The organism is Mycoplasma sp. CSL10137, assembly GCF_017116845.1.
GTDB lineage: Bacteria > Bacillota_I > Bacilli_A > Mycoplasmatales > Metamycoplasmataceae > Mycoplasmopsis.
The window spans coordinates 115,343-173,013 of sequence record NZ_JAFIRE010000001.1; the positions used below are offsets into that span (position 1 = coordinate 115,343).

Here is a 57,671-nt window from a genome sequence, read left to right on the forward strand (position 1 = left end):
ATCTATTGATAAAGAATTTCTTTTAAATGATAATAATACTACTTACAATAATAGATGATCTAATTGACAAAATGTAAAAAGAAGTAAAAAAGATTGAGTTGGAATTATATTTGGTTCGGACAAAACTAGAAAAGAAGAAATGATTGATAGAGTTGAAATTATCTTTGGTAGAGATTTTCAATCTGATTTACCTAAAACAGATTGAGAATTACAATATTATCCAATCAATATAGATGATTCAGACCTAAAAAGTGGATGATGACATGCTGAAGATTGAACTGGTTCAAAATTATTAGATGATAATAATTGAAAGAATGTTGAACTTATAGATAACCCAAGTTTAACTAAATTTTCAGATAATCAAGATAAAGTAGTTTTTGACTTTAAAAAGGTGCAGGCTTATGCTGTTAGAATCAAAATGAATATAAAAGATGATAAAAAAGGTATTATCATTAATGAGTTTACTGCAAAAAGATCTAAATAACTCATTATTCTAATGACACTTATCAAAGTGTCATTTTTAAGTTCTTTTTACCTAAATTACTTTATTTTTAAAGTATAATTAGCTAATATGAATAATATTTTAAAATTTATTAGTAATTCTAAAAAACACTTAGTCAAAAAATATTCAATTTTGAATTTAAAGATTATCCTTAAAAAAATGTTTACAGCTGATATTTGTGAGTTTAATGAAGGTGTTAAAGAGTCTTTGTTTAATATTTTTAAATTTGAATATAAAATGTTATCTTGAGTTTTTTTAACTTCTACAATTTTAAGATGGATAGCTGTCTTAACAATGTTTATTGATCATGTTGGTCTTATTGCTTATCCGAATGTTGAAGAATTAAGAATTGTAGGAAGAATGGCGTTTCCTATATTTGCATTTTTATCGATTATAGCAATTAATTATTCACGAAGACCATTATATTACACTTTTAGATTTTTGTTTATGGGAACCATTATTCAAATCGGAATATTAATATTATCTAAAAACGGATTTAACGAATCGTTAAAACCTGGATATTTTAATATTATGTTTATGTTATTTTTAGGCTCATTTAGTGCTTATTTACATAGAAAAAATATTTATATTGGTTTAGTTTTCACTTTTTTAACTTTTGTTTTTCTTTTTTTAGGAGAATATAGTATTTCTAACATTGCAAGCACAAAATACTTATTTAGAATTGATTATCATTCTTATGGATATTTAATAATTATGATGTTTTATTATTCTTTTTTGATAGATAAATATTTTAAAAACCAATTGATATTTAAAATACTAGTAATATTACTTTTTATTGTTGTAAACGTAGTTTATAGCTACTTAAATTTAATATCTGAAATTCAAATTTATTCGCTAATAGATATACCGCTCTTTTTGTTCTATAGTTATAAAAAACCAATTAAATTTTGATTATTGAACAATTTCTTTTTACTTTCATATCCTTTAAGTTTTGTATTTCCTTTAGTTTTTATTTAATATTTTTATTACAAAAAACGCGAAATTATAACTATTTTAGTGTTTTTTTTTTTTTTTTTTTGGTTGCGTAGTATAATCAAATTATATACATACAAATTATTAAAGGAGAACATGGATTCAATTAAAACAACTAAGTTGGATAAAATTTTATTAATTTCACTAACCTTAATAATTACTATTTTTAGTGCATTTTCTATTGAAAACAAAACAATTATATGAGATTCTAATGTATCTGTTATTGTTAAAATTTTAGGAATAATAGTTGCTAGTTCCGCTATTTTTGGGGTTATTGCTACTTGGTGATTTTATACGAGAAAAAAATATGCATTTTTATTTGCTATATTAAATGCATTTTTATTTGGTATTTATTCTATTTCATTGAATTTAGTTGCGGACTTCATTATATATGTGGGGTTATGTGTTCCTACTTTTATATATTTAAGATATATAACTAAATACAAAAACAGAATTAAACAATATCGTTTTAATTGACTAACTTCGATTTTTATTGTTTCAATTTGAGTAATTAGTTTTATAGTTCTATATTTTACAATTCCACATTTAACATTTTTATATGGGAAAATGATAAAACAATCTTTATATTTCGAAAATAATTTTAATAATAAATTTTTAGGCAAAATTATTGCTATTTCTATAGATTCAACTTTATTAGTAGCTGTAGTTATGATGATTCTAGGAATGAAATCATCATGAGTAATTTGGCAAATTAAAAATATTTTATCAATTATATTTTTTGCCGGTATAGGTATTTTGAATTGAAGTGTTATTATTATAAATATATCTTTTTCAGTATTATCTTTATATATATTTATAAAAACTTTTATAAACAAAAAGCGAATTATAGCAATAACCGGTCCTGGTTGTTCTGGTAAAAGTACATTATTAAATAATCCTAAAATACAAAAATTACTTAAAGATTACAATATTTTACTCAAAGATGAAAGGTCATATTTAGATAATGCAAATATAAATAATAATGACTATATTAAAGCTTTATCTAATAAGGGTAGTTATTTTGATGCTGAAAAAATGTTTTTCGAGAGTCAAAAAAAGATAATAATTGAGTCTAATTTGACAAATTCTCATCAATTATTAGATCGTCATATGTCAGACAGTTTTTTACATGCTGATGTTTTGATTAAGGAAAATAAATTTACTAAATCTGAAAAAGAAAAGTGAATTAAAGAAAAAAGAAGATATAAATGATTTTTAATGAATAAACCTAAATTAGATCTACTAATAGTGGTTAAAGCACCGTGAGAAAATATTCGTATATGAAGAAAACTAGCTATTCGAGATAAAGACAAAACAAGAAGAAAATTAGAATTCGATAATCTGGAGTTATTTAAAAAATTTCGAGAGGAGTATGAAGTTAATGAAGAGTGATTAAAAATAGCGAAATTGAGTTCTAAGAAAATAATTTTTCTTAATAATAATATAGACGGCGATAAAGGTAAAGAAAAATTGGTAGATGAATTTTATATCATTCTTAAGCAATATTTAAAAATTTAATAATAATATTATTGCATTATGAATAAAATTAATTTGATACTTACTTGAGTTAGGTGAAAGGAATTTGACACTCTAATAAAGGAGTGTCATTTTTATGTCAAAACAATTTACATTTGAACAAAAACTTAAATATTGCAAAATTATTGAAAAAACTGATTTAAAAACTACATTAATACAATTTTAATAGATAATGAAGAAAGATATAAATGCTATTGAGATTTAGATAAAAAACAAAAGAGAAATAGAAGACCAGATCGTTATGGTTATACACTACTTAAAAAGTTGTATAAACGTTATAATATGGGTATGAATGAATTAAAAGCTAAAAGTTGAAAAAGGCCTTGAAGACCTAAAAAGTTAAAATTACCGACCTAAATAAGGATGAACTTGAATTATATCATGAGTCTATTGAGGAATTATTTAAAGCTAAAGGAATCAATTGTAATGAATTATGAAAAATAATAAAAGATAAAATGCAAAAAGAAATCAAGTTCAAACTTTAATATTTCAAAACTTACGACTTTTGTAAATATTTCAAGAACAACTTTTTATTATGAACAAAGATTAAGAATAATCAAAGAGAAATGAAATGTAAATATCAAGTTAATAAATTGAATTTTAGGACAAGGTAAGTTAATTGGAAATGTAGTGGGTAGGACTAAAATATACGATCATTTTATAAAACTTTTTAACACTAATAAAAGGCTTAGAAAACATTTTAAGGAATATAAGCATAACATTACAGAGTACGAATTCATACTATCATACGAAGCATCTAAATATAAATCACAAGCATATATAAAAGGTAAGCGAAAATGACCAAAAGAGCACAAATATAGGGATATTTGCGCGTATAATGAAATTAAAAATATAGTTGATTTTAAATTTGAAACAGTATGGACAACAGATATTAAATATATAAAAATTAAAAATAAATACTATTACTTACACGTTATTAGAGATCACGAAACAAATATGATTTTAAATTGAAATTTACAAGATATTAGAACTGCTGATGATACTATAATGCTATTAAACCTAAATATTTTCATACAGATCGTGGTGTAGAATATGCTAATCTTGATGTTAAAAATTACTTAGCAAAAAGCAAAATAATTCAAACAATGTCAGCTAAAGGTAACTCATTCGAAAATAGTGGCTCAGAATATTTATTTGCAAATTTAGAAAGAGAAAAAATAAAGTTAAGAAACTTTAAAAACTAAATTATTTAAGTGTTTATAACGAGATAAATAAATATTTTGTTTATTAGAATTTCACACGATTACAAAAAATATAGATTATAAAACTCCGTTTGAAGCATTTAAAGAAGAAGGTTTTAAATTTCTAAAAAATTATTTAATTCAATTAAATTTTATAATTACTTATTTTAACAATTCGAATATAAATATTAATAACAAACTTTTTAGAAATAATTAAATAAAAAATATAATTTATGTTAAACCGTTTATAAGCCAAAATAATTTTTAATTAAATAAATTAAAATTAAAAACTCATATCAATGAAAATCAATATGAGTTTTGTGTCAAATTTTAGTCACCAAAATTACAAAGCAAAAATACTAATTTTTTTAAATAAATTTAAGATTTTTTAGTCATTAAGATATAATAAAAATACCAAGCACGAAAGTGTTGCGCTTGATATTTCATTTTAGGATATTTTTGTTTTAAAAATATTCTAAAATGAACTTTTTAATTTGAATTAGTATTTTTATAGTCATTTATTAATATTATTAAAAATATGGTGCTTTTTGTAAAGTAAGATTGATTTAATAACGATTAAAATAACTTAAAATAAATTATTTATCTAGATATAAATATCATTCGAACCCATACTAGAATTCAAATTCAACTTCTTTTCTTGTAACTATCATTTTAGCATTTAGTATTTTCTCATTTTCTTTTGCATTTTTGATATCGGAATAGTTTTGAAATAAAAATTTTGATATTTTATTCATTACTAATTCATCAAGGTTGTTGATTATACCACGAGCACCCATTAAATGATCAGCAGTATCTTTGATTAAATCAGTTAATGCATCGATTGAATCTTTGTAAGAAATTTCTACATTATATTGATCTTGAACTTTACTAAATAGGTTTTTTAATTTAGAATGTATTATTGTTTTTATGATTTCGTATTTGTAAATAAAGTTAAAAGGCACAACATTTTTATCGCCTATACGGTTTAACAGTTCGGGTCTATTCATATTTTCGATAAAATGTTTTTTAACCTCTTTAATGAATTGTTTTCTAACTGCGGGTTCATCTTTAAAGTCTGCTGTTATTTCTCTAGTACCTATATTTGAAGTAAAAATAATAAATGTTTCGGAAAAATCAATCAATTCTCCCTTGGATGAAGTTAATCTACCATCTTCTAATATTTGTAAGAATTTGTCTAAAATTTTAGGATGTGCTTTTTCAATTTCATCAAATAATAGTATAGAAAATGGATTTTCTTTGACTTTGTTAGTTAGTTCACCTCCAGAATCATAACCAACATAACCCGGAGGAGCGCCAATAAGTCTTTGATCTGAGTGTTCATGATTATATTCAGACATATCAAATCTGATTAATTTTTTTTCGCTTCCAAAAACGAATTCAGCAAGTGTTTTTGATATTTCAGTTTTACCAGTTCCTGTTGGTCCTACAAAAAACAGTATTCCTTTTGGTTTACTCATAGATTGACTATACATTAAACCGTTTAATCCTAAAAATGAGTTAGTTAAAACATTATGTATTTTATCAATTGCATAATCTTGACCTTGAACTCTTTTTAAAAAGATATTTTTTAAATTTTTAATTTTTTCGTAATCAATTTTTTCTCATTCAGACTCTTTTTGATTGAATGTAGCCAAATTATACCTATTAACAAATGATTGTTTATTATCTTTTATTCTTGCTAATTGCAGTATTTCAATACATGTTAAACCATCAGTTAATGCAACTGCTTTATTTAAAGTTTTGCCTTTGATATTTAATTCTTTCGAATCTATAGTTTTAAATTCTCTACTGTTGTATTTAATTATATTTTCACGTTCTTCTATGTTAGGTTTTTTAATATTAACCTCAGCGTATTCAATATTTTTGTTGTAAATATCTGTAATCAAATTGTGTGAATCTCTCATTATTAAGACTAATTTATCTTGATCATCTAACCTACCATAATCACTTAAATAATTAATTTTTTTATCGTTATCTAAAAATCTTGATATTAAGTTTACTAAATTATCAAGGTAATTATTTTGGTTATTTTGGTTGTTGAAAAAACTATCAGCAAAATTTATTACATAAATACCCGGAGTGTGTGTTCCATCCTCGTCATCTTTAGTTTTTTTAATTATTTCAAGCATAAATTCGTTTATATCATCAATATTATCAATGGTATTATATGTATCACGCCCTTTTTGATCTAATAAATTTAAAGCACCATAACCAGGAGTAAAATATTCTGCTCTTTGATATTTGTTTTTAATTGCGAATTGTTCCAAAACTCCCTTTAAATCAGTACTTACAAGATTATTTTCGTCATCTATAAAAGTATATAAATCATTTACATTACCAACAATAGAAATAATATTTTTTTGAGATAGTTTAATATTTAAATATTCTAAAGATTTTTTCATTATTTATTATTCACTTTCATTTTTTGTGCTTTTGTTAAAGGCCTAGCACCTGAAATGCCACGTGTAATAAGTTGTGAATGTTTAAAGTAACCATATTTTTTTAAGTCTTCTTCAACTGATTCGGCTAAACTTCAACACATATGTCCTTCATAATCGCCAATATCATAACTTACAGTTCCTTCTAAGTTTAAAGTTAGTGCAATAGTGTTATTTTTTAAAAGAGGATTTTTGAATTTTGATATAAATGAATATTTTGGCTTGAGTTTATTTTCCGGATCTGTTTGCACTATAAATTCAATACTTTTATGTTTGTATTTATACTTTTTAAAGATTTCTAAATAGGTTTTATTTTTCTTAAGAGCTTCATTATATTGGTTAATAATTTCCTTTACATATGGTGCGTAATCTGATAATTCTTGGTAGTTATTAATGAACATAAATTCATTGAGTAATGACCCTTTTAATTTGGAATCTATGTCTTGCTTTAAAACATAATTCTTTAATTCTTCTTTTAAATATGCATGTTTTTCATCATCTATTTTTTCTTGTTTTATGATTGCTAACATGTTTTTAAAATTATCAGGGTTTAAACTCATATTTTCATTTTGAATTCTTTGTAAAACTATTTTAGATAAAAAACCATTTTCTAAAATTAAATCATTTACTTCACGAGTTTTTTCTTCCATTATTTGGTCAAAAGAAACGTCAATGCTCATATTCTGAACTACTTTTAATAACCTACTCTTTTCGATGTTATATTTCTCAACTACAGAATTATAACTTTCTGCATATTCACCAGTTAAATTACCTATTTTTATAAGGTTATTTTCTACAGAATTAATTTCGCCCATAACTTTATCAATTTCATTTTTTACTAAATTTGAACTAGTAAAATTTTTCAATTGCTGTAAGTTATCTTTAATGTCTTGAATTTCTTTTTTCTCTGTTTCTATATTAATTTTAAACTGAATAAATGCGGCGTGACTCATTAATTTCTGCCTCCTGATTTTGTTTCTTGTTTTTTAATAACTATTTTTAAGTTTCTTGATGCTTCAATTACATTATTTTCGATATCTCTAATTTCATCTAGTGTAAGATTATTAATTTTATTCTTAAATTCTTTAGTTTCTGTATTATGACTAGCAGGATTCAATAATTCACTAATTATTTTTTTTATGTATTTTAGTTCATTAGTGTTTTTGTATTGAGAAAGTGTTTCTGATAAACTTTGGAATATTTTACCATCTAAACCTAATTCTTTTTCCAATTCAACTCTAATATATCTTAAAAGCGATATTTTAAGTTCGAATATAGAGCCTTTTAATATTTCTTTGATATCTTTTATGTTTTTTTCAAAAGATGTATAACCAATTATTTGACTCGTTTTAACTGGGTAAATTTTTATTGTTAAATTTTCATAAAACTTTATGTAATCATCTTCTAGAATATTGTTATTTTCATTATACTCTTGTTCATTAAAATGTTTATTCTCTAAACTAACTTTATATTTATAAATTTCATCTGATTTTGTATAAAATTCTTCAATATACTTTTCTATATCTCATTTTTTACCGAATAAATATTTATTTCCGTCATATTTAAAGTTTATTTTTTCATTTAATTTATTTCATTCGTTAAAACCGTTATCAACTAATAAATCGTATAAATTAGTTGAAAAAGCGTTGAAATCTTTTGTTTTATACTCATTTGTTTTAGATAATATTTCTAATATATCTGTAGATTTAATGTATGGAATTTTATTAATCATATTTTTAGCATGATTGTAATCCAATTTATCAATTAGTGATAAGTTAGTCAAAAATCAATCATTAAAGTTAGGATTATCAATAATTTTATTCATATTTTGCATTAGTAATTTAACTACGAATGAACTATATTTTCTATTTTCTAATGTTATATTTTTACTTGAACTAAATAGTTGATCAATATCGACCGATTCTTTAACAAACCCAATAACGTTATCTTTTAAATCATAAAAATTAATTTCGAACTCACTTAAATAAATGTAAAACATATTTTTGTCACTGTCCACAAGTATTTTTTGACCAAATAATGACTCTAAATCTTTTTCTTCCTCAGATCATTTCTTTTTAGTTATTTCATTATTTAAGTTGACTGAAAAGTAATTTGTATTGCTAGCTTTTAATTCAAAACTATTTTTAAGACTTTCTATTTCTTTTGTGTTTAAAAGTTGTTTAATAAAATTTTTAATTTCAATAATAGGTTCAATATCTTCATCGACGTTTAAACCACTTACTTTTTTTAGATATTTTCTTGTTGCTAATTCACTGGTGGTAATGCTATTTTCATCAATTGAAAAACTAAAAGTACTTTCGGATCAGAAAATATCGTTGATATTTATTAATTCATTTTTCGCTTTTTTGTTTAGTTTATAATCAACAAAAATTTTGTTTTCATTATAATCATTATCTTCAAATTCAGTTTTTATTGAAGAGAGCAATGTAGAATCATAAGTATTATTATAAATACCATAACTATCTAAATAAATATAGCTTCCGTCATTTTTATTATCTAAATTAATTGAATTATTATCAATAATGTTTTCTTCTAAATTAATCAAATTTTTAACAAAAATTAAATTACGGTCAAGTGTTTTAGATTCTAAACTAATAAAATTATCTCTATCAAATTCTTTTTCAATAGTTGAGTGTATTATTCTACCATTAATTCCAAGTTGACTAATGTACATTTTTTTAATATCTTCAACACTTAAAGATATTGGTTTTGAAAAAAGAATAACTTTATTGTTGATCAATTCCGCGAATTTCGCTAAAGCAAATTCTAAAAGTTTATCTTTTTTAATACCGGTAATATCACTTATAAAGTCAGTAATTGTGTAATTTATATATTTATCTAAATTATAAAGTAGATGAATTATAAAGAAATTTTGTAAATCATTTGATTTTTCTGACTTCTTAAAATGTGCTTCAAATAATACCTTTATTTCAGGTATTAAAAGATTGGTTTTAAATGTTTCCTTCATCGTTTGCCTCTCTATTCATCATTTGCATTTCTAAATGTATCTCCATCTTTTGAAATCTCGATATATTCTCTTAATATTTTTTTAGTTTTTGTTTTTATCTTATTAGCCATATTGTCTCAAGCAGAAATATTAAAATCTAATTTTTCTAACTCATCAAAAGCTCCAACCATAATTAATGTGTCTTTTGCACGTGAAACAGCTACATTAATACGTTCTGCACTTTTGTAAAATTCATAATTTCTTCTATCAGGGTATTCAATTCTATCATCTCTTAACACACCTTTAGCTCTAACGAAATCTACTATTATAATTTCTTTTTCTCTACCTTGGAAGTTATCGACAGTATCAACTTTAACTTTATTAATAGTTTTTTGTTTGAATATATCTTTTTTATCAGTTAAATATTTTTTAATCACTGAATTTTGAGATCTTGTCATAGAAATAATTCCGATTTTATCTAAGTCAAATTTTTCACTATAACTAGAATTGTTTAATACAATATTTTCAACTATACCCGCAATTATAAATGCGTTATATTCGTTTATAGTAGATTCTTTTGATTCGGTTTTATCTAATGTTCTAGTTTGATCAAAAGCTATATAATTATTTCTTCTGATAATTTCTCTTTGCATTTCACTAAAAAGGTGGTAATTGTAATTCATAAATTCCTGATTTATTTTACTTGTGTCCATAACAATAAATTCTTTATTAATTTTAATATTAGGATATTTATAATTGACTAAATATGAACTATTTTTTTTAATTGGAGTAGTTAATTTTTCGTCAGAATCATAATTAACATTTACAACTTTTTGTATAGACTTATTGAAACGGTGTTGTTCGGTTAAAAAGGTGTAAAAATTTTGACTATCACTTACATCCGCTTTTAATTTTAGTGCATGAAATTTGAAAAATGGATATTTAAGTTCAGAAATTAACTCTCTAACACTTTCATCATTAGCAAATCAAGTTCTATCTAATCTTCTATTACTATTTTCTTGTAATTTTTTATTTCTTAATTCTTTAATGTCTTTAAATGAATCAAGAAGTTTATTTATTTCAATAGATTCAACTTGATCATCTGTTTTAGAACCTGTTTCAAAGTCTAAAACAGGTGGTAATTGTTTATAGTCACCTGCAAGTAATATTTTTTCAGAAAGCATACATGAATTTATGATTTCTAATGTACTACTTTTGGATACTTCATCCACAATCGTCATATAAATTGGATATTGTAAAAATAATTCTTTCACTGTTGCATTAGAGTCTTTGCGCGGATTAATTACCTGGTTTGCAGTTGTTGTTAGTCCAATTAAATTGATCAATTCATTTTCGTATATATAATCTGAAAATTCATCTTTAATTTTACTGTTATGTACGTCTTCTCTAGCTTCAATTTTATCCTTAATTAATTGGAGTTTTTGGAATACTTTTTCATTAGTATCTTTTTTTTCATTAGTGTTTAAACTACTTAATACTATGTTATTATTTGATATTTCTTTATATAAATCTTTAATTCTTTTGTTTTCTAATAGTAAATCCAATAATTCGTCAACATTATTTTTTATTCGTTCAACTCTATTTCTATCAATTTCTGTTTTTATATCTTCAAATTTGTATATAACATCTTCTTTTATTAAATTGTATTCGTTTTCAAATACATTTAACAATTCGGTAAAATCTTCAATAGTTCACTTATTGAATTCATCTATAAATTCATTTAGTGACATATTTTTAGAATTCTTCTTAAGAGAATCAATAAAAGCAATCATTTTTTTATTAATTTCAAAATGTTTTTTTAATTTTCTACCGTCAATTATTTTAAATTTATCTATTATTTTTCCTAAAATATCATTTTTATTTTTCTTTAACGTTGAGTTAATTATTGCTAATGAAAAGTTATAGAAGGCATGATTTAAATCGTAAATATTCGACTCATCTTCTTCGATTTCTTGTTCTTTGATTTTATCAATTTTGTCATTGAATTTTCTCTTTTTATTTAATTTTTTTCTAATTGTTTTATACATAATAAAGTTAGGATCATCTTCAGTAATAGATTTAATTCTATCAAAAGCGTTCAATATTGCTTCATGAGTTGAAGACATAAGCAATACATTTTGCTCTTTATTATTAATAATATGATGAATTAAGGCACTAATTGTTTGTGTTTTACCAGTGCCAGGAGGACCTTGAAGATATGAAATACAAGGAGTTAAAATAGCTTTTTTTACAGCTAGTTCTTGCTTTTTATTCAATTTAATATCAGGGTGCATGTTTAAATCATAATTATTTATTAACGACTGACTTACTTTGAAAAAATCGGGATCTTCAATTGATTTAGCTAAAAGTGGATTTTTGTATTCTCCGGATTTAAAGTTTTTTAATGAATTATAAAATCTTTTATGTTTGCTAAACATACCGTAATCTTCATCAGAAAGAACGAAATCACTATTTTTGTCAAATTTTCTTGAAAATTGTAGCAATTCATTAATTTCAACATCTGTATCATATATTTTTTTAACATCTATAGCTCTTAAATTTCCTAATTTTGCGTTATCAAACTTAAATGTGTAATATAGATATTTTTCACTTTCGTTTTTAATTTTTGAATTAATTAAATCAATTTCATTTCCTAATTTTACTATTTCATTTTTTGATGTTTCGTTTTCTTTTTTATATATATTAAAAGTTGTTTCTAATTTATTTAATATATTTTTTTCTTTATTTAAAGCATCTTCAGAGTTTTTAACTAAATCATTATATTTGATAATTTCTTTATCTAATGACTGGATTTCTTGATTTATAATAATCTTTATTGAGTTATTTTTAGTTATTTTTTCTTCCAAAGAATTATTTTTTTCTTCTAAAATAGCTTTATTTCTTTCATAATTATCTTCATCTTCTTTTTTTGAACTTTTTTTAGGTTTTATTTTATTTATTTGTTCATTATTATTTCTAATTTCTTTATTTATTTTTTCAATTTCACGACTAATATCTAATATTTCTAATTTTAACTTTTGAAAATCATGATTTTTAGTATTTAAAATATTTTCATTATAAACGAGCACTCTTTTTTGTTCATTAACCTTATTTTTTGAATTTTCAATTTCTGATACTTTATATGAGTTTAAAAATTCTTGTTCATTATATTCAATTTTGCTTTTAAGATCAGCAATTTCTTTTTGGTTAGAAGAAATTTTAGAATTTAATAATTCAACATATTTATACTCTTCAAATTTTATGTTTTGCCTATTTATTGATACTTTTTCATCGCTATCATTAATGTTATAAAAATAAATGTATCTCTTTTCGTTTTCAACAATATTTATAAAATCCTTATTAAATTCTCTTCTTGTAATTCTGAAAATAAATTCAGTTCTTTTATCACCACTTCTTTGTGTTCTAAGAACAACAGGAAATATATTTTGATTTTTTCTATCATTTCCCTTACTATATTTAGGTTTTTGATCATTAATATAATCTTTATAAAAATCTAGTGTTCTACCTAATTTAATCATACCATTATCTTTTTTCATATCTGTTTTCATTATAAAAACATCTTTAGTAACATCAAATAAAATGTTTTTTATAATGCTGGTATTGATATTTGTAGATTTAGGTGTCTGGCTAGTATAAAAATTTAATTTAAAACTATTTGCATAATTAGTATATTTAGATAAAATTTCTTCTTCTAAATTATTAAGTATTGCAATTCTGTCCAATTCAAAGTAGTCGCCATTTGATTCGTTAAAATTTGTCTTTATATTTATTGCAATATTGTTCTGATTTTTAAATATTTGAGTTTCATTTGATAAAAAAATTATAAAATTTAACGATGAAACTCTCATCGGACTAGTAGTTTTAGCAAATAAATCATTATTTGTTATATAAAGTGATTTAATTGAATTTTGTATACTACTAAAAAATTCAATTAAATCCATGTTTTTGTTAATTAAATTATTAGATTTTAATAATTTTTTTAAGTGGTCATTAACTGTAAAATCTTGTTTTCTGTTTTTAAATGTTTCTGCTTGTTTAGCATCTCCGATGTTCATTATTTTATTTTTATTAATTTTTATGTTTAAATCCATATCTTTTTTATTTTTTATACTCCGTTAGGTTTTTTATATCATTTCTACTAATTTATATTATTTATAATTATAATATTAGTTTATCAAAAAAAAAAAAAAAAACGGTAGGTAAACCCAAAAAAATCCTATAGCTATACAAAAAGTAAAAATTTCAGTTGTTTTGATCAATTTTAGCTAAATTTAGAGATGTTTAAAAGTAAATAGAATTCAACGTCAAAAATACGTAAAAATTTATACATTTTTTCTTTAAGTAAAAATAATTTTTTATATAATATAAAAATATGAAAAGCAAGGAACTTTTAATACAAATTTTAAGAATAAAAGACATTCTTAGTAACTTTAATGATATTGAATATCCTTCTAAATCTTACAGTGTCGAAGAGTACTGTGAGAATCTTTTTGATACCGTCTCCCTGTTGTTTAAGTTAGCATTTTAAAACAATACGAAAGGAGACATTATAATGACAAAAAATGCAAAAAATAACTTACCTATTATTGAATTAAAAGAAGTTGTTAAAGAATTTTCTGACAAAACAGTTTTACACAACGTTAATTTAAAAATTAATCGTGGTGAATTTGTTACTTTACTTGGTCCTTCAGGGTCAGGTAAAACTACTATTTTAAGACTACTTGGTGGTTTTGAATGAACTACTCGTGGTGAAATTCAATTTAATGGATATGATATTAAAGATCTATCGCCTCATAAGAGAAATGTATCTACTATATTTCAAGATTATGCTTTATTTCCTCATTTAAATGTTGAAGGAAATATCGCTTTTGGATTAAAACTTAAACGTGTTCCTCGTGAACAAATTAATCAAAATAAAATTGACAATTTAGAAATCAAATTGTCCCAATGAACAAAAAAAGCTAATTCAAAAATGAAACAAATTGAAATTCAATTAGAACAATATACTGAAGAACTTAAAAATCTTAAAAAAGGTACATATCAGTATAATAAACGTCAAAATTGAATTGATGATTCTGATTTTAAATATTCATATTGAGAAAATTATGTTAATTTAAAAAAACAAGCATATGAAGATCGTCATTTTAAACGCAAAATGACTAATGCTGAAATGAACGAAAAAATTAGTAAAATAATTGATATTGTAGGTCTAAAAGGTAACGAAACAAAAGCAATTTCTCAATTATCAGGTGGTATGAAACAAAGAGTTGCTTTAGCTAGAAGTTTAGTTATTGAACCAGAAATATTATTACTTGATGAACCACTTAGTGCTTTAGATGCTAAAATTAGACAAAAAATGCAAGTTTTATTAAGAAGTGTTCAACAAAGTTTAGGTTTAACTTTTATTTTTGTTACACACGACCAAGACGAAGCTTTAGAATTGTCAGACCGCATAGCCGTTATGCGTGATGGAGTTATTGAACAATACGATACACCTAAAAATATTTATGATTTTCCTAAGAACATATGAGTTGCAAAATTTATTGGTGATTCTAATATTTTTGATGCAACTTTTGAATCTAATGGAAATATTAAATTGCTTGGAAAAAGTTTTAAAACAATTCATGAAAAAAGTGAATTTAACAATAAAGAAGTTTTGGATGCTTTAATTAGACCTGAAGATATTGATATTATTTCAGAACCTAAAAGTACTGAAGGGAAAATTAAAGGTACTGTCACTGAAATTTCGTATCGTGGAAGTTATTATTATCTAAAAATAGAAACTGAAGATGAAGATGTTATTTATGTTGAAACTGCTAAAAAATTTGAATTAGAGGAAGTTGTTTACTTGAGTTGAACAATTGATTCTATTCACTTAATGAAAAAAGATTCTAAGTGAGATTATTCCCAAAATGATTTCCAAAATTAAACATTTATTTAGTTTCGACAAAAAAACTGCTTTATTCATTCCTTATTTAATCATTGCTATATTATTAATTTTATTGCCTATTATTATGATTGTGGTTAATGCATTTGCTGTTCATGGTTCTAATTTTGATTCATTTGTGTTAATTAAAGATGTCAATACTTGAAGAATAATTGGAAGATCGCTATGAATAGGGATTGTATCCGCATTATTATGTTTAATAATCGGATTTCCATATGCATATTTTATTTCATCATCAAAGTCAAAAATATTTAGAATTTTTGCCTTAAGTTTAATGATAAGTCCTATGGCAATTTTCACCATTTCAAGAATTTATTCTATGAAAGTGCTAGCATTAGCGGTAGTTTCTAACTCAAAAAGTTTAAATAGCGAACTTTTTATGATTTTTGGACTTACAAGCCTAAATTTACCATTAATGATTATGCCACTATATACTGTTTTTAAAGATATGCCTCGCAATATTATTGAAGCAAGCAATGATTTAGGTAACAATAGTTTTCAAACAATTTTTAAGGTTATTATACCTTATGGTACAAAGGCGATTTTGAGCGGACTTGCTATGATCTTTTTAGCGAGTGCAACTACATTTATTATTAGTTCTAAATTATTAACAGATGGTTCCCAATTACAAACAATTGGAGAGTTGATCAATAGTAAAATTAACCCTGGTAATAAATATGATTTAAGTACAGGTTCGGCGTTAGTTATTGTTGTATCTGCTATATTTATGGGTATATTTAGTTTATTTCTAATTTTACCAAGAGTAATTTTCTACTTTAAAAGAGGTGCGCATTATGAATAAAGTATCCTCATTATTAAAACGTAGTTATGTTTACTTAATTTTATTAATAATTTATGTTCCATTAGTTGTTGGTGTTATTTTTAGTTTTAATGTTCCTACTAAAAAAGGAGAAGCAAACCCAAGTTGAATTAAAGGTACTTTTGACAATTGAGTTTCAGTATTAGATTCTGGTCGTGATTTAGCTTTATTAAATACCATATTATTAGCCATAATAGTAAGTTTTTTAGTGGCTACAATAAGCATTATAACTTCATATGCAATGTACCGTCAAAAGAATAAACTAATCAAAAGTACACTTACATCAACATCAAACATTCCGCTTATCAACCCTGATAATATAACAGCAATTGGTTTAGTTTTAGTTTTTACTGCTTTTTTTGGAATAGTTCAAGTAGATAACGAAGGTTTTTTAAGAGTTATTGTAGGTCATACAATTATGGCTTTACCTTACGGAATATCATTAACATTACCTCGTAGTGAAAAGTTTAATAATAACTTATTCGAAGCTGCACAAGATTTAGGACACTCTAAAATAAAAGCTTGATTCAAAACATATTTAATTTATATGATTCCTTCTATTATTTCTGTAATTTTAGTTAGTTCGGTTTTAAGTTTTGATGATTTTATCATCGCAAGAACAACTTCTAATACTTCCACAATAGCAACTAAATTATACGAAGGTGCATTCAGACCGTGAGCACTTGTTTTAGGAGCTATAGTATTATTTACTACAATCATTGGAAACTTAGTTTATGCAAGTTACAAGTTGAAGAAAAAGTAGAAAAATAAAATTAGCTTTACTCACTATAAGTTCAGTAATAGGAATCACAACTTTAGCGACAACAATTGCTATTAAAAATAAAAATAGATTTAAACCTAGTTTTTTTAATTACAAATCATACATGTCGGATGATAATATCGAAATATTACGTGAATCATTTGATTATAAAGAATTCGATGAAATAAATCAATTTAGCAACGCATTGATAAATAACAAAGCTGCTGCCGGAATAGGTTCAGACTTTATAGTGGCTTCTTTAATTAAAAATAAACTTATCTCTAAATTGAATTATTCTATTATATTTAACGAACCTATTTTAGAATCCATGGTAGATTATGATAGATTGAGAAACCAATTTAAAAATAATCCTACAAATGAGTTAAAAGAAAAATTAGAACAAGCAACACAAGCACGTAATTTAGCTCGTAAATATGTGCAATTATCATTACGCAAAGAAATTTGAGAACACTTACAAAGTTATCAACTAGATAATAACGATGAATTATGAGAATATTTTTATCCTTATTATTCTCAAGATATGGTCGTGTCATACAATATTAATAAAGTCGCAATTCCCAAAGATTATAAAAACAGTTTAGGAGGATTTGATTTTAAAAAATATTATAACGAACATCAAGAGCAAGCACAAATTAAAAACCCAAATGCTTTAGTTAATGTTTTAAAAGCTTTATCAAGTGCTAATTATAATAATTGGGTTATTACAGATTCAGTTCGCGATAATATGCTCTATGCTTCTGCTTATTGGCCTTTACCAGAGGGTAGAACAGATCAAAAATTCACAGGAAGTGTAGAAGAAAACTCAGAGTCTCAAAACGAAACATATAAAATTTTAATTAATTCTTTTATTGATTTAATTAAGGATGGAACTGGATATGACATTCGAGATTCTAAACATATTTCTTTAAAAGGTGATGGTCTAGAGATTGTTAATGATATTACTAATCCACGAGATGATTCTGGTTCGATAAATGCATCAATTATGTATAACGGAGATGCTATTGACGCTTATTATAGCGAGGATAATTATGATAATGCAAAAGATGGATCTGTTTTAGCTTACAGACCAAGTGATAATATTTTATTAGTTGATGGTTTAATAATTTCATCTAAATTAGATCAAAAAACAAAAGATAAATATATTAAGACAATTTCACAAAGTTCATATTCGCAAACTCCACAAATCATTTTAGAATACAAAGAGTTATTGGGACAAAACTTAGTACCTAATTTTGATCAGTTAACAGATTCTAATATCACTCAAGCCCAAAGAATGATTTCCGAATTAAATAGTTGAAAAATCTGAAAAGATATTAAAACAAAAGAATTAAGTGAACTAGATTTAGAGCAAGAATCAATTAATAATTTTATTAACTATTATTCAAACTTATTAAACTTATCGAACAAAAATAATTCAAAAATATATCAAGAATTTTATGATTTAAGATCAAATGATGATGAAGACAATTTTGAGCAAAAGGTAAATTATTACCCAACTATTATTGAAAATAATTTATCTGAAAATAATTCTATGTTTTTAGATAAAATATCTTCTTTAATAGATTTAAACGTTGAAGATCGCGAAAGTAAAATTAACGATCTTAAAGAACAATCTACAGAGATTGAAAAAATAATTATTGAAATATTATTTAGCGATGAAGAAAATATTCTTAATGCATTAATTGAATATATTAGTGATAATGAAGTATCACAAAGTGAGTTAAAAGATTTAGTTAAAAAAGTTATTGCTCAATCTATAGCGTTTATTGATCTATCGAATGATGATTATATTGAAGATTATAAGAATCTAACTAATTTTAACTTTATTAATTATGTCCCAACACAAATAACAGATTATGAAATAGTTTATAGAAATTACTTTTCTGATAAAGTTGAAGGACAAGATCAAAATGTAATTAATATCTATAAAATAGAAAACACTTCTAACGTTAGACACAAAGCTCTTCAACCAATTTCCGACTCTCTTTTAAGTAAAATAACCACATATTATTTTGCTAAAACAAAATCATAACAAAAAATGACACAATATTTATGTGTCATTTTTTATTTTATTGTTTCTTTTTTCTGTTTTTAAATAATATAATGGCAGTTATTATGCCTATAACAACTATTAAACCACCTAATATTTTAAATTGTTGGTTACTTTTACTTTTTGCAGGGGCAGTAGTTGTTTTTGGTTCTTTGTTTTCTGTTTTTTCTTCAATTGTTTTAGTATCATTTTCTTTTTCGTTATTTTGAATATTACTTTTTGTTATTTTATTTAAATAATCAACAGTTTCTTCTACTTTTTTATTTTTTGAAGTTTCGCTATTATTAGGTTTAGCATTTGAAGAATTTTGAGAGTTTTCATATTCCGGACTATAAGTTACACCTTTTTTAATGTCTGAAAATGAGTCGGCAATTTCAACTATATCATTTTTTTGAGTTCTGATTACTATCTTATCACTTTCGTTAGGTTTTATTGAAACTTTTTCACCATTTAAATAAATAGATTTGAATGCTATGTTATTATATTCAAGTTTTAAATCTCCGCCTACATTAGATTTAATTTTTGTATATTTTAAATTTTTATTTTTTCAATCTAAATCAATTGTAAAGTTACCCCTTGCGAGTAAACCGCTTACATTACCATCGTTATAAGCATCGGGTAAAGCGGGTAGTAATTTAATATATTCTTTATTGGATTGTAAAAGCATTTGCGCAATACCACTAACTATTCCGAAATTAGCTTCGATTTGAAAAGCATTTGCACCTTCTCTAATATTATCTCATAAATTATTCATTATATTATTTTGAGTAAACATATCTTCAAGAACAGAATGTGCATTATTACCTTCATATAGATTAGCTCATAAGTTAATTTTATTAGCTTTACCTCAACCTGCACCAAAATTACCACGTAATTCTAAAGTTTTTTTAGCAGCTTGAATGTCTTCTTCTTTTTCAAAAATATTTCCAGGGAATAGTCCAATTAATTGACTTGTGTGACGGTGTCTGTTATCATTTGAAATAATTCTACCATCTTTGTATCTGTTGTATTTACCTTCTTCGTATCATTCTTTAATTTGTCCATCATCACCAATGTTTAAAGGTTTTAATTTTGGTTGTTTTTCCTTGATTGATCTAACTAATTCTGAGTCGAAATTACCTAAATTATTTTTTAATAAATAATTTGTTGCATTGATGTAATCAATGAATAACTGAGCAACCAATGATTGATCGTATGTATTCCCTAGAGAAACAGTACCATGCTCCGGAGAAAATGAAGGCGCTGAAACTCATCTATCTGTTTTTTGATCATAATATAAATATTGATCTCAAAATTTTGCAGTTTCTTCTAATAAAGGAAATATACGTTCAACAAATAATTTTTCATCTAAAGTGTATTCAAAATGATTATATATTTCGTGAACTATTCATGCATTAGAAGCAGGAGATCAACCTCAGTTAAATTCTCAACCAGGAGCACTAAAACCAAATGGTGTTGCTTGAGTGTGTGCTAATCAACCGTTTGCAGGGTTAGAATTATCTGAAGCAATATTTGAATACTCTTTAGCTGCTAATCTTCCACCAAGACGTAGGTCGTCGATATAGTCTAATAAAGGAATTATTGTTTCTGATAAATTAGTCATTAACGATGCTCAATAATTCATTTGTAAATTAACATTTAAGTGGTAATCACTATTTCAAGCTGGTGCATCATCCATGTTTCAAATACCTTGAAGGTTTGTTGGTAAACTTTTATAATCTTTGTGGGGTCTGCTTCCAGAAATTGCTAAATATCTACCGAATTGAAATAATAGCTGTTCAAGATAATTTTTTGAATTTCTATCTAAAGTATTATTACGATATTTATCGATAAGATCTTTTAAATTTTTATATTCAGGTTTTTTAGCTATATTTAATTTTACACGATCAAAAAGCGATTTGTAATCTTTAATATGATCAGATTTTATTTGTTCATATGTTTTGTTTAGTTTGTCTAAATTATTCTTAATGTAGTTTAAAGGATTAAAGTTTTCTTTTCTATATGTTGGAAATTTCAATTCATAATCACTTTTTGATTGAATAACAAAATAAACTTTTGATGCATTTGAAATTCTTAGTTTATTTCCTTCTTTGGTAATTGTATTATTTTCACCTTCTATTTCTTTAACTCTTAAAACACTCGCGAATTTTAATCCGTTATCTTTAACAATACCGTCTAAACTAATTTCTCTTTTTTCTAAATCAATATTTTTTGTATATTGTTTTAATTGTTCGTTATTGTTTGTACCAGTTAAATCTAAATCAAAGTTAAGTTTGTTTCTACCTTTTGCACTCATTGAAATCACAATAACATCATCAGGATAACTAGCAAAATATTCTCTAGTATACTCTGTTTCATCAACTTTATAAGAAACTGTAGTTAGTGATTTTGATATGTTTAATGATTTAGAATAATCTACAATATCACTTTGTTCAAATGCATTTCTTTCTGTAATATCTACATTAGCCATAGAAATGTATTTTCCATATAAACGATTATGTGGTCCGATAAATTTAGAATTAGCAATTTGTTTTGCTTCTTCAATTTTATTCTCGGATAGTAGTTTTCTTATTTGATCTAAATATTCAAAATGATGTTTATTATTTTCCGAAGCAATCGGGGTATTCCCACCATTATTTTCTTCATTTGATTTTGGTCCACCAGTCCAAATTGTTTTTTCGTTTAATTGTATTCTTTCGTTGCGAACACCTCCAAAAATAGTTGCACCTTGATCACCATTACCTATTCCTAATCCATTATTCATTCAATTATCACGATTAAAATTAGATATTATTTCGTTATATTTTAATTCTAATTCTTGATTGGCGATTATTTGTTCGTTTGAATTTGAATTATTATTTATTTGAGTTGATATTGATAAAAAACTTGGAATAGATACCACTGAACTTAATAATGGTATTAATATCTTTTTAAATTTCATTATGCTCCTTATTATATTTTTAATAATATAATATTAACATTTTCGCAATTCTATAATTTATTATGGTTTTTTTATTCATAAAATGCAATTAATTTATAATTAAAAACAACACTTTTTTGTGTTGTTTTTAAGTAGTTTTATTTAGATTTTTTTCTTCTTTTAAAGAATACTAATAGCAATCCTAAAAATGCCATAATACTTGATATTGTAACACTTGTTACAACTATTCCTGTTGTATTTTTAGATTTTGTTTTTTTGCTATTTTCATCATTATTTGTATTTGAATCAGTATTTGTTTTGTCGTCTTTTTGATTGTCACTTGGTTTTGTAGTATTTTCATCTACTGTTGTTTCAGGCTGACTTGGAGTATTGTTATTTGTATTTGAATCAGAGTTTGTCTTGTCGTCTTTTTGATTGTCACTTGGTTTTGTAGTATTTTCATCTACTGTTGTTTCAGGCTGACTTGGTGCGTTATCACTTGTATTTGAATCAGTATTTGTTTTGTCGTCTTTTTGATTGTCACTTGGTGTTGTGGTATTTTCATCTACTGTTGTTTCAGGCTGACTTGGTGCGTTATCACTTGTATTTGAATCAATATTAGTTACTGAACTATTATCTAAAATAAAGTTTTTAGATACTTTAATTTCAGGGTTTGATTTTTTATTAATAATAACTTTACCCATAACTATTTTATTATCTTTATCAACTTTTGATAGTTCAACTTTATAATCATATTCTTCGTTAGAAGGTATGTCCAAATATTTTATGTCAAAATTATTTCAATCAACTGTATTTTTTAGTGATACTTCTGGTCTTTCTAATGAATCTTTTTCAACTTTGTTAATAGTGAAATCTTTATCGTGTCTAAGATCTTTTATTAAACCTTTAAATGAATTTTCTTTAGAACCTAAATATTCCATCGGAATAAATAAACTTGAAGCTCCATTAAATGTATGTTGTCTACCATCTTTGAATACATAATTTGTACCTACTGGTACACCACCTACTTCTTCTCCGTCAACAAATAATTTCACAATTCCAACCATTCTATTATTTGGAACTGTTATTAAACTAATTTCGTGTCACTCACCGATTGGTAATTCATAATCAAATGAATAATCGTTTAACTCTTGACTAAATCCAAATTTATTTGTATCTTTTTGTTTGGTTTTAATTGCTAATTGTCCATATGCAGTTGGAGCATAGAATAGTATTTCCTCAGGTTGATCAACTTCTTGACGTTTAATTTTGAAAGTTATTTTTGTATTAAATGGTAATTTTCCATATCCCAATTTAACTTGTGAATTACCACCTTTAAGTTCAATAGCGGTTGTAATATCTTCACCAACTAAATCTTCGCTTAATGATGTATTTTCTCCTAATTCCATTTTTACCGCTTCACCAGATTTGGATAATAATTTTTCATTATCATTTTTACCTGATAAATCAAAATTAAATAATTGTTTATCATAATCTTTTAATGTAAATTCATGACCTGGATTAATTCCGGGAGCTAAATTTAATTTATTTACTACATTGTTTGTGTAATCGTTAAAGTTTTGATCTAAGCCGTCACCAATTCCTCAAACTCTTGTTGCAAAATATGGAATCATTTCTTTTATTCTTAAGAACTCGTCATATTCTGTAAGTCCACTATGGTGAGTATCTATGACCGAGTCACCTCAAACAGCAAATGAACCACCTAGCATTTGTTTTGATCCTGCAGGTATTCTATTTCCACCAATTACATTAGCTTCGTATCCATTATAAATTCCACTAACATTGAATCTATCATTGTATGCACCTTGACGACCACTCCCGTTAGGAACTATATAAGTTGGTTGATCTAATGTATGAATTAATGAATATCCTTCTTTGTACATTTGAACAGGATCTGCTCATTGTAAACTTCAAATATTCATAATTACGTTTTCTTTTAAATCTTCATCAATTTTTTCGGTATTAGATTTAAATCATTTAAAACTTCCCCAAATACGAACTTGAACTTCTTTTTCTTTAAAGTACTTGAACATATCGTTTACGAATCTATAGTAAGCGTCATGATCAGAGAAGAATTCATCAGCACCAATATGAACATTAGTTCCAGTGGTTTTATCGAAAATTCCACCTTCATTTACGTATTCATCTAAAATATCTTTAATTAATTTTACTGCCTCTGGTTTTCTAATATCAATGTGATCAGCAAGAGATCTTCTTCCGCCACCAAATTGTGAGTACCCTTGAACTGCTAATTCTGGGTGTAATTTAGTAAATGCTATTGCGTGAGCTGGAAAATCTAATTCAGGAACGATTTCAACACCTAATAATCTACTTTGATCAATAAAGTTTTTGAATTCAGCTTTTGTATAATGATAGTCTTGGTTATGTAATGTAACACCTTCATCATTTTTATGGCTTGACTCAAGTCTTCAACCTGAATATGCTTTAAGCGCGTTGTTTGAGCCTTTTGCTTGGTCGTAGTAATCTTCTAAGAAAATTAAGTTATCTGTTAAATGAACTTGGAAATCATTCATTTTATATCATGACATTTGTTTAACGATATCTTTTAGAATATCCATAGAAACTGCTTTTCTACCTACGTCAAATGACATACCTCTTTTCTTGAATTTAGGATAATCTTTCATTTCTCCTTTAACAAGTTTTTGTTCAGGGTCGAGTTTTATCATTTGCAATAATGTACGTGTTGCTCAGTAAGCTCCTACAGCATCAGTGGCTTTAATTGTAACGTTATCATTTATATTCATTGAATATGTTTCGTTATCGAAACCACCAATTGATTTTTCTGATAAATCAAATAAAATATTTCCATTAGTTACATTTGAATCGGTCTTTAAGATTTCTAGGTCTTTTCCAAATAATTCTTTATAATCCTCTTTTAATTCATTAAATACAGCATTAATTTTATCGTTTATTTCACCTTTAAAGTATACTTTTAAATCTTCATTTAAAGTTAGTTTTTCATTACTGTCTGAATATCATTCTGAAATCTCAACTGCAACTTTTGGTTTTTGGTTCTTATCTTCAACTTGTGTATGTTTACCTGGAACTACGAAATTATATGTTTTATTAAATTCTCTATTTCCGTCTTTGTAATTTAAATCAAGAACAACAGTTTTATCAGTTAATGGTTGATAGACGTTGTATTGTTCATCGATAACTTGTTCATAATCTGCAAATAGTTTTAATTTTGAATTATCTAACCCTTCTGGTAATATTAATTTTGTTTTTTCCTCATTTAATGTAGGTTTTCAATTTTCTAATGTTGATTGTACCCGATAAAATCCAGAGTTAAAATCTATTGGTTTTTTGTATGCTTCGAACTCAATTACAGCGGCACTTCTTCAACCATCATGGTCTGATTTTGCATTTGATTGATAATTTTTAATCTTAAGTCTTAATGTTCTTGCGTTAATTACCGGTTTTGTAAAGTTTGCAGTAATTTCTTTTTTACGATCATCTAATTTGTTATTTACATCATATGAATAAACTTTATTTGATTCATTTTCAATGTTTGCGTCCATAGCTTTTGAAGATGCGTAAATTTCAAAATCAGAAATATTATCACGCTCAAATAGAATGTTAAATGATGATAATGTTTTACCTCCATCTAAATTGATGGTCAATATTCTATCTTCTGGATCAAAATTATTATTATTATTATTTACTCTTGGTGTTCCTCATCTAGATGGTTTAGTTCTATTTCCGTCTACAGCTTTATTTGCGTTTAATGTATTATTTTCTATTGCACTAGCAACCACCGCTTGATTTTTTAATCTGTTTTCTTGTATTTCGCTTGTAGCTGCGGTGTCATTTGGGTTAGTATCGCTTATAAGATCTGCTGGGTATTGTCTTTCTGAAGTCAAATCTATGAATTTTTTATATGCTTCAAAACTAAAAACAGATATATTTCTTCAATTTGTTTTATTTACAACTCCCTGTGCATCATAGTTTGTAAATTTGATTCTAATATTTTTTGCGTTTTTAACGGTTTTAGTAAAGTTTTGTATAATTTCTTTTTTTCTGTTGTCACCTTCGGCATTATATTCATATACTTTATTATCGTTATTTTCTATATTATTTGTGTCTAATGTTGAAGTGGCAAATATTTGAAATTGACGAACATTCGCACGTTCTAAAAGTAATCTAAATGAAGATATACTTTTAGCTTCAGTTAAAGAAATATCAATATATCTTACAACACCATTATCTGATTTGTTTGTAGCTCATCTTGTTTGATCGTTTGAATCAACTACTTTGTCAGGTGTATGTCCTGCTCCTTCATTATCTGGGGAGGTAGCAGTTGCGTTGTTTTTAATCAAATTAGGTTGTTGTTGATTTGTTGGTCCAAAATCATCGATAGGTCTCTTGTATAATTCAAAATTTTGTATTGAAACATTTTGTCATCCAGCCCCCGAATGGATTGTTCTTCCATCTGGGTCATATTTTAAAATTCTGATACGAATATTTTTTGCATTTTTAACTGTTTTAGTAAAATTTGTTTTAAAAACATTTTGTCTCTTATTTGCATCTACATTATAGTGATAAATTAAATTATTATCATTTTCTATATTGTTTGTGTTTTCTTCATTAGTAGCGAAAATTTTAAATTCTCTAACATTATCTCTTTCAAATAATAAATTAAATGATGAAATCGTACTTGCGTTTTTCAATTTAACATCTAAATACTGAGGATTTGATCCTCGATCTGTTGCTCATCTTGTCGAAGCTTTAGCAGCATCTATAGCGTTTTGTGCTGGATTATTGCTTTCTTGCGAAGAAGCTGTGGCAGTTGAACCATCAACGATTAGATTTTCTTGTTCTTCGTCAGTTGGACTTAAATCTTCTGCAATTGTAGAATTATTTTCGGCATATAATTTATCAACTTTAACAATTGTGTTTTTATTTTCATTTTTATTTTGATTTGAGTTTGCTAAAATTAATGATGCTGAACTAACTACTCCTGCACTCATTATTCCTAGATAAATAATTTTTTTAATATTATTTTTTAACATTTTTATTAACCTCTAATTAACTATTTTTGTATCATATTTTTCATATGGTTAAACCATATCAACATTATTTTAAAGGAAACAAAGTAACTAATCTAGTAATTGTATTTAATATTTTTAAACTTCTTTTTATAAAAAATATGATATAATATGTGAATTATGTAAAATGTGGTTTTTTAACCAATTTTATAAACTTTTATGTAAAATAATAGTATAATAAAAAATATATCAATTAATGTAACTAGTTTACATTTTTATTTTTAAAATTAATAATAAGGAGGTATTTTAAAATGGACAATAATTTAGATAATAAGAATCAAAAAGAAGTTGATCTTGATATAGACCAAAATGAAAAAGAATGTATTTTAGACGAAAATATAATTGAACAATATTCAAATGATTCACAGTCCTTGATAAATAAAATAACAGGTAATAATTTTGATCAGGATATTGCTGACGTTTTATTTTCTGGTGAACAAATAAGAAATAGATTGGTTAAGAAAAATACTATTTATAATAGAACTAAAATGTCTAATTTTGGTCTTAAATTAAATAGATTATATTCAATAATGCCGATGTGAAAATTAATCTTAATCACTGTGATTACAGCTATTTTTTTTGGTGTTATAAGTGTTTTCTTGGTTAAAAATGTAGGTATATATAATTTTGGTCTTGCCGCCGTAGGTCAATCGTTAGCAAGATTGATAGTTGTGTTTTTTAAACCCGATTCAGGAATTAGCGTAATAACAAGAAATTTAATTGAACAATTTGTATTTTGGATTGCTTATATTATTTTGAGTATTCCTATATTTATTTTTGGGTATAAAAAAATAGGTAAAGTATTCGGGCATTTAACAGTTATTTTCTTAGTTGTATCATCGATAATATCATTTTCAATAGGTATTATTCCTGGTTCAAATTTTTCATTAATAGGTGATTTTTCTAATCCAAGAATTAAAGAAGTTTTCAAAAGTATAGACGGAGGTTATAAAGAATCTCTAAGTTCTATTATTCCTCTTTTATGAAACGATGGTGGTAATATAATTGCTTTATTTATCTCAGCATCAGTATACGGATTTCTTCTTGCGTGAGTTTTTGCTATTATTCAAATAATAGGTGGTACAGCAGGGGTAACGGGTATTATAGGTGAATGATACGCTAACGAAAAACAAAAATCATTTGGATCAATTTCTGGATATATGAATATAATTATTGTAGTAATTGGTGTTTTATTAGGTTCATGATTACCTGGTTCTATATTATTAGATCAAGCTAATGCTAATTCAACTAATCCTGAATTAATTAAAGATATTACTTCAAAAGCTTGAAAATTTGAATTATACTTATCTCCTAATTTTGTTGCTACAATATTAACAAACGTTGTATATATTGCAGTTTTAAATAAATTATATCCAAAATTTAAATTGGTTAAAGTCGAGATTTATTCAATGAAAAAACATAATCAAATCGCAAATGTTATTTCTTCAGATAAGAAAATCGTTTCAGGATTAACCAAATTTAAAGCAAAAGGTGGATATAGTTCAAGCGGATATTATGTTATTACATCTATTACATTATTTAGACAAGTAAATAGAATAATAAACGATGTACGTAAAGTTGACGAAGATGCTTTTATTTCAATAACAGATGTTAGAAGTATTGATGGTTACATATATTTACCAAAAAATAAGTTCTAGATATATAAAAATGTTGAATTTAAAATGCACAACTTGTTATTGTGCATTTTTTATATTTATTTTTTACTCAATTAAACTATATATATTTGCATCTTCGTTAAATTTTATTAGATTTTCATTAATCATTTTTTCTAAAACATAATTGAAAATTCTGGAAGTTTGCAGATTTGTAGATTTATAACCGATATATTCTAATAGTTTTTTATGTAAAGAGCCGCGATCTATAAAATGTATTTGTTTTATTATCTTTAATATTATATCTTTATATTCATACACACTTATTTCATTTGATTTTCTCTTATTTTCTTCGTTATACCCGTAAAATAATATTTCATCTGTATCAGTTTCGTTTAGAACAATAAAATTATTATCAAGAGTGTCATCATAACCCTTTTCTATTCTAATAAAACCTTCGTTTTTAAATCTATTTATAACTGCATCATATACTTCTCTTATTCTTTTACTAAAAGTAGATGTATTAAATGAATATTTAAATATATTTTGCAATTGTTTTTCGTGTATTATTTTGTATTGTTTTATCAATGTTTTGTATAATAATTCTTTATTTCCGTCAAAAAGTTCATAGAGCATATTATTTATTGTATTGAAGTCAAAGTTTGGTCATATATTAAATTCTATTTCTTCAGGTTCTCTTTCTTCGACAATAAAATATTGATTTATGGTATCATAGTTTTTATCTATATTTTGACTGATGTTATTTACTTTCGAATTTTCCTCGTCAGCTCTTTCTTGTATGGTCTCACTATAATCCTCTCTTATGATATTTGGTTTATTCATAAGAGCTTCATTTATATCTTCGTTTATATTTTTATTTTGGTTTGAGTTTATTGCTGATTCGATAGCGTCTAAAAGTTTTTGAAGTTGTTGACTTTTATTTCTAAATCAATCAACACTTCAAACACGATATATATTTCATCCTCTATTTTTTAAAATTTGTTGTCTTAATTTATCTCTATCGCGTGTAGTTTTTGCTCAATTATATGATTCAGCATCTATTTCTATACCCAATAAGTAATTATTTTCATTATTTGGATCTAATACTGCCAAATCAACTTTAAAATCAGAATTACCAATGTGTTTTTTTATTTTAAAACCTTTATTAGTCAATTCGTTATATAATTCATCTTCAAATCCTGATTTATTAATATCATTTTCTAAATTGATTATTTCGTTATTAATTCCAAACTCAGCAATTTTTAAATAATCTTTAAAGAATTTTATTCCACGCGAACTAGATCTTTCTAAATCTATATCAGTTCAAGATAATGATGAGACAAGAATTACACCCTTTTTAGCTCTTGTAAAAGCAACGTTTAAACGTTTGTAACCGTTACTATGATTAATTGGCCCAAAATGCATTGAAATATTTCCTTTAATATCTTTACCGTATACACTACTAATAATTATAATATCACGTTCATCACCTTGTACCGTTTCAATATTTTTTATGAATAAGGGTTCTTTTGCTTTTCTATCAAAAAACGGCTCGTATTCCGGATGTTTATCTCTAAATTTTTCAACTAATCCTTCTATATACATTTGTTGTTTAATATTAAATGTTACTATACCTATAGATATATTTGTTCCTTTTTCCTTCATTATTTGTTCGAGGATATTAATAACCGTTTCAGCTTCAGCTTTGTTTATGCCACTATCAAAAATACCACTTACTTTTTGAAATTGAATAGCCTCAAAACGTCCCGGAATTCTACTTGCTGGAAATGTAACTAAATCATCATATATTTCATAATTTGAAGGATAAATTAGTTGATCAAATTCTGACCGATAATGTCATCTTAATTTAATGGTTGGAAGTGCTATATTTGATAGTTCTAATATGGAATCAAAACCTTTAATGGAAATATCATTTTCATCTTCATATTCTTCATGAATCTCTTCATTATCATTTAATGAATCAAAGAAACTTGTCGGTGGTAATTGTTCGTTATCACCTACAATTATAAGTTGATTAGAACGATAAATTGCACCTATAGCATTTTCTGGTCTAACTTGAGATGCCTCATCAAAAATAACTACATCAAAGTTTATTTCAGTTCCGCTTAAATATTTACTTACTGATAAAGGAGACATCATCAGACATGGTTTTAATTGTAATAATAAATTTGGTATTTTTTGAAATAATTTTCTAAAAGGCATAATTCTACGAGATTTATTAGCTTCTGCTTTTAAAATTTTTATCTCTGGATTTGAAGCACCAATACCTTCCATAGAAGGAATTTGACTCAGTAATTTTGCGTCAGTTTTTATTTTTGCTATTTTTTTAATTTCTTCGTCTATTAAAGAAAATTCTTTTTTATTTATTTCTAAAGTAGTATTTGTGAATTTGTATGAATCTTTAGTTTGGTTTAAGTGATAATCTATTAGTAATTTATATAGTCTTTTTAAAAATATTTCTTTGTAATTTTCTAATTTTTTTAATTCAAAAATTTTGTCAACGAAGTCATATAAATAATTATTTTTTAATTCAATAATATTGTTATTTAATTCAGTAATAGAACGTATATATGGTTGATCGGAAATTAATTTATCCAATTTTGATTCTAAATCTTTCTTATTTAAATTTTTAAGGTTTAGAATATCTGATTTAAACAAATTTTGTAGTGAATTAATATTTTGTATTCACTGATTATTATCCATTATCCATGTATTTAAATTTTTAATATAACCAAAATCATCGTTAACCATCATTATAAAGTTTTGAATATTAATTCTAAAATTACTATTTTTTTCTTGTTCTTTAATAAATGAAACCAAAACTAACATATCCAAAGTTTGTTTTATATTATCGGTTTTATAATCATTAATTCTATAATTTAGCTTACTTGCACATTCTTCTATTGTTTTTTTTCTATCTTTATACTCAATAATATAGTTAATATTGTCTTCAAATAATTCTAAATTTGCCTTTGATTCTTTTGAAAAACTATTTATGTCTTTAATTATTGATCTTCATTTAGAATTTAAAAATTTAAAAAATTTATTTTTGTTATCTAAATAAATATTTTTAACTTTATTAAAGTCAAATAAATTAATTTTTTCTAAATTATACAGAGTATCCAATTTACTTTTTAAAGTGTCAATTTTTGAAGATTCATCAAATATTTTTTGATATAAATCAATTTCAATATTTAAATCTTTAGTGAAAGCATTTATATCAATTTTTAACTGATATTTATTCTTAAAATCAATTATTCTTTTAAAAATATCCGTAATTAATTCAATATTAAATGCAAATTTTTCTTTATTAAAAGTAAAGTCTTTGTGTTCTTGAATTAACAAATTGTCTATATTTGAAATTTTTGAATTAACGCTATATATTAGCGATAATATTTCTTCTTTTTCTAATTCGCTATACGAATTTCATTTAAGTCCTCATCACGAATTAACGAAAGGGTTTTTATCAAAAAAATTCATTCTTTCTTCAAATTCGATCAATAAATTCGAGATTTTTTCTACTTGTTCTAGGTTTAAATTATTAAAATTATCAATTTTAAAATATACATCATCATATTTTTCTAAATTATAATAATTTGAAATCATATGATATAAGTTCATTTTAATAGGTTCTCTTTTCAAGAGAAGTTCTCTACCATAATTATTCAAAAAATTAGATGAATTACTATATTTAGTAATAATATTTTCAATTTGAGAATTAATTATATTAATATTTTTGTTACCTTTTTCAAGTGATTTGTATAGTTCGTTCAAGATTACTTTTTTGTCTAAATCTTCATTGTGAATTGGGATTGAATATGATTCTAACCCTATTTTCTTTAAGTTATTATAAACAACATCCAAAGCTGCTTTTTTCTCTGAAACAAAAAGTATCTTTTTACCTCTCGCAAGTAATTCGCTAATTATATTTGTTATTGTATGTGATTTTCCTGTTCCTGGTGGCCCTTGAAGAATAAAACTTTGACCTTGAATAGCTTTTTGAATAGCAATTTCTTGAGACGAATCGGCGTCTAAAACATGATATAACTCATTGCTTTTAAATTTTTCTTCTATATTAGTTTCATCTATTTTTTCGAATTCTATATTTTGGTCATCTCCAGAAATTGATTTTATAAAATTATTTAATACTATTTTATCTTCATTTTCTTCTAAATCCTTATGCATGTTTATTTTGCTAAAGTTAAAAACAGATAAATATAATTGATCAATAATCTCTCATCTAGGATCGTTAAACTTAGATGAAATTAGTTCTTTGAATTTTATATATTTTGAATAATTGTCCAATTCATTATCCAAAACAGAAATATCTATTTTTATTTTGTATGCAGTTTCTAATTTTTGTAAAAGTGTTTCGTTAGGTTGTAATATTGATTCATCATCGAAATTAAGTTGATAAATTCTTTTTTTATTTTTATTCTCTTCTTTTAAATTTGTTGAAATTAACATTAACGGAGCGAAATGTTCCTTATCATCTTCTAGATTTTCAAATCATTTTAAATATCCGACTGAAACAAATAATGTATTGATAGCAAATTCTTCTTGAAATGAAATGTAATTTTTATAAAGTTTTTTTAATCTATCAGTTTGTTCTTTTCCATTTACACTAGAATAAATAGATTTTTTATTATTTACATTAATATTATGTTTTAGCAATATATCTAAGTCTATTTTAGAGTCTATAGAAGTTAAATTCATTTTTTTAAGATCCAAGTTTTCGATATCTATGTTTTTGTAGTTTGCAGTTTCATTTAAAAATATTTTTAAATTTGGAGATATAAATGGTAAACCGATTTTATTTTTTTCGGAAAAAATATTAAAATTTAATGCTTTATTCCTTAAAGTTAAATCTAATAAAGAATTTTTTCAAATTTTCAAATTTTCTAGTATTTTATTGTTCATTTTTACCTTTCTTATTACAATGATAATGTTACGATAATTAAAATATATTTTAATTATATTACTTTATTTTTATCAAAAAAATGAAAACAAATAATTAGATATTAAAAATATTAATTTTATTTTCTTCAAAATTTGTTTATGCTATAATATTCAAAATTTTTAAGAGAGGTATTAAAAATGAAAAGAAAAATAGCTAAATTATTATTTATTATAGGAACACTCCCTTCGGTAGGTTTAATATCTTTTAGTTGTGCTAATAATGAGTTAAATTATGACAATAGTAAAATGAACAATCAAAAAGAATCTAAAGAAAAAACAAATAATAAAAATGTTGTAAGTCCTAAAACTACTATCCAAAAAATAAACGATAGTTTAAGAGTAGAAGAAAATATAAAAAACAAAGAATCAAAAAGTAAAAATAACGATCAAGAAAACGTCAAAAATAATTTTAAAGAATCAAACAGTAATAATGATTCTAAAAATACAACTGATATAAAAAATAAAAATCAAACAAAAGAAGAATTAGATGAAACCGACTTGTATTGACTAAGAAAAAAATACAATGATGAAATCTTAGGATTATTCAATAGTTTTAGTCATAAATATATAACAGAAACGCTAAATAACTGATGAAGAGAAAAAAATAACATTGACGAATCCAAAGAAAATGAATTTAAGGAAAAGATACAAAAATTAATAGAAAAATTTACGGTTGATTTATCGGTATCTAACCACAATTTTTCCGAAATTGAAAAAATGATGAATAACGCAATTAAAGAATTACTAAAATTATCTGATGAAATATCAAAAATAATTAAAGAGAAAGATACACAAAATAAAGAATATTTAAATCAGATTTTTGATAAAAACGAAAAATTAATTTCTATTTATAACTTAATTTATTTAAAAACTTTAAAAGAATCGTATGATTTTGCTTTTAAAGAAAGAAAAATGAATATAGATCAAAGTTATTGATCTAATAAATTAAAAGAAAATGTAGACAAAATAAATTCTGAAATAAAAAACAATGAAAGTGAAGATTGACTACAAAAGAAAACATTAGATATATTAAAATTAATGTTAAATGGACAAGTTATTGAAGAAAATAATTAAAAGTTACTTTAAAAAAGTAAACTTCGATATAAAAAATTAACATTTTACGAAATGTTAATTTTTATTTATTTTTAGATTCTTAATCTTTATACCCAAATAATTCCATTAATATATCTATTATTTGATCACTTCTTTTGTTTATGTTATCGAAATATTCTTTAGCTTCATAATTATTTATTTTAATTTTTTTATTAAGTAATTCGAATTCATCTAAATCTTTTGTATTTAATTGTGATAATGATATATTTTTATCCAATTTAAAATTATCGCCAAATAAAATTAAGTTATTTTCAGATACCTTATAAGTTTCTTTTAACTTAGAATTTTTTGTATTAAATGCCTTGATTGTTTTTTCGTTAAATAAAGCTCCATTACCTATTTTATGAATATAATTCATAATTTCTTTTTCATTATATTCTTCGTTTGGATCATCCAATTCTAAGTTAGTTTTATTGATTACTGACTCGTAACCATAATTAGTTTTAAAATCATCAAATTTATTAACAGAAGTAAATTCATTTTCGAATTTATTATAATCGTTTACGATAAATGAATTAATTCTTGCTAGTAATATTTTTCTTTCGTTATTATTAATTTTAAGATCACTTTTTTCTAAGTTATGATTATTATAAGTTTCATTTAATTTTTCTCTCAGAACTTCATTTGATCTATATTCTCCTGTTTCTGGATTAATGTACAATGATGATCTAAGTTCTGGGTGGATATTAAATAAAGCGTCTCTAAATAATTTTAATTTTGATTCAAATTCAAGATCATCAATTTGTTTTATGTCCTCCAATTGGCCTTTATCCAAGAAAACTTTACTTAATTCAATTATTTTTTTACCTAAAGATTCACCTGCAAAATTTGTGTTTTTTCATAAAAATTCAAAGCGTTCTAATTCGTAAATTAATTTACTAATTTTTGCTACATATTTTTTAATATCTTTTATTTCGTTATTAAAGAAATTAAATTTATTTAAAATGGTAAAAATTAAAGGTGTAAATACTTTTGAGTTTCCATCGTTTGTTAGATTATATATTTGATATGATAAAACAGGAAATTCAAGTAAAGTAGATTTAAAGTCATTAAATCATTTTATTTGTTCTTTAGTTAATCCGTTATTAAGAGTTTTATTCACTATACTATCTAAATTGTTTAAATGTCCAGTTCTTGCAAATTCAAAATAAACTATTTTCTTGAAAAAAATGAAGTAAAATTCCTCGTATTTATCATCTTCTATAGTTGCGTTAATTTTAGATGTTAATTCTTCAAACTTATTATATATAATTGAGTTTTTTGAAATGCTAAATTTATCTTCTATAACTCTTTTTTCTGCAAATCAATTGTTTGAAACATAAATCGAATTATAAAATAATTCTAAAAGATTCATGTCTGCATCTTTAGTTTCTTTTTGATTTTTTCTAAAATATTTATCAAATATGTTTTTGTTAAGATTGACTATTGTTTCAATACTTAAATTTTTATTTTGCAAGTTATAGTTATCAAAATAAGTAATTAAACTACTTTTAACTAGGTCTAAAACACTTAATTCTTTACTATGCAAGTTAATATTTTTGAAAATATTAATTTTTTCTGTTGGGTTATCATAAATTTCGGTAAAAATAGTTGTAGTAAATTTGACATTTTTAAGTGTGAAAATTACAAATTCCGAAAATCTTTTTAAACCATTTAGGTCTAATTTATAAAAATATGAACTAATAACTTTAGATAACTCTATTGCGTTGTTTATATAATTATTATCACCTCTTGTATTGAAATCTCCTAAAATACTATGAATTGTATTAAAGTTTTCTGAATCACCTGTTTCAAGGTTTGATTTTAATTCATCAATACGTCTTTTATAAACTACATCATAGTAGAAATCTCTAAAAAGTAATAAATTTTGATAATCTTCGTTATCCAAAATGTATTCTTCTTCTCTAAATGCATCTAAAAATACTAAAGATAATTTTAATAAAACAGTTAATAAAATTATAAATGTCATCAATCTTTGTTGTCCGTCCAATATTTCTACATTAGTACGTGAAAAAGACAAAATAATATTATTAAAGAATGCATATTGTTCTTTATTTGTCTTATTTTTATTTTGTAAACTTGAATAAATATTTTCAATTAATTCTTCTACCAAATATCCATTTCACATGTAAACTCTTTGAAATGAAGGTACATAGAATTTTGTTCCATCATTTAAAATCTCACCTAAACTAAATAAGTGTGCAAAAATAGGTTTTCCGTCTTTATAAAGTTGTTCTCTAGCATTTTTTTCGATTAAATTAGATAACGCATTTTTTTCAATATCTAACTCTTTCATTAAACGATAAGTTTCGCTCCAAGATTTAAAATCTTCTACTTTTTTCTTAACTCATGAATAATCTTTTACTTCGTAATTTTCGTAAAAGGAAGATAGATTATCGTTTAATAAAATTAATATATCATCATATTGCTTGAAATATTCGTTATAAAAGTACTCAAAATAATTTATATTTTTAGCTTTTAGTTTTAAAAAGTCAATAAAATTGGATTCTTTTGAATCAAATTTAACATAAATATTAGTTAACATTCTAACTACTTGAATGTCTTCATTTGAACTAAATAAAGCTTTTTCTTCAAGAATAGCATTATCTATTACGTCAAATAAATATGGTTTGGAATAAGTTTTTATGTAAAACTTAATATATTCCTTAAATCCTTCAATCAAATTTTCTTTACTTTGAATTATTTTACTAAAATGAGTGTTGAATTTATAAGAATCATCTTTATATAAATCAATAATTTTTAATCCTAATAAAACATTTACTATTTGATTATATGTGCTTATTGATAAATTCTCTTTATAAAGAGCGAGTTTTTTTGCATCACTTTCTTTATCGATTATATTTAGAGAATAAATATTATTTGCATTTTCATCATCTCCATATATTTTTTTTAAATTAGTTATTTTCACCAAAAAATTATTGTTAAAATATTTTTTAACATCATTATTTTTTAAAAAGTCAAAATAATTATCTATGTCGGTTCCTATTGATCAAAGCTCAACACCCTGATTTTTAATTATGTTTTGAGCTTCTTTAGTCATTTTTTTCATAGTTTAAGTCCTCTATTTCCTTAATTGTTTCAAATATATTTTTTATTGCTTGTACAACTATAGAATTACCAGCTTGTCGATATAGCGATTCTTTAGTTAAAATATTCTTTTTTATTAAATTTTTTAAACTATCAAAATCCTTATCTTCAAACCCCATCAACATATAAGCTTCTTTAGTTGAAATAAATCTATAAGGTAGTTTGTTGTTTTTGTTATTCTTATATTCAATAATACCTACATTTGGTATTCTATCTTGTTTTGTCGTTACAGTATCAATTACAAAATTTGTAGAGTTATTTAAAACCTTCTTTTTATTAATTTGTAATTGAATCATTCTTTCACGTGATGGAGTATTATTGATTATAAAATCATCGTTTTTTTCGTTAGATTCAAAATCAAAAATTTTATTAAAATATTTTTCTCTATTTTTTATGTTTAATTTTTTCTTTTCCATTTTTTTATCTAAATATTTCTTAAATTCCTGATCATTTTTAAAAGGGCTTTTTAAGTTATCTAAAATTGAAATTGCAAAAACACGTTCTCTCTTTTGAATTGAACCAGAATCCAATGCATTTATAACAGTGGTGAAAGTTTTATATCCTAATTTTTTTAAAACTTTTTTTCAATCTTCATATTCTTTTATGAATTTTTGAGATAATAAATTTTTTACATTTTCCATAACCAAATATTTTGGTTTTTCTTTTGATTCATTTAAAATTCTATAAATTTCTCATACTAAATTAGAAGTTGATTCAACATTGTTTATTCCTTTAGCTTTACCCATACTTGCGACTGATAACCCTTGACAAGGAAAAGAATATGTTATTAAATCGATTTTTTCTTCTTCTAATATATTCGGATCTAATTTAGTAATATCAACTTGATTGTTGGTCAATAATATTGATGCTGCTAAATATTGTTTAAATTCGTAGTCTTTTTGAGTTATTTTGGAAGGTTTTTTAGAATCTAAAGAAATGGTATATTTGTTTAAAAAGAAATTTATTTGCTCTTCCGTATTTAAATTGTGTTGTTGTAAGATTTTTAAATATTTCCCTTCTAAATTATGATGCATTTGAGCATAACTTATATTAGCTCTAGCATCTCAATCGGCAATTGCTTTGATTTCAAATATCTTTTTGTTGTACTTTTTGTTCAATTGATTCATTGCCTTATTTTGTGCGCCAATACCTGAAAATGTTTCTAATACTTTAATTCGTTTTTTTTGCATTAAAAAATAACCACATTTATCATAAATATGGTTTTATTATTTTTTTAAAAGTATTAGAAATTTGTTTAGTCTGATATATATATATATATATAAGTTGGCATTTATATCTATTAATTCTTTATTCATAACATTTTCCTATATTTATTATACACATAAATTAAATTTGCAAATAAAAATGCTAAAATTAAGAATTTATATTATTTTTATTTTTCCTTCTTAAAAAATAATATGTAGGTATAAAAATACTTAAAAGAGCTATTATTGAACTAGATATTATTGTAAAAATACCTAATTTTGTTTTAACAAAACTTTTAGTTTTTTTGTTTTCGTTAAATCTGTTTTGAGAAACTTTTTGTTGTTTGTTTTGACTTTTATCAGTTTTAGAATTTATTTTTTTATCTTTTTCTTTGTGAATGTCAGATTTTTTATTTTCAATCGAATTGTTTGAATTGTTATTTTTAGAACTACTGTTAGAATTTTGAGTATCAACCTGTTTTTCTTTAGTAATTGAGGCTAAATTATCTTTATTTTCTTGTTTCTTTTTGTTATTTTCTTGGACAATCGTTTCAGGTTTATAATTTTGTTCATTTTTTGGTTTTTGGCTTTCAATTTTGTCTTGAATTAAATCACTACGGATTAAAGTTAGGCTAGTTTGATTAATTTTGTAGTATTTTTCTTTATCTCCGTTATATATAACATCAATAACGTTATTGTCATCACTTAATTTTGATGGATTTAAAATTGTTCATCCCTTCTTTAATTTAATTTCGTTAGTATTATTGATGTTTTTACCTATTGTAATTGAATTGGAGGAGTTATATTTATGTTCCAAACCTCTTCTTATTGTTAAGAATGCATAATTAACACCAGAATAATCACCTATACCAATAATTTTAACCTTATTATATCCGCAATTTGCTATATCATAGTAAAATCCACCTTCTTTATCCAAAACCTCTTGGTATTCAAGTTTATAATCTTGATTTAAAACTAATGTTTTGCCATTATATTTAACATTTATAAAATCATCACCGTGTTCTTGATCTAAATGATAGTCATATTTGTTCAAACTAATTTCAGCATATTTAAGATCTTTGTTTGTGCTGTTAGATGAATTATTTATATATTCTGAATTAGTGAATACCTTAATACGAGCAGTTGCTCCATTATAAGCTTTTTGACTAGATTTTCATTCTCCGTTTTGATTAATGAAACTAAAATCGTTCTGTGTATTTAATTCATCAGAAAATTTTAGTTTAGCATATTCGTTTTCATTATTTATTTTAACAACCACAGTAAATCATTCACCTTGCTCAATCTCGATAGGATTATCTAAATCAATAGTTCTTAAACCATCATTGTGAAAATATTTTTTTTGAGAATGAACTAACTCGCCTAATTTTAAATTTCTAGGATTAGGATTCTCGGTTTTTCTATATATTTTAATTTCTATTTCACTATCTAAACCCTCAAAACCAACATTTATCGCCTTCAATTGTTCTTTATGATTTTTATCGCCCTTTTTTGCTTGGAACGTTACGGCCGCTTCTTTAAAAAGATCGCCATAAATATCTTTAAAGGAACCATCATAGTAATAATTGTTTTCATAAGTCGATTTATTTGTGTAGTCTAAAGTAAATAACTCGGAAATATTAGAATCATACGATAAATAAAAATATCCATTTTCTCCAGAGTTTGTGCCCCATGAATTTTTAACTATTCAAGCACCATCTTGACTTGTGTCAGAACTAAATTGTTCTTTTGAAATAGTATCATCTCAACCTATTATAGTTGCCGCATGAGTTATATGAGTAAAATTTTTATATTTATTAGCCTCTTGATTATAAAAGTTATATCCTTTATTGCTTAGTAGATCAACCGCGGAAAAAGAAAATGAAACCGCACCATAGTTTTTAACGGCAAACTTAATTTCATTTATGCTTTTTTCCTTAGATATAGTATTTTTATCTGGGATTTTTATAAAATCTTTAAGTATGAAATTGGTGCTATTACCAATTTTTTCTCATTCATAATCATTTTCGTTTCTCAATTTATTTCATTGTAGAAGAGAATAACCTGCATATATAGGTGATGAACCGCTTTTTTCCCAAAATAAAGATGAATTATTATCAAAATCAGTATTATGAAGCAAATCTTCTCCTATACCTCTATTTAGAGTTTTATATGCCAAGTTTTTTTCTGATAAATCAAGAGTATCAGGCGAAACAAACAATCCTTTTTTGAGAATATTTATTTCGCTCACCGCTATTGTTGAGTATGCTCAACATAAATTGGAAAGGCCTTGATGCCTAACGGGTGTAATATAACCTTCGTCTCTACCATCATATTTTACTGGCAAAATATTTTCGTTATTGTTTGTTGTAGTAACTATTGAAGTGCTAGAAATCAAAATGTTAGTAGCCATTAAAATGCAACTAAAAAAATGTCTTTTTTTCATATTTTCCCTCTTATTCAATTTTTGTGATAAGTATATCACAAAGAAAAATTTTTTTCATTTGTGATATATTAGATATTTTTTAAAATTTAGTGTTATTAATAACCGCTAAAAAATTATTTTTTAACTATGTTTAAAGATATAAAAATAAAAGTAGTAAAATAAAAATATCAATTCGAAAGGCAAAAATGAAAAAAATAAAATTTTTAACAATAATTCCCTTAACTTCATCAATAATGTTTCCTGTTATTGCTTGTTCAACAAATAATAAATATAGTAAACCAACCAAAACTAACACTAATGATGAAAATATATCTAAACAAAATAAAAAAGATAATGTTGATAAAGGCAATGATTCTAATGAGTTAAACAAAATTAGTAACGCTAATGATATTGATGAAGAAAAGAAAGAATCATCTAAAAAAGAGAAATCTTTAGTTGAAAAAGATAGTAAAGATAATACTAACAATGTCGAAAATGATGAAATAACTGAAGATATTAATAAAGATTCAAGTAATAAAGATACAACCATCGATGAATCAACACTTAATAAAGAAGAAAATATCGAAGATAACAATGTAAACTATAAGTTTTTAAAAGAAGATCAATTAGAATCTCAATTCACAACAAATAGTGCTATTTATCGTTTAAAAATCGAGAATTATCAAGTCATTTATAAAAATAATTCGAAAATACTCGCAAAACTAAAAAATAGTAATTTTGTTTTAGGTAATATCGCAAAGAAAAATGATAATATTTTGGAAGTTACTTTTCAATTTAATGATTTAGTCGAAAATACTGAATATCAAATTGACGAAATTAAAATAGAAAATGAAGAAAACATTAATAATTTAAATATTAAAAAATATAATTTTACTTTTAGAACAAAAAACATTATTCCAAATGAAATAAATGATGAAGAAATTGAGAGTGAAAAAGTTGATAGCACTAAAAGCCCTCATTTATCAAATAAAAATGATTCAGATAGAGTTACATACAGAAGTTTGCAACCTGCAAACGAATTTAGCATCAATGACCAAGGTATAAAAAATATTATCGAGTTGACGAAAGAATCTTTACAAACTAACGAATCGTACAAAAAATATTTTAGTGAGTTAAATAAAAGATATAATGATTCAATTCAAAAAGTAGATGATAAAATACATTATGAATCTGAACTTAATTTTAGCGAAATAGAATATTCCGAAAGTAATACAAAATTTATTTTAAACAAGGAATCTAATTTAAATTTAAATAATCCGAGACTTTTGATAAAAAGTTGAAATCAAAGTCAAAATTGATCAAAATGAGTGGACGCAACTTTAGAACAAGGTGACAAACTAGTAATTAATAATTCTGATTTAGATAAAAAAATCTCTAAATATGTAGTTACTATGATTGAATCAAATAATAAAAATTATTTAATAGCTCTAAACGGAAAAAATATAATCACTAGTACACCTGTTAGAAATTTAGAAATTAACAATTTTAGCCTTTACAAAGATGAAAATAATAAAAATATTTTTGGTTCAATATCTCTAAATTGAAACGAAGAACAATTGATATATTTAAAAGATAAAATTTTTGTTTTAACTTTTGAAGCAAAGCAAAAGATATATCAAGAAAAATCACATACAACACCAAGTTTATTTGGGCCCGGGGAAAAAGTAATAGAAAATGAAGATGAAAAATTCGATGACAAAAATAGAGTTCAAAAAATTAAAAGAATTTATGTTCCTTTTGATAAATTATGAAAATTTAATTTAAATGGTCTGCAAGAACAAATACAATATAAACTAAGTTCGTTGGATATAGTTTCAAATGATGAGTATATAAATGTAGTTGAGAAAATAAACTATAATACAAATTCATATTTTAACTTTAATTTCAATTGAAATAATGACCAAAAGTTGAGTGATCAACTATATAATTTTGATGTACCCGAAAGTACCGATGTTAATTTTACGAATTTAAATTTAAATAAAAAAGAATTATTTGAAAATAATCAATCTAACAAAAATAAATTGCCTTTTTCTATCAATAATTTATCTACTCTAATAAACTATAATTACGAAGTTCATAATTTAAAAACTTTATATAAAAATAGACAAAAACCATTAGGTGAAGAGTTTATAGATTACAAAATTATTAAAAATAATGTCGAACAATCCTTACATTGGTTTAAGACAAGAGATTATTTAGCTAAGCAACCTTTTAAAATTAATACATCTAAAGATTTAGCAATAATAACTAAAGATTTAAATTCCATAGTAAATTTAAATCAAATACCAAGCGAAGATATTATTTTTTGAATAACATTTGAATTTAATCCTAACCCTCAAAATGCTCTACATTGGAGCGAATTTAACGATGTTAATTCAAGAGTAACTATACCTGTGTCTTATAAAAATATATTAAACGATAAAGTGATTAATGATGTTGATTTTATGTATAATTTAAGTTCAGAAAATAATAATTTTCAATCTAATATAGCTTCTAAAATAAGATCATTAGTTAGTTTTAATTTAGAGTTATCAAATAATAACACACTAAAATTAAAAATAAAAGCAAGAAATAACGACGTAACTTTAAATAATACAACTTGAGAACATAATTCATCATCCGGTCGTTCTATTTATTTAAATACAGCTGATTTATTTGTTTATTGGATACAACCAAAAACAAATCAAACAAAAAACTTGAGTTTTAAAGAAAACCAAAAGTTAGATGAATTATCAATACAGACTAGTGCTACTGCTTATAATGATACTTACGAACTAAAAGAAAGTACTTTAAAACGTCAAGAAACAAATCCGGATGGAACAATTTCTCTTAGGGATATAGAAAATCATTTAGAAGAAACTCCAAAACCTGAAGAAATATCTAAACGTTTATTTAAAGAAGATAATTCCAAAGGTATACAAGAAGGTAGAAATAGAGCTTACTCTCTTTCTAATAAATCAGACGGTACATGGAATATTTTTGCCAAAGTAAACGAAGATCCAAATGACTATCGTTTTTGAACTTTTTCAAATTATCATGTTTGAGTAACATTAAAATCAGAAAATGCAAATATGGCTACAGTATCTAAAAATAAAAGTGGTAATGAAGTTCTATCAATTGCAAAGGGTGAAATTTTGGCACCTACATTAATATCAAAAAATACCACAAATCAAAATCAACCGGTTTATTACAAGCCAAAAAATATCGAAAATATAAACGTTGATGGTAATTTATATAATTTTGATTTTACTGATGAAAATCAAGCTATTAAATATGAAATGATCATCGATTTTACCAATAACAATAAAAATGTATTTGATAAATTTAAAGATAACATGGGTATTGAACAAGTTAGAACACCCGAAAAAGAACAATATAAAAATTACAACGACACTTCATACATGGAACAAGAAAAAAATCGCGCCGATTTACTAATTGCAATTGTAGATTTTAAACCTATTTTTGAAAAATTTGAAGGAAAAGACTTATCGCAACCAATCAACGATAAAACTTTAACCGAACAAGAAAAAAATGCAATAAATCATATTTTAAATTTCAAAAATTTAAAACCACTTAAAATTTCCAAATTATCAAGATACATAAATTCATTTACAAATTTAAACGCATATATTAGTTCTATACCAAAAGTTCCTACAAAAAATCCTTATGGTAACGTAGAAGCATCTAGATATAGAGAATATTTATACGGTGTTAATTCTGTTAAAGTGCATTTGAGCTCTCCGACAAATGTTTCTAAATCATTTAATGGTGCGGTTTATTCTGAAGTTGAATATTTTGACTTGTATAGTGGTTCTTCCGGTTCTGCAGTATATGATTACAATGGAGATTTATTAGGTCTAGTAAAACAAGGTACTGCTAATAAAATAAATAATTTTATTTTTGTTGATACTCAAAAATATTCTTATTTTGGAAATGATGACACCATCTATAATCCAGGTACTTTCCGCTCAATAAATAAAAAATTATCATATCTATATCCGACAAAGTACAAAAATATTTTCGAAGATAATAGTGAAGATAATAATTAATAAAATACAAAAATAGTTATCAATTAGGCTATTTTTGTATTTTTTATTAAAAAATTATTTTTAACCTATAAAAGGTATAAAATATAAAATCAAAGGAAGTTCTAATGAATAATAATATAAATTATCTACAAACTAGTTTTGTTGATAAATTAAAACCACATAAAGACTTGTTAAATGATAAGGACATAAGTTTTAATAAATTAAAATATACTTTCGCAATGTTTTTATCAATTTTAGCAACAATAACTTTTCGATTTAACTCTTCAATTTTTATTGCTGCAAATATACATAACGACTGATTCGTATCATTATTTTATTTGATGATACAATTACCTTCAGTTATTGTATATTTTTTAGGACCCAATCTAGCTAAAAAATTTAGTCCTAAACAATTGATTTTTATAGCAGATTTTGGTTCGATATTATTTTTATTAATATTATTGATATCTAATATTTTTATAAATAATATAACCATATTACTAATAGGTATTTTTGTTGTAAATACAGTTTATGCATTTTCAGACGGGGTAAGACTTATTGCTACAAAAAATATTGTTTATTATTCAAGTGTAGATAGCAATACATTACATTCTTTTAATATACTCAACATATTAGCGTACGGATCAGCAACATTTTTCTCACCAATTTTAGGTTTTCTAATTGAAAAATATGTAGAGTTCAAGTATATAATGATTTTTAATTTAGTAGCATTCATTTTATCTGATTTGATTTATTTATTAATACAACAAAAAAAGATAGCAACTGAATTTATAAAACGAAACTCTATGAAACAATCAGAAAAAGTAAATAATACTCATGTTTGAATTTTTGCAATTAGTTCAATGATGATAATTCAATTATTTTTATATCCAAGACAGGCGGGTATTATTCAATTTTTAAAAGAAATTAAAGATTTTGAAATTGAAAAATACGGATATTTATATAGATTTATATTATATAGTTCAGGTTTAATAAGCACTGTATTACTCTTAATTTTGTCTAAACTTAAATATAAAATTAAGAGTAATAAAATATTCCACTTGTTAATGTGAATTATCTTTATTATGCATTTTATTTTTATGTTTATCTTATTTTTCTCAAAAAATAACACACTATTATTGGTAGGTTTTTTTAGTTTAAGTGGTTTTCAAAACTTTTTTAATTCTTATACAGAACCTACATCAAATAATATAATTTATCAAAATTTTGATAAAAAAGATTACAATAAGCAAAATGCATATGCATTATCAATTAGAATCATAGTTTACTCTTTGATAATTGTACTATTAACCGTTTTTTACAGATTTTTAAACTTTAGAATTAGTTTCAGTGTTTTTACGGTTATTTTATTTATTAATGTATGTTTAATTTCATATAGTAAATACAAGATAGATAAAAAATAAAGTATTTCTAAGCAAATACTTTTTTATACTAATTTATTTTTTTATAAAAATTAGTTTATATGGTAAAATATGCGTATTTTTGATATAATTATAAAATAATTAGATTTAGGAGTATACATGGAAGTAGAAGTTTTCAAAAATAAAAAAAATAAAACACGTAGAGAATTAAGAATTGAAGTTATTTCTGTTTTATATAAATGCGAATTGTTAGGAGAAAAAATTAGTTTAGAAGAAATAAAACAAGAATTTAACTTAAATAGTGAACAACTAAAAACTTTAAGACGAATTGAAAATTCATATATATTTAGTAAAAATATTTTCAATCGTTTATTAAACGAAAATTGATCGTGAGATAGGATAGACCCTTTGATAAGAGCTATTTTAATCAATGCTGCAAGCGAATTTAAAATAATACAACCTAAAATAGTTTTTAATGAAGCTATTGAAATTACTAAAATGTATTATCCGCTTGAAGATAGTGAACAAAATAAAGATAAAAAAAATCTTGTAAATGGAATATTAGAAAATTTTTATAAGGCTATTTTATTAATCGAAAATAAAACAAAGAACGAACAAAACTAAATGATGCAATGATTTTGAAATAAATTATTTATTAATTCATGAAATAAAACAATAAATTACACTTTTTTAATTTTCAAAGAAATGAATTTAATCGAAAAAATCGAATTAAATCAAGTTCTTAAATTTTTAAATAATAAAAAGTGAGATAACATTGAGGAGTTCATTGTTAATTTTTTTGAAAAAATAACCTTTAAGGATAATTTAGATAATAATAAAAAAATAATGATTGATAATTTTTATAAATTCGTTTTTTATCATGCTTATTTTAAAAAATGAAAATTACAAAAATTTAGTTTATTAAAAATAATTAACAAAGAAGTTGATGAAGTTGAATTTAATCATCAAAAAAGACATTATTATTATAATTTTTTAGATGAATTTAAAAAAATTAAAAATTATAATAAATACTTAATAAAACTTTTGAGGAAGGTTATTTAAATATGAATAATGATATTAGAAAACAATTTCCTATTTTAAATAATATTACATATTTCGACAGTGCGGCGCTTGTGCTAAAACCTACTATAGCAACGAATGCAATCACTGAATATTATACAAATAAATCTATTTCGTCGAGAACGGCCGACACACCATTAGGAAATGAAATTAATCAAACAATAATAAATGTTAGAAATAAAGTAGCAGACTTGCTCGATGCTAAAGATTCAGAAATAATTTTTACAAGCGGAACAACTGAGTCAATTAATATTTTTGTTAGAATGTTTAGTCAATTAATTAAAAAAGATGAAGTTATTTTATTAAGTTCATTTAATCATTCTTCAAATATAATCCCGTGAATTGAAATATCTAAACAAAGTGGTGCGATAATTAAATTTAGCGAAAATTTGATTGATGATATTGACAATACCCCTAATTTAAAAATTGTTTCATTAGCACAAGAAACTAATAATTTTAATCAAAATTTTGATTTAAATAAAATTTATAAGTTAGTTAAAGAAAAGAATGCATATTTATTTAATGATGCAGCGCAAGCGATAGCTCACCAAAAAGTCTCTTTTTCTTTTTCTGATGCAATAGCTTTTAGCACAAATAAATTTTATGGACCAACTGGATTGGGTGTTTTGGCAGTCAAAACAGAATTATTAAAACAAATGAAGCCTGTAAAATTTGGCGGCGGAGCTATTGATGATATTAACACCGATACAACATGAACTCTCAAAAAAACTATAGCCGCTTTTGAACCTGGAACTCCAGACATTGCCGGTATGTATATGTTTAATAAATCTTTGGATTTTTTTAACGAAATAGGATACCAAAAAACACAAGAAATTTTAAAAAAATTATCTATTTACTTACATGAACAACTATCTAAATTAGAAAATATAGAAGTATTTTCAAAACCTGGTGATTATATTGCTTTAATAAATATTAAAGGAATAAACTCTCAAGATGTAGCTACTTATTTAGGTTCTAAACAGATTTATACTATTGCAGGAATTTTTTGTGCTCCATATTTAAGAAATATAAAACAAGAATATTCATATTTAAGAATTTCGTTAGCAATATATAACAATTATGAAGATATTGATAAGTTGATAGAAACATTAAAAAACGGAGGCGATTTTTATGCATTTTAATCCTAATATAGCTAGAGAATTGATTATGTCTCATTATACTAAACCTAATAATAAAATGGAATTACAAGGAGAATTTCAAACTTGTTTTAGCACAACATGTTCAGATAAATTAAACATTCAAACAAAGTGAGATAATGATAAGCTAGTGGATGTTCATTTTAATGGACATGGTTGTGCTGTATTTATGGCTTCTACAGATATATTTTTAGATAAAATAAAAGGTTTATCATTAAACGAAATTAGAAAACTGACACTTTTATTTGAAAAATTTGTAAACCAAGAGCAACTTAGTGATGAACAAATTAATTCACTTGGTGATTTATGAGTATTTTTTAATACTAAAACTCATTTAAATAGAGTGGTATGTGCTTTATTAACACCTAAATATTTCTTAGAAAATGAATAATAAATATATTTTTCATATAGATTTTGATTCATATTTTGTAAGCGCTATAAGAACTATTAAACCAAATTTAAAAAATAAACCAGTAGCAATAGCTAGATCGGAAAAACATTCCGTTGCTGTTTCAATTAGTTATGAATTAAAAAAAATAGGAGTAAAAGCAGGTTCTAAAGTTTATGAAATTTTAGCAATTGAACCTAAAACAATAATCGAAAAACCTTATTTTAGGTTGTACCAATATTTGTCTAATAAAATTTTTAAATATTTAAAAAAAATTTTTGCATCAAAAATTGAAGTAGCATCAATTGATGAGTGTTACATTGTTCCGAATATTATTTTAAAAAACAAAGAACAAGCAATTAGTTATGCTAAAAAAATTCAAACAAACGTTTTAGAAAAATTTGATATACCAATAACCATAGGAATATCTTTAAATAAGTTTTACGCTAAAATGACTACTAATATTTCGAAACCTTTTGGTATTGGTTATACAGATGAAAATAATTATAAAGAAAATTTTTTCAAACTAGATATTGAAAAATTTCATGGTATTGGTTCTAAAATAGCAAATAAACTTAGACAAATAAATATTTTTACTATTGGTGATTTGGCGAAAAAGAAAAAAAACGATTTTGAATTATTACAAGTTTTTAAAACTACAGCTTACAAATATTTAGATAGTTTGGATATAGAAAAAAATAGTGATTTAAACTTTGAAATAGAACAAAATAAAGTAATGGGCAATGAAATAACCTTTGAATATCAATATGACGAAATAGAAATTCTAGATAAGGTAAATAAAATTGCACTGAATATTAGTAATAGATTAAAAGAAGAATTCTTATTAGCAAAAAATTTATCCTTAGTAGTTAGAGACTATAGTAAAAAATGAAAAGCTTATAATAAAAACATATCTCCTACTAATGATTCAAGAGAAATATATAAACATATTAAAAAATTAATTGATAAAAATGTAGATTTAAATAATATAAAAGGTATTGGAATTAGAGTATCTAAATTAGTTGATAAAGATAGTATTTATAATCATTTTTCTCTTTTAGGAGAAACAAAAAAAGTCGATGAGCAAAAAGAAAAAGTAGAAACCATAATTGCTCAAGTCAATAAAAAAATAAAAAGTACAAACGTTTTTAAATTATCAGAATTAAATAAAAAAGAAAAAATTAAAATTAATCATGAGATAAATTTAATATCACATAGTATTTTTAAAAAATAATCAAGGAGAAATATGAAAATTGGTATTTACGGAGGTAGTTTTGACCCAATACATAAGGGTCATATACAAATAGCAAAAGATGTAATAAGCGAGCTTGGTCTAGATAAATTATTAATAGTCCCAACTTATCAATCACCTTTTAAAAATAAAAGTGGTGTTAAAACCGAAGATAAAATAAATATGATTAATTTGGTTTTAGAAGACAAAATGGAACTTTGTTTATTTGAGGCAAAAAGAAATAATATTAGCTATACAATAGACACTGTTAAATATTTAAAAAATAAATATAAAAATGATGAGTTATATTTAATTATAGGATCAGATAATTTACCTAAATTAAATAAATGAAAAGATATAGAAACTATTTCAACATTAACTAAAATAGTCGTTGTACGTAGAAGTAGAACTATAAATAAACTTAATCTTAAAAGATACAACGGAGTTTTATTAAAAAATAAATTATATGATTATTCTTCAACCGATTTTAAAAAAGGTTTTTCGATAATAGAAAATGAAAAAGTTTTTTCTTATCTAGATCCAAAGGTAATGAATTACATACAAGAAAAAGGATTATACTTATTTGAAATAATACATAATTCACTTTCTGCACGTAGAGCTAAACATTCTAGTTTAACGGCTAGTTTTGCGGCAGAAATAGCTAAATTAAACGGTGTAAGCGCCCTTAAAGCGTATAAAGCTGGTATTTTACATGATATCGCAAAAGAATGAAGTGTAGAAAATTCAAGGAATTTTATTAAAATGACAGAGCCTGAATTAATTGATACTCCTAAACATTTCTTACATCAAGTTTGCGGATATTTATGAGCTAAATATGTTTACGGAATAAAAGATTTAGAAATATTAAATTCTATAAAATATCATACAAGCATGAGAAAAGATATGAATACATTAGATAAAATAATTATATTATCTGATAAAGTAAATTCTATAGTTCATTTTAAAGGTGTTCAAAGAATAAAAAAATTAGCTTACGAAAATTTAGATCAAGCATTTAGGGAAGTGATAAAGATTACTTATCAGTGAAATATTGATAAAGGTGTAATTTTTGATAAAGAAATTGAATCAATTTATCAAGAATACATAAGAGGAGAAAACTAAACATGGAAGAACGTTTACAGAAAATACTCTCTAAAGCAGGAGTTGCATCTCGTAGAGAAGCTGAAAAATTAATTACTAACGGAAAAGTCAAAGTAAATGGAATAGTTGCAAAGTTGGGAGACAAAGCTTCTTTTAACGATGAAATATTAGTAAATAATGTACCAATTGAAAGTGAAGAAGAAAAAGTTTATTTCATTCTGAATAAACCACCTAAAACAGTATCTACACTTAAAGATAATTTTAACAGAAAAAAAGTTACAGATTTAATTGATACACCATATAAAATATTTCCTGTAGGTAGATTAGATTATGATACAACAGGAGCTTTAATTTTGACAAATGACGGGGATTTAGCTAACAAATTGACTCATCCAAAATATCAAATATTAAGAGTTTATAGAGCTAGATTAAATGAAAAACTATCTCCTAAGGAATTAAAAAAATTAAATGGCATTGTAAAAGTAAATAATACCAAAAGTGTTCAAGATGTTATACCTGTAGGCGAAGATAGCCCAAAAAGTTATTTTGTTGTACTTAGTTTAGGAACTTATCATCATGTTAAAAAATTATTCGAAACAGTAAATAAAATGGTTATAAATTTAAAAAGGCTAGAATATGCAGGAATAACAGTTGAAAAATTACCGTTAGGTTACTATCGTCCATTGAAACCAAAAGAAATTAAAGATTTAAAAAACCTTGTAAGATTACAAGAAGAAAAATTATTTAAACCAGATAAAAGTAGATAAAATTAAAAATTAGCAACCTTTTGCTAATTTTTAATTTATTTATCCTATAAAATCAGAGTCTGCTTTACCTAAATCTTTTCATTTTTTAATCAACTCTTGATATTGTTCTTGATTTTCACATCTTAAAAAATCTAATTGATCTGCATCATTAGAAAAATCAAATTGTGGCGATGTATCTGTATTTGTATATTTTTTATATCATTCACGAACTATTCTAATATCATCTTCAACTTCAACTTTATTTACTTTCCTTGAATAAACTTTCATGTAACGTTGATTTAAATCTACATTAGCAGGGTCTAAATAATCACCTTTTTCATCTGATAAAAATGCAACTAAAATAGAGTAAAAGTCAACATTTTGACCTATTTTTTTAGACATTAAATATGTATATAATTGAGCTTGCTTTAAATACGAGGGATCTACACCTTCATTATCTCATTTTTCCTTCTTAGCTTCACCTGCAGTTTTTACTTCGTAAATAACTTTATTTATAGGATCAAAACCATCAGGAACACCACTAAGAACATCATCTACGTTCTTAAAATAATCATAGTCATATTCTGAAGCAACATAATTCTCGATAGTAATTCCTCTTTTTTTAACTTGAGGAGAATTTCTAAATATATCAAAAATCTTTGGCTCTAATATCGTACCCGCATTTATATATTTTTTGGATAATACAGGAATTTTTAATCTAGTAATATGGCAAAATGCATTAAATTCTGATTTAAATCTCCCTGGAGTTAAAATGTCACCTACACTGCTGCCACCTATTTTTTTATAACCTTTTCACTTATCAAAAGTTCTTAACTGATTATAAAATTCAGGCAATAATATTACAACTCTTTTTTCTTCATCTATAATATAATGTTTTTTATTAAAATATTGTCTAGCCATTATTTTTAATGTAATTCTCCACTAATAATTTAGCAACAACTTCAACACCCTTAAAATCAGCAACCAACTCTTCATTAATCAGCGTGTTTTGAGGTACTATATAATCAAAAACTAAGTTAACAAGTTTGTCAAAACTAATTTCTGTTGAATTATCATCAACGCCCGGAATAAATTTATTTGCATCCATAAACTTTTCAATTCTAATTGCTATAACTCTTGCTAAATGTTTTTCTTTAGTAGGGTCTATTATTTGCTGAATGTCTTTTAAATGTTTTTTGAAATAATCTAATTCATTAGGAAAACGCAAGTCATCAATAATAAATAAACTATTTTTGTTTTCTTTTGCAGATTGCTCTGCAATCTCTGTAATACGTTCAAAAACACGTCCACATCAAATGTTATTGTTAATATTTCTTCCGACTTCACCCATCGCTATTCAAAGAGGTCTAACCACTTCTTTATCTTTTTTATCTCATTCAATTTCATCTAAAATTGGTTCTGTAATCTTTTTGATAGGTTCAGCAAAAGAAAGTATGTGAATATTATCTTCAAATTGCTTTGTTAATAATTTTTTAAGACCTTGACTTAAAATGCCTTTACCGCTTCTTCTTTTACCGTTAATTAAAATTATTACATGTTGTTTTGCTTTCATACATCGTCTCCTTTGATTGTTTTTTAAATTGTATTTTTAATATTATATATAAATTTCATTTAGTAACTTAAAAATTAAGTAATTTAATGAAATATTGCGTAAATAAAAACTCAGTAATAAGTTTACTAATATAAACTATTACGAGTTTTAATAAATTTTTCTATTAGCTTAATTTAAATAATTTTTTACCAGAAACTGCTAATTCTTCTAGTTCTATCACTTTTTTAAGTCTTGAATCGCTTGTTGTTGAAATTATTAATGTTTTATCAATTTTTTCGTTTGTAAATTTTTCTAAATCTACTACAAATAATGTATCTCCCGCTTTAACTTCTTCATTAAGAGAAACTTTTCCTTCTATTCCTAAACCATCTAATTTGTAACTATCTTGACCAATTAAAACAATTAGTTCAACATCGCAATTTGTTTTAAAAATAAATTGAGTTTTTGATGCGGGCATACTTGTAATTCTACCATTAAAAGGTGCTAATAATTCAACTTTTGAATTACCTTCCATTTTAATTGCTAAACCATTACCAACTAAACCATTTGAAAACACACCGTCTTTTAAAGATTCTAGAGAAACTACTTTTCCGGATAATGGAGCAACTACTTCCATTTCTTTTGATGCTTTTTGACCTTTTGCATTAACGTTGTTTGTTGTTGTAACCAAATTGTGATCAGAATTATCTACAATAACTGAAGCATATTTTTTAATTACTTTATTAATTGTTTCAACAATATCACCCATTTCGACTTGAATATATTTTTGTTCTGTAAATAAATTTACCTTTTTTGCTCCAAGTTTTTTTAATAATTCTTCATTAACTAATGATGGATTTCTAAGATCATATCTTAATTGAGAAACACTATTATTGAAAGATACTATATTTTTTATACCACCCATAGCATCTGTTAATTCTTGAACTTCTTGTGGCGCATGTTCTAAATTTTTTGACTCTAAAAGTTCAAGTCATTTGTTTAAATTTGACATATTTCCTACCTTCTTATTATAAAAATATTTATTTAAGTGTTATATTTATGATATTTTACCAAAAATTGACTTATTTTTTATATTAAATTAAATTATTTTAAACAAAAAATAAGGATTAGCTTTTTATTATAGACATTTAGTAAATATAATAAACACAATAAAAAAACTAAAAAAGAACAATTATTATAAAAAATATAGTTATAATTAATTTATAAAAAATATTTTAGAATTATAATTTACCATTTTAAAAAGGAGCACAAATGAAAAAAAGAGTCAATAAAAAAGAGTTATCAGCTAAAATATGAAATTCTGCTAATAAATTAAGAAATAATTACAACACAGAGGATTATAAATATATAATTTTGCCATTAATTTTTTATAAATTTTTATCTCAAAAAATAATAGATTTTGTCAACGAAAATGAGGGAATTACATTCGAACAAATGAATGAGTTAGACCCAGAATATTTAGATCCAAAAACAAACAAAACCCCAAATAATGGTTTCACAAAGGAAATTATTGAAAATATTGAAGAAGTATCTATTAGTGAAATGGGATATTATATACCATTTAAATACTTATTCCAAACATGAATCAAATTTGGAAACGATAAAAACTCACCTTTTAGTTTTAATATAGAAGTATTAAGAAAGGCAATAGTTAGTTTTGATGATATAGTAAACAAAAGTAATAATCAACAATTCAAAGAACTATATAAAGGTTTATTAAGAATAATTCTTGTAACGTTAGATAAATCTAATATAGAAAATGATAAAAAACAAACAGCTACAATGATGCAATTAATGGAAATAATTAATGAAATACCAGTTGATGGACAAAATTATGACGTCATCGGGCATATTTATGAATATTTATTAGGTAAATTTGCTACTGGTTCAGGTAAAAATGACGGAGAATTTTATACACCTCACGAAGTTTCTGTTTTAATGTCCGAAATAATCGGAAATCACATAAAAAATAGAGATAAAATAACAATATACGACCCAACATCTGGTACAGGTTCTTTATTATTAAATTTAGGTAAGGAATTTGAAAGAATAACAAACAGCAAAGACAAAGTAACTTATTATGCACAAGATAAAATGGATGCCGCTTATGTGTCAACTCGTATGAATTTAATTATGAACGGAATACAACCTTCTTTAATTAAAGTTAGACGTGGTGATACATTATTGGAAGATTGACCTTTTAAAAAGAATAATGATCCAAGCATTAGAGAGCCTCAAAAAGTTGATGCAGTAGTTTCTAATCCTCCTTATTCACAAGAGTGAAAACCTGATGATAACACAAATACCGATCCTCGTTTTTCATCATATGGTGTTGCTCCGAAAAGTAAAGCAGATTTTGCGTTCTTATTACATTCATATTATCATTTAGAAAACGACGGAATTATGGCTATAGTTTTACCACACGGCGTTTTATTTAGAGGCGGTAGCGAAAAAGAAATTAGAACTAAATTAGCAAAAGAATTTGCTATTGACACTATAATTGGTCTTCCATCAAATATGTTTTTCAATACAGGTATATCAACTATCATTATGATTTTAAAGAAAAATAATAATTCGAAAGGAAATATTCAATTTATTGATGCTTCAAAAGAATATGTTAAATTTGATAGTCAAAATAAATTTAACATATCTCACATTAAAAAGATTGCACATGCTGCGAATAATAAAACAGAAGTTGATAACTTCTCTAGAATAGTAAGTTATAAAGAAATCGAAGAAAACGATTTTAATTTAAATATTTCTAGATATATTGATAATTTTGAAAAACCAGAAGAATATGATTTATATTCAATTATAAACGGCGGAATTTCACAAGAAGAAATAAATAAATTTAACGAATATTGAAAAGTATTTCCTAATTTAAAAGATAAATTGTTTGTAAAATCTCAAAAACAAGAAAATTATTACCATTTTAAAGATATTGACAATATTAGCGAAACAATATGAAATAATCAAGATATAACAGAATATCTAAATACTTATAATTTTGTTTTAAATAAAATAGATTTCTTTTTAAGAAATCACATAAAAGATATTAGCAACTTAGAGAATTTTAACTCAAAATCATTCGAAGAAGAGTTTAATAATTTTTTCTTTAGTGATGCAATTCAAATTCCACTACTAGAAAAGTATCAATTCTATCAATTATTACACAATATAATTGACTTAATTTCAAATGACATAGAAAAAATAAATTCCTTCGAAGAAAATATA

34 protein-coding genes (2 of these 34 running past the window's edge) are annotated in these 57,671 nt (G+C 24.3%); 20 read left to right on the forward strand and 14 right to left on the reverse strand.

The features are described 5' to 3' along the window. The 4 genes from JXZ92_RS00355 to JXZ92_RS00370 form a co-directional block, all read left to right on the forward strand. Positions 1–484 carry the 3' portion of a hypothetical protein gene (locus JXZ92_RS00355; protein ID WP_205851780.1) on the forward strand. It extends 446 nt beyond the left edge of the window, so 484 of the gene's 930 nt are visible here — the last part of the coding sequence; its start codon lies off the left edge, out of view; the stop codon is at positions 482–484. A gap of 87 nt (positions 485–571) precedes the next feature. Further along, complete coding sequence (locus JXZ92_RS00360; RefSeq protein WP_205851781.1) at positions 572–1,480, forward strand: TraX family protein; 909 nt, start codon at positions 572–574, stop codon at positions 1,478–1,480. A gap of 111 nt (positions 1,481–1,591) precedes the next feature. Then, complete coding sequence (locus tag JXZ92_RS00365) at positions 1,592–3,013, forward strand: nicotinamide mononucleotide transporter (RefSeq protein WP_205851782.1); 1,422 nt, start codon at positions 1,592–1,594, stop codon at positions 3,011–3,013. Between the two features lie 648 nt (positions 3,014–3,661). Further along, positions 3,662–4,081: a hypothetical protein gene (locus tag JXZ92_RS00370; RefSeq protein WP_205851783.1), complete on the forward strand. Its 420-nt coding sequence runs from the start codon at positions 3,662–3,664 to the stop codon at positions 4,079–4,081. Between the two features lie 784 nt (positions 4,082–4,865). Here the strand turns inward: JXZ92_RS00370 and JXZ92_RS04040 are convergent. From JXZ92_RS04040 to JXZ92_RS04045, 4 genes are read right to left on the reverse strand one after another with little or no spacing between them, the layout of a single operon-like run. Continuing rightward, positions 4,866–6,656, reverse strand: coding sequence for an AAA family ATPase (locus tag JXZ92_RS04040; protein ID WP_205851784.1), 1,791 nt, complete (start codon positions 6,654–6,656; stop codon positions 4,866–4,868). Beyond that, positions 6,656–7,645, reverse strand: a complete 990-nt coding sequence (locus JXZ92_RS00380) for a hypothetical protein (RefSeq protein WP_205851785.1) — start codon at positions 7,643–7,645, stop codon at positions 6,656–6,658. Before JXZ92_RS00380 ends, JXZ92_RS04040 begins: the two co-directional genes overlap by 1 nt. Next, complete coding sequence (locus JXZ92_RS00385; RefSeq protein WP_205851786.1) at positions 7,645–9,681, reverse strand: hypothetical protein; 2,037 nt, start codon at positions 9,679–9,681, stop codon at positions 7,645–7,647. Before JXZ92_RS00385 ends, JXZ92_RS00380 begins: the two co-directional genes overlap by 1 nt. A gap of 11 nt (positions 9,682–9,692) precedes the next feature. Then, a complete protein-coding gene (locus JXZ92_RS04045) occupies positions 9,693–13,772 on the reverse strand; it encodes an AAA domain-containing protein (protein WP_205851787.1) in 4,080 nt (1,359 codons plus the stop codon). 461 nt (positions 13,773–14,233) lie between these two features. Here JXZ92_RS04045 and JXZ92_RS00395 point away from each other — a divergent pair, with 461 nt between their 5' ends. After that, a complete protein-coding gene (locus JXZ92_RS00395) occupies positions 14,234–15,610 on the forward strand; it encodes an ABC transporter ATP-binding protein (RefSeq protein WP_205851788.1) in 1,377 nt (458 codons plus the stop codon). A gap of 42 nt (positions 15,611–15,652) precedes the next feature. On the opposite strand, the gene JXZ92_RS04295 is transcribed toward JXZ92_RS00395, so the two are convergent. Continuing rightward, complete coding sequence (locus JXZ92_RS04295; protein ID WP_374962842.1) at positions 15,653–15,931, reverse strand: hypothetical protein; 279 nt, start codon at positions 15,929–15,931, stop codon at positions 15,653–15,655. Between JXZ92_RS04295 and JXZ92_RS04300 the strand changes: the two genes are divergently transcribed. From JXZ92_RS04300 to JXZ92_RS00410, 3 genes are read left to right on the forward strand one after another with little or no spacing between them, the layout of a single operon-like run. Beyond that, entirely contained in the window at positions 15,903–16,430 is a 528-nt protein-coding gene (locus tag JXZ92_RS04300) for an ABC transporter permease subunit (protein WP_374962840.1), read from the forward strand. The two genes, JXZ92_RS04295 and JXZ92_RS04300, sit on opposite strands and share 29 nt — an antisense overlap. Continuing rightward, positions 16,423–17,211, forward strand: coding sequence for an ABC transporter permease (locus tag JXZ92_RS00405; RefSeq protein ID WP_205851790.1), 789 nt, complete (start codon positions 16,423–16,425; stop codon positions 17,209–17,211). The genes JXZ92_RS04300 and JXZ92_RS00405 overlap by 8 nt, the downstream gene beginning before the upstream one ends. Then, entirely contained in the window at positions 17,183–19,261 is a 2,079-nt protein-coding gene (locus JXZ92_RS00410) for a hypothetical protein (protein ID WP_205851791.1), read from the forward strand. The genes JXZ92_RS00405 and JXZ92_RS00410 overlap by 29 nt, the downstream gene beginning before the upstream one ends. Positions 19,262–19,298: 37 nt before the next feature. Here the strand turns inward: JXZ92_RS00410 and JXZ92_RS04050 are convergent, their stop codons facing one another. Together JXZ92_RS04050 and JXZ92_RS04055 are read right to left on the reverse strand one after the other, a co-directional pair. After that, a complete protein-coding gene (locus JXZ92_RS04050) occupies positions 19,299–22,220 on the reverse strand; it encodes a glycoside hydrolase N-terminal domain-containing protein (protein WP_205851792.1) in 2,922 nt (973 codons plus the stop codon). Positions 22,221–22,357: 137 nt separating this feature from the next. Beyond that, positions 22,358–27,253, reverse strand: coding sequence for a family 20 glycosylhydrolase (locus JXZ92_RS04055; protein WP_205851793.1), 4,896 nt, complete (start codon positions 27,251–27,253; stop codon positions 22,358–22,360). A 287-nt stretch (positions 27,254–27,540) separates the two neighbouring features. On the opposite strand from JXZ92_RS04055, the gene JXZ92_RS04060 reads away from it, so the two are divergent. After that, the gene (locus JXZ92_RS04060) at positions 27,541–28,947 is read left to right on the forward strand and encodes a DUF2179 domain-containing protein (RefSeq protein ID WP_205851794.1); all 1,407 of its coding nucleotides are present in this window, start codon (positions 27,541–27,543) and stop codon (positions 28,945–28,947) included. Between the two features lie 63 nt (positions 28,948–29,010). On the opposite strand, the gene JXZ92_RS04065 is transcribed toward JXZ92_RS04060, so the two are convergent. Further along, positions 29,011–33,843: a DUF4011 domain-containing protein gene (locus JXZ92_RS04065; RefSeq protein WP_205851795.1), complete on the reverse strand. Its 4,833-nt coding sequence runs from the start codon at positions 33,841–33,843 to the stop codon at positions 29,011–29,013. A 177-nt stretch (positions 33,844–34,020) separates the two neighbouring features. Between JXZ92_RS04065 and JXZ92_RS00435 the strand changes: the two genes are divergently transcribed. After that, a complete protein-coding gene (locus tag JXZ92_RS00435) occupies positions 34,021–34,956 on the forward strand; it encodes a hypothetical protein (RefSeq protein ID WP_205851796.1) in 936 nt (311 codons plus the stop codon). A 79-nt stretch (positions 34,957–35,035) separates the two neighbouring features. Here JXZ92_RS00435 and JXZ92_RS04070 read toward each other — a convergent pair whose 3' ends face one another. The 3 genes from JXZ92_RS04070 to JXZ92_RS00450 all read right to left on the reverse strand — a co-directional run bounded on the left by JXZ92_RS04070 (position 35,036) and on the right by JXZ92_RS00450 (position 41,751). After that, complete coding sequence (locus tag JXZ92_RS04070; protein WP_205851797.1) at positions 35,036–38,065, reverse strand: DUF262 domain-containing protein; 3,030 nt, start codon at positions 38,063–38,065, stop codon at positions 35,036–35,038. Next, on the reverse strand, positions 38,049–39,293 hold the full coding sequence (locus JXZ92_RS00445) for a DNA cytosine methyltransferase (protein ID WP_205851798.1): 1,245 nt from the start codon (positions 39,291–39,293) through the stop codon (positions 38,049–38,051). The genes JXZ92_RS04070 and JXZ92_RS00445 overlap by 17 nt, the downstream gene beginning before the upstream one ends. A 184-nt stretch (positions 39,294–39,477) precedes the next feature. Further along, complete coding sequence (locus JXZ92_RS00450) at positions 39,478–41,751, reverse strand: C1 family peptidase (RefSeq protein WP_205851799.1); 2,274 nt, start codon at positions 41,749–41,751, stop codon at positions 39,478–39,480. 185 nt (positions 41,752–41,936) lie between these two features. Between JXZ92_RS00450 and JXZ92_RS00455 the strand changes: the two genes are divergently transcribed. From JXZ92_RS00455 to JXZ92_RS00495, 9 genes are all read left to right on the forward strand, one after another. After that, positions 41,937–45,800, forward strand: a complete 3,864-nt coding sequence (locus JXZ92_RS00455; protein ID WP_205851800.1) for a hypothetical protein — start codon at positions 41,937–41,939, stop codon at positions 45,798–45,800. Between the two features lie 104 nt (positions 45,801–45,904). After that, positions 45,905–47,203, forward strand: coding sequence for a hypothetical protein (locus JXZ92_RS00460; RefSeq protein WP_205851801.1), 1,299 nt, complete (start codon positions 45,905–45,907; stop codon positions 47,201–47,203). Between the two features lie 117 nt (positions 47,204–47,320). Continuing rightward, on the forward strand, positions 47,321–47,785 hold the full coding sequence (locus tag JXZ92_RS00465; RefSeq protein WP_205851802.1) for a transcription antitermination factor NusB: 465 nt from the start codon (positions 47,321–47,323) through the stop codon (positions 47,783–47,785). An 81-nt stretch (positions 47,786–47,866) separates the two neighbouring features. Then, positions 47,867–48,223: a hypothetical protein gene (locus tag JXZ92_RS00470; RefSeq protein ID WP_205851803.1), complete on the forward strand. Its 357-nt coding sequence runs from the start codon at positions 47,867–47,869 to the stop codon at positions 48,221–48,223. Positions 48,224–48,225: 2 nt separating this feature from the next. Further along, a complete protein-coding gene (locus tag JXZ92_RS00475) occupies positions 48,226–49,383 on the forward strand; it encodes an aminotransferase class V-fold PLP-dependent enzyme (protein ID WP_205851804.1) in 1,158 nt (385 codons plus the stop codon). Further along, positions 49,373–49,789 (forward strand): iron-sulfur cluster assembly scaffold protein, encoded by a 417-nt coding sequence (locus JXZ92_RS03600; protein WP_205851805.1) that lies wholly within the window; start codon positions 49,373–49,375, stop codon positions 49,787–49,789. Before JXZ92_RS00475 ends, JXZ92_RS03600 begins: the two co-directional genes overlap by 11 nt. Further along, positions 49,782–51,020: a DNA polymerase IV gene (locus tag JXZ92_RS00485; protein WP_205851806.1), complete on the forward strand. Its 1,239-nt coding sequence runs from the start codon at positions 49,782–49,784 to the stop codon at positions 51,018–51,020. Before JXZ92_RS03600 ends, JXZ92_RS00485 begins: the two co-directional genes overlap by 8 nt. A 12-nt stretch (positions 51,021–51,032) precedes the next feature. Next, positions 51,033–52,139: a nicotinate-nucleotide adenylyltransferase gene (locus JXZ92_RS00490; protein WP_205851807.1), complete on the forward strand. Its 1,107-nt coding sequence runs from the start codon at positions 51,033–51,035 to the stop codon at positions 52,137–52,139. A gap of 2 nt (positions 52,140–52,141) precedes the next feature. After that, positions 52,142–52,885 carry a pseudouridine synthase gene (locus JXZ92_RS00495; RefSeq protein ID WP_205851808.1) on the forward strand — a complete coding sequence of 248 codons (744 nt, stop codon included), beginning with the start codon at positions 52,142–52,144 and terminating at the stop codon, positions 52,883–52,885. A 39-nt stretch (positions 52,886–52,924) separates the two neighbouring features. Here the strand turns inward: JXZ92_RS00495 and JXZ92_RS00500 are convergent, their stop codons facing one another. The 3 genes from JXZ92_RS00500 to JXZ92_RS00510 all read right to left on the reverse strand — a co-directional run bounded on the left by JXZ92_RS00500 (position 52,925) and on the right by JXZ92_RS00510 (position 55,428). Then, on the reverse strand, positions 52,925–53,785 hold the full coding sequence (locus JXZ92_RS00500) for an MAGa7180 family putative nuclease (RefSeq protein ID WP_241006854.1): 861 nt from the start codon (positions 53,783–53,785) through the stop codon (positions 52,925–52,927). After that, positions 53,778–54,437 (reverse strand): hypothetical protein, encoded by a 660-nt coding sequence (locus tag JXZ92_RS00505; protein WP_205851809.1) that lies wholly within the window; start codon positions 54,435–54,437, stop codon positions 53,778–53,780. Before JXZ92_RS00505 ends, JXZ92_RS00500 begins: the two co-directional genes overlap by 8 nt. Before the next feature lie 163 nt (positions 54,438–54,600). Beyond that, positions 54,601–55,428 (reverse strand): PTS glucose transporter subunit IIA, encoded by an 828-nt coding sequence (locus tag JXZ92_RS00510; RefSeq protein ID WP_205851810.1) that lies wholly within the window; start codon positions 55,426–55,428, stop codon positions 54,601–54,603. 260 nt (positions 55,429–55,688) lie between these two features. Between JXZ92_RS00510 and JXZ92_RS04075 the strand changes: the two genes are divergently transcribed. Then, positions 55,689–57,671 carry the 5' portion of a type I restriction-modification system subunit M gene (locus JXZ92_RS04075; protein WP_205851811.1) on the forward strand. It continues 657 nt past the right edge of the window, so only the first 1,983 of its 2,640 coding nucleotides appear in the window; the start codon lies at positions 55,689–55,691; the stop codon falls past the right edge of the window.